Below are 56,828 nucleotides of genomic sequence, written 5' to 3'. Positions count from 1 at the left end.
CTTCGGTTTCTTCGTCAATCACGACCTGGCTGGCTATGAAGTGCCGGTACATGCCGACGTGCCGCATCTCGAAGCGCATTTTATCGACGAGGTCGATGCCACGATGTCACCGCTGAAGGCGAAGGGGGTCGGCGAGCTGGGGCTGTCGGGTGTGGCGCCGGCGATCGCCAACGCGGTGTACAACGCGACCGGCGTGCGGGTCCGCGATTATCCGCTAACGCTCGAAAAGCATCTTGCGGGTCTACCGGAGCCCGCATGAGTGGTGTCCTCGCTTTCCTTCCGAGCCTCCCTGGCGGGACGCTGGTGGTGTTTTTGATGCTTACCCTCGTGGCCGCATCGGTTGAGCTCGTACGCTTGCGGCGAACAACCTTGCCTCAACACCGCCTGCGGACCGTAAACTTCCGACGACCCCTCCCGGACAACCGGTGACGCTTTTTGGCGGGTCACAGGATGCTGATGGACCGGTTCTCGTGTCGGACAACGAGCCTCGGTTCGTGGGCGTTCGGGATGGCGACGCGGGCTTGGCGGTTTCGCAAGACGTGAGTGTGTCGGTCGAATGACAGGGCGCGCTCGGCGAACCTATGCCGTTCTCTGTTCGCTTGTCGTCCTAATGGGATGCCGCGAACTCTTCGCGATCGCAGCGACAGGCAGCGAGAATAGACTGAACCCGTCCGGTACCCCGAAGGTAGGAACAATGACGACGATCGAAATCGATGGTGGCGCTAACCGATGGATTGCGCAGATCGAGGATAATCCATCGGCACGCGATTTTCTGGCGCAGCTGCCGCTCGAGCTCAAACTCGACGATTACGCGGGAACGGAGAAGGTCGCGACGCTGCCGCGCAAGCTGACGCGGGACGCAGCGCCTGTGGCGGCTATGCCGCGCGCTGGCGATTTTGCCTATTACGCGCCTTGGGGCAATCTGGCGCTCTTCTACCGGGACGGCCATCATTCGCCTGGCCTCATTATCCTCGGTCGCTTTCTAGGTCCCGTCGCAGGCCTGGCCACGCCGGGTTCGATCAGCGTGACGATCAGGCGGAGCGGAGCTGATCGGCGGGATTTGAAGCCGACGGGCTAATCAACTGAAGCCATCAACGCGTCAGGTGTGGGCTTTGTACGAACCGGTGCCTCGGGTTCCATAGCGAGCGCGGCGTGTCAGTTACGGGCTTCGCAGTAAATTGCAGGATTTCAAATGCCAACCAGCCGCTCCGATCTTGCCGATCTGACCTACTTTCTTGCGATCGCTCGACATCGCAGCTTCAGGCTCGCGGGCCTGGAACTGGGCGTCAGCGCCTCGGCACTTAGCCATGCGCTGAAGGGACTAGAGGCCCGCCTCGGCGTTCGCCTCCTACATCGCACTAACCGGAGCGTGACGCTTACTGCCGCGGGCGAGGAACTGCGAGACAAGGTGACGGAGCCTTTTCAGACCATCGCCAATGCCGTGGAGGATCTCAACCGTTACCGCGATGCACCGACCGGCCGTGTTCGCCTTAACGTCGCCGCCGAAGCGGCATCGCTGCTCCTGGCACCTGTGATGCCAACCTTCATCGAGCGCTACCCCGACATCGAGATCGATATTGCGGCACGCGACCGGATGACCGACGTGATCGACGACGGCTTCGACGCCGGTATTCGTTACGGCGGCACAGTTCCTGAAGACATGGTAGCCCAGCGCTTGTCGGCCGAGCTTCGCTGGGTCGTTGTGGCATCGCCAGCGTATCTGGCCAGGTTCGGCACACCGCAGCATCCATCGGAATTGGACCAGCATCATTGTCTCGGTGTGAGGCTCGGCAACGATCACATCTATCGTTGGGAGTTCGAGGGACCGAACGGCGAGTTCTCTATACCGGTTCAGAGCAAGATCCTCGTGAACGGGGGACGGGCGATGTTGGCCATGGCGCTTGCAGGCACCGGCCTGATGTACGGAATGGAGCCGACCTTTGCGCCACACGTCGCGCGCGGCGAGCTACGATTGGTGCTGGAAGACTGGGCCACGATGGGCGCCGCATACCATGTCTACTACTCCAGTCGACGGCAGGTGCCGACCGGACTCAAGGTGATGATCGAACTGATCCGAGAGCTCCGTCCTTTGGGCCTGTAGGCAGTAACTGTATTGCCCCCGACTACGATGAGCGCTGCTTCACGCCGCAATGAACGTTTCGTCGGTCGCAAGCTTGTCCATCGCCCTTAGATTACCTTCATGCCTGTTACAGCATTACCTACCGAAGCGGGCACCAAGCCTTCCTTTCGCAAGATCGTCGTGATCCTCAGCGCGCTGCTCGCGTTCGCCTCGATCTCTACCGATATCTACCTACCCGCGATGCCGACGCTTGGTCACTTGCTCGGCGGTAGCGAAGGCAGCGTCGAGTTGACGCTGTCGAGCTTCCTGATCGGCTTCAGTCTGGGACAGCTTTTCTGGGGGCCGATTGGCGACCGGTACGGCCGCCGTACGCCGATCCTGTTCGGGCTCACCTTGTTCATGATCGGTTCGGCCGGGTGCGCCCTAGCCGGGAGCGTCGAGCAGTTGATCATCTGGCGGATCATTCAGGCTGCCGGGGCATGTGCGGGCCCGGTTCTCGCGCGCGCCATGGCACGGGACCTCTATGGCCGCGACCGGGCAGCGCAACTTTTGTCCACGCTGATGCTGGTCATGGGAATTGCGCCTTTGCTCGGCCCTCTCGTAGGCGGGCAGGTGCTGCTCGTTGGATCATGGCGTCTGATATTCTGGCTGCTCGTAATTGTAGGGATCGCCATCTTCGGCGCAGCACTGCTGCTCCCCGAAAGCCTGCCGCGCGAAAGGCGATCAAACATCGGCGTACGAACGATCCTCTCAAACTACTGGATGATGGTCAAAAGCCGAAAGGTGATGGGGTATGCGGCGGCAAGCGGATGCTACTATGGAGGCATCTACGCGTATCTCGCCGGAACGCCGGCCGCCTACATCAACTATTATCACGTGGCCCCACAGACCTACGGTTTTCTGTTTGGACTGGGCATTGTCGGGCAGATGCTGCTGAACCTGCTCAACACGCGCCTCGTCGTCCGGGCGGGCAGCGACCAGATGTTGCGATGGGGCGCTGCACTGGTCGGCGTTTCGGCGCTTTGGACTGGAATGGCCGCCACGACCGGCATGGGTGGCCTGTGGGGGCTGGTGGTACCCCTGTTCTTTTTCCTTTCCGCCAACGGCTTGTTCGTCGCTAACGCAATGGCGGGCGCACTGGCGGTCAACCCCGATTGCGCAGGAGCAACATCGGCTTTTGTCGGCGCGCTCCAATTTGGCAGCGGCATCGTCGGCTCAGCCCTTGTGGGCTGGTTTGCAGACGGTACGCCGGGACCGATGGGCCTCATTATTGCGGCGCTTGGGACGGCAAGCTTTATCATCACGTTCTTCGCGACGGGACGGCATCCCAAAAATGTTGGTGCGGTCATCAATGGTGAACCGACGCCACGGCCGCACCAATCTGCCCATGGTTAATTTTCGACCGTGCAAGCGCCCAAGGTCCTCAATCGCAAACGTCGATAAGTGAAGTTGAAATTGTTTGCCTATGCGTCAAGCGCCTTTGTCTTGAAAATGGTCCGCTTCGGATATACCCGTTCAGGCCCCATAATATATCGAGATCCTAATGAGCGATGAGATCAGTGCAGTCGAATTGGCAGCCGAACTGACTGCGGCGTGGTTGGCAAATCCCAACACGCGAACCAATACGGATGACGTCCCTGCGTTTCTGGTTTCCATGCATGCCGCAGTCGTACAGTTAACCGGTGCAGCGGCTCCTACTCAAGCAGACGAGCCCGCTCAAACATATGAGCCGGCGGTCACTGCCCGTAAGTCGCTTGCTTCGCCAGACCACATTATTTCTATGATCGATGGCAAGCCGTACAAAACACTACGCCGCCATCTTTCTACCAATGGGCTGACCCCGGAGGACTATCGCGCGCGCTATAATCTTAAGGCGGACTATCCGATGGTAGCTCCATCCTATTCGGAAGCGCGCCGCACCATGGCCAAGTCGATCGGCTTGGGGCGGAAGCCCGGTGAGACCGTCGCAAAGACCGCTGAGGAAGCCCCTAAGGCTGTGCGTAAGCCTCGTACTGCCAAACCAGTTGAAGAGGCCTGAAAGCCACCCGGGGGGAAGCAAGCCTCCTCCCGGTGCCGTGCGGTGTCCCTTGATCGCGGTCCATTCGAGGGACAGGCAGATACGCCTCAATCTGCCATACCCGTAGATGACAGGGCCTGCCCATCAGCGCTGATACCCACATTCGGCTCGCCGCTTTTGCAAATTTGATGAGGGGCGACGCATCGAAGAGGATCAGGCTATATCCGCGATATCAGCGCGCCTGCTTTAGGAACTCTGTGAAGCGATCTGCGCTCTCACGTAGCGCTTCCCCGTCGGGGCCGTCGAAGGCGGGGGGCGGTACGCGAAGGTTCAGCCGACCAAGATCATCCAGGATTTAAGCATAATCCAGCCCGGTACGCTCCTTCGTCTCTTTGGCGGAGCTGCGCCCTAAGGCATAAACGCGCAATGCGTCGTCGATCGTCATGGTGCGACCCTTCTCACCTAGCCAACAATGCCGACGTCTAATGAGAATCTATAATGAGAACATATTTTGAGAAAGCGAAATCTGGCCCGGCTGTTATCTGTGCCCGCCCAGGATAATTCATTGATGAGATCGCTAATCACGTTCCTTATCGGGAATGGGTGTTGATATACGATCTGCCCATCTCGACCAATTCATGCGCCAGACCTACTGTGTCGCACAGAGATACAAGGGGGAATGGCCGTGGGGGCATGGGGCGCGCTAATCATGAGCTTCTTCGGAGCGGTGTTCGCTTCGTTGACGCTATACTGGCAATGGCATCTGTCCGGAGTCGCTCTGGCCGTGCCCTTTTTTGGGTTCGTCCTTATTGGGCTTGCCGCGAGGTATGTTATCCGTTTACCCGGTGAAGGAATAAAGCCGTCACCGAAAGAAGAACGGGCTATCAAGTGGAGCACCATAGGTGAAGGTGTTGGGCTTTTCATTGCATCCAATATTGTCATCAATCTGCATCGGCCCGCCCTTCTTTTGCCATCGATGGCGCTAGTCGTAGGCCTGCATTTCTTGCCGATCGCTTTCGCCGCTGGCTTCCGTCTCTTCTATGCTCTTGGCGCGGCTCTGATTATTGCAGCGATCGCCGGCTTCATCATTGGGGCTCCTATGGGTGGCGCGGTCGCCGGGTTCGTGGCTGCTAGCGCACTCTGGCTTGCGTCGGGCATGGCAGTCCGTCGCGATTGGTTGGCAAAAGGGAGGGAAGGCAGTCACGGCCTGATCGTATCCCAGTCGGTATAGCTCGCCGCTTTCGCTCAGCTGCCCTGCTCGGATAACGACGCCATCAATAGGGGAGCGCTGGTGGAGATACGGCTTAGAAAGGGTTGGGGCTGGCTGCTGCTGGTCACGCTTACCCTCTCGACCATCGGCGACGAAATTTCGTTGATAACCTTGATGTTTCGAACGGCCGGAAATCGCATACCGTTCGCTGTCCCGATGCTGCTCGTCGCGCAACTACTACCGGGCCTGCTAGCGACGCCCTTGATCGGACGGTTGGTCGACTCTCGCGACGCGGGCAAGCTGCTGGTTGCGACGGCTCTGGCCGATGCCGCCATCATCGCATGGATGGCGTGGCATCCCGATCTTGCCTCCACCATCACCGGTGCCAGTATCCTTAGCGTCCTGTTCGCAATCGGGGGCACCGCCAGCTTCGCCCTCATCCCGGTCCTGGGGGCCGAGCTAGGCATGACGCTGCCACGGGCGAATGCAGCGTTAGAGTTCGTAAGAAGCGCGGGGATGCTTGCCGGACCTGTCGTGGGCGGTGCGTTGGTGGCGTGGGGCGGAACCGGCAATGCGCTGCTGATCGATGCGGCGAGCTTCGCGCTGTTAGCGGCTGTTGTGTTCGGAAGTGGTTTGCGCCGGCCGGTCACGACTTATGACGATAATCAACATCGGACACTCCTATCCGAATATCTGCCCGTCCTCCGAGATCGCCGCATCACCATCATGGTCGGCGCGCTAACCTTGGGGGTTTATGCGACCGCCATTGCCGACGTCGCCTTTGTTTTTCTCGTTACGGTCTCTCTGGCGTCGGGACCAACTGCGTTCGGGCTGCTGACCGCTTGTTGGGCGGGAGGGATGATGGCGGGGGCCGTCGCCTCCGGGACGATGGCCATGCGACAGCCGGCTTCGTTCGCGTTTGGCTCGGTGACCATCATGGGCGCTACGATGCTCGCGATCGGCATCGGCATTACGACGATGATCGGCAGCCTTGTTTTCGTAGGGATCGCCTTCGTCATCGGCGGTGCCGCTAATAGTGCCCACAATGTAGCGGTGCGGACGATGCTACAACGTGAAGCGCCTTCTGGCGCACACGGCAAGGTCGCCGCGATCTACAGCGCTGCGACGAGCAGCGCCGGCATTCTGGGCTATATGACAGGAGGGCTATTCGCCCCAAACGGGGCGATCCATGCTTACATACTTGGAGGAGCGCTCGGTGTGGTGGCTGGCTTGGTGGGATGGCTACTGTTCACCTCGATTAAGGCCCAAGCAATGCCACCGTCAGCCTAACGGCCTTCTCAATAGCTATTTGGGAAGAGTTTCGGCAACGGTTCTTCATTCTCTTTTCTCGATTGATTCCGAGAACGCTAATCCCTTCTCGCCTGCCGTTCCCAATCGAGAACTCCGGATCGGCTGCATCTCAGAAATCACCCACTGCAGGCTGGACGAAGCAAAGTCTTCCATCCAGCCGTGGTGCGTTACGCTCGTCAGAAACCGAACCGGACACCGGCTCGGAAGGTGCGACCGAGAACATCATATAGAAGCGGATTTACGCTAAGCGGAGCAGCACCGATCGACGGACCAAACGCCACCTGTGCAGGATCCTTGTTCGCGATGTTGTCAACTACCAGGAAGGCCTGCGTGCCCTTAAGCAGCTTGATCGTAATATTTGCGTCAAAGTATGTCGCGCCTGGAAGATTATTGTCGTTGATAGTCATGTTGGCAGGGGTCGAAACCGGGCAACCGGACGTGCACTCGACGTACGACGTGTTGTAGACGCCTGCGCTGAACCCACGCGCGGTTAGTGTGAGCGCGACCGGATCATGATCATACCCGATGCTCGCGAGATACTTCCATTTCGGCAGCGAGTTGCGAAGCGTGCCGTTGGTCCCGTTGGTGCCCACCGTGTCGGTAGCCGGGGTGATGCCGTCATTCGTGTAGTTCTTAAGGAACCTCGTGGCGAGCCCGCGGATGCTAATGCTGCCACCCAAAAGAGAACGACGATAGCTTGCCTCGATGTCGAGGCCGCGGGAAATCTGCTTGGCCACGTTGACTGGCAGCACTGCAACCGTGTCGATCTGGAACAGCCCGTTGATTTGCGTCCCGGTAGTCGCGCGGGTGATCTGTGAACAGAATGCGGTGTTGCCCTGTTGGCACAAGCTGACGACGGACGCCGCATTCAGGGAGGTGATAGCGTCCTTGATCTTGATATCGTAATAGTCGACCGATGCCGCGAAGCCAGGAAGCAGACGGGGCTGGACGACGACGCCAACACCCAGGCTATCGGCCTTCTCCGGCTCAAGGTTCTGGTTTCCGGACGTCACTTGGAAGGTGGTCGCGGCAGTGTTGTTGCGAAACGGATCTACGAGCGACGTTGTAGCGGTAGTACCCGCCTGGAACAGCTCGGCCAGATTTGGCGCGCGGATATCGCGCGACCGAGTGGCGCGGAATGTGATGTCCTCGATCGGCGACCAAGTCACGCCGGCCTTCCATGTCGTCACATAGCCCGACGTGCTGTAGTTCGTCGCCCGCACCGCGCCGTTCAGATCCAAGGTCTGGAGGAACGGCATGTCCTTGGCGAGCGGCACGACTGCCTCGAGAAAGCCTTCCGTGACGCTATACTCCCCAGTACTGGCGAGAAAGTTGCCCGCGAAGTAAGGCGGTGCTGCTTTTGCCGCCAGCGCTGCCGAGCGCAGCGGATCGTTGCTGCCCGAAACCTGCTCCGTCCGACGCTCGGCGCCCGCCGCAATCGAGACCGGTCCTGCCCAGGTGGAGAAAGGATCGCCACGCAAGGTGCCGGCCATAACGTTCTGAGTAAGCTTCGTGCGCCCGTAGGTTGTACCCAGTACGTAATCCCGCGCAGCCTGCGAGACCACTCCGGTGCCGAAGACGTTTAGCGGTACGCAGCCGTTGGTCGGGTTGGTAAGCGTGGAACGGCAGACGATAGCGCCGTTGGCATTGCGGACTGCATCAATGGCATTGGCGTAGTTCGCCGCTATGGTCAGCCGGGCGTCGGTGTAGATACGGTTGACGGTGCGCTGGCTGTAAACGTCCCAGTTCCACTTTGATCCGCCCATGTCGAAGTCGCCGCGAGCTCCGATCACGCCACGGGCCGACTGACGCTCGGAAGTCGCCACTATTGGTCCGAGATCTTGGTTCAACGTTCCAAACGAGAAGCTGGACGTGACGCGCGAAGCGATGCTGGCGGGAATGAAGGCGTTGTCTGGACGGATCGTGATGTTGCCGAAGTTGAACTGGTCCAGCGTGTTCACGCGCGTGGTGGCGCGGTTGTACGCCCCCTGCACGAAGACTTCGACGCGATCGGTCACGTCGTAGCCGAGCCGCCCGAATGCGCCTTGTCGATGCAGCTCGGGATCGAGATCTCCGCTCAGTCCAAAATCGGCGTAGCGGGCATCGCCACCGACCGTGATGTTGCCGCTGGTTACAGAGCCGTAGTTGAACTGCGTCGGAACCCCACCGGGACCGAAGTAGGTACCGCGAAGCGGACCCGAGGTGATGATCCCTCCAGGCGTTGCTGTAGCGAAGCCGGCATTGGCCGCGACGAGAAGCTGGGGCACGGTGTTGTTGGTCGTCGCGTTGTAAGCTGGGTTCACGAAGAGCTTGCTGTAATTGTACCAGTCGCGATCGCCAACGCTGCGGATGCCATCGTTTGACGAAATTTCGCCGTTCAACAGGAGGTGGCCCCGGCCCTCTGCGAACTTGGTGCCGAACGTCAGCTGGACGTTGTAGTTGCGGTCGTCGCCGTACGTAGTGACTCCGCCCTGCACCTGACCTTTGATGCCAACGTAATCCTTGTCGAGGACGAAGTTGACTACGCCTGCCACTGCGTCCGAGCCCCAATCCGCCGAGGCACCGCCAGTGACCACGTCGACGCGCTTCACCAGCGCCTGCGGAATGGTGTTGATATCAACCAGTCCGGTCAGCGTTGACGCTGCAACGCGCTGGCCATCGAGTAGGATCAGCGTGCGGTTTGCACCTAGGTTGCGGAGGTTCAACGCGTTGATGCCGACCACGCCAGCGCTGACCGAGCCGACGTTCGCCCGGGGTGTAGTGCTGCCGGACAATGCGGGCAGCTCATTGACGAAGTCCGCGAGGTTCGCTGGCGCCTTTGCAGCAATCTGTTCTGCGCCGAGAACTGAAGTTGGCGTCGGTGCTTTGTAGCCGTCACGCACGACGCGGGTTCCAGTCACCACGATGTCGCCGCCACCTGAAGCTTCTGCCTGGGGCTGATTAGACCCATCTGCCATTTGCGCTTCTCCGGCCTCTGCTGGAGCGCCCTGCGCGGCGCTAGAGCTCGGGGGAGCGGCACCTCCGGCTGCAGGCCCGGCGGTGACGGGTTCTCCCGTCGCAGGAGTGCTGGCCGGGGGACTTTCAGGCTGGCTCTGCTGCGGTGCTACCTGAGCGTTTGCGATGCTTGGGAGGCCGAGAGCAACGATCGTTGCAAAAGCCGCTCCGCACAGAAGTCCTGCGCGAACTCGCACTCGGCAATTTACCGCTTCGACCATCAATTATCTCCCTTTAAGGGCCTTAAAGCCCGTCCCATTTGCATGATGTTGCGAACTGGGAGGCATTTCTGTCAAAGTCGAAAATAAGAGCTTAGTATTCTAGATCGTTATGGTTTGTTGGTCGGCAGAGGCTCCTGGACGCGCCTTATTCTTCCCGAGGCTGCTATCCTGGCGATGAATCACATTTGGTCTAAATCCGCGGCGGCAGGGCACATTTGTAGAAGCTGACGACGCCGAGACTGCGGCCTCAATCGAGACGAACGGTCCACCCCCAAGTGTCGGGCGCGGTCCCTTGCTGCAGTGCAAGCAGTTCGTTTCGCAGACTCACGGTGAGAGGGCCGGCCTTGCCGTCGCCGATCGTGAAGTCGCCCGTTCGGCCACGCACGATTCCAACGCTTGCAACTGCAGCGGCGGTACCACAGGCGAACGCCTCAGTAAGAGCGCCTGAAGCCGCATCTAATCGCCATTCTTCCAGGGAATACGGTCGTTCTTCAACGACGATTCCTCGGTGCCTAGCGAGATCTATAATGGACTCGCGCGTAATACCTGGCAGTATAGTTCCGCTTAGAGGGGTGTCAGCAGTCGCCCATCGTTCATGACAAAAAAGACGTTCATGCCGCCAAGCTCCTCCACCCAGCGTCGTTCGGCGCTGTCGAGGAAAACGACTTGGTCGCAACCGTGCTTCTTGGCTTCAGCCTGCGCGAGGAGGCTGGCGGCGTAGTTTCCACCGCACTTTGCGGCTCCGGTTCCGCCGCGAAGGGCACGGGCGTACTCCTCAGTGACCCAAAGCGAAATCGCTTTATCGCCACCTGCAAAGTAAGGTCCGACCGGACACGCGATGACACAGAAGATGTACTCTGCGGCGGGGCGCACGCCGAGGAATGCCTCGCTCGCGAACATGAATGGTCGCAGGTAGAGGCTGCCGGTACCCTCCGGGACCCAGGCGCGATCGACGTCGACCAACGTGGCAACCGCAGAGGTGAAGAGGTTCGTTGGCACCACCGGCATAGCCATGCGGGTGGCGGAATCCGCGAAGCGGGATGCGTTGCGGTCGGGTCGAAACAAGGCCACTCCACCCTCATTGGTGCGGTAGGCCTTCATGCCTTCGAAAATCTCCTGTGCATAATGGAGGGCGGCACAGGCGGGGTGGATGGAGAATGGTTCGCGTGGCCCGACCTGTGCATTTTGCCAGCCGCTACCGTCCCTCCATCGGGCAGTGAACATGTGATCGGTGAAGACCGTGCCGAACCGAGGCTCGGTCATGAGTAGGCGGCGATACTCAGGTGGATATGGAGCATAACTGCGGAAGATGCTGATTGGCTGCTCAATACTGGTCATCGGCGTTCCGGCTTGGTTGGGATCCGCTCCCGGGCATTCCGCGGCGACCCGAAGGTTATGGGTAAGAAGGCGAGGTAATTCGACCGAAGGAGCTAGACCGGCATTGCTGCGGTCACGATGATCTCTACTAGGACGTCGGGCGCGCCCATCTCACATTGCGCGGTCGCTCGCGCCGGCGCCACATGAAAGCCGATCCGGGTGTCCCAGACCTCGTTGAAGCCTACAAAGTCGCGGCTGATATCTTTAAGCCAGATTTGCGCGGTCAAAAGATGATCCATGTCCGTCCCGGCTTCCAGCAGCACCTTCTCAAGCTTTGTTAGAGCTTCAGCAGTTTGCCCTTCGATCCCCTGCGTCCTGTCGGATGCGGCCTGTCCGCCGACATACAACACACGATTATGCATCACTGCACGGCCGCGTCGTGCGTTCGTGACCAGTCGAACGATATCCGTCATTTCATCTCTCCTTTTGCTGAGAGGCAGCTATGCGGTCATAAGTACAACGTCCAAGAACGATCCCCACGGCGTTTATTCTGAAAGGTTATGATCGGAGCCCGTTGATCTCGACTCATAATGCTAAGGCCGGCATTCTGAGGCGCGGAGTCGCTGATGGCTGACCCGTGAAAAAAGGATCAGGTGACGGCGTAGCGCCCCGGACGATGATAGATGACGACGAGGAGGCTCTGCGCGAAGGCGCTTAACGCCGAATAACCCAAAGATCTGACATCGATCACGACAATCGATGCCGCCACCACCATCATGTCGACCGTCATTTGAACGAGACCGGCGCTCCAGCCGCGCCGCTCCTGGAGATAGAGTGCAAGAATGCTAATGCCTCCGACGCTAGCGCGGTGGCGAGCGAGCGACAGCATGCCCATCCCTATCAACGATCCGCCAAACAGTGCGGCAAAGGCAGGCTCCACGCTCAATAGGCGCAGCCAGCCCGGCATCGCCGCAGCGAACGCCGCGAGAGCGATCATCGTTGCGAAGGACTTCATCGTGAACGTCCACCCCATTCTCTGGCGGGCCAGAAGGAAGAACGGAACGTTGAGCACGACGAAGAGCACCCCGACTTGGATGCCGGTACGGTACGAGAGGATCAGGGCCATGCCAGCGACGCCGCCCGTCACCAATCCGGCAGCCTTAAGCATCACAAGTCCGAACGCGGCCAAACTAGAGCCGAGGGCGAGTGCATGGAGATCTTCCGCTGGTGAATGCGGAGGTGGACCATCGCGACTATCGACGATCGATGATGACGCCCCATTCGCCTTCATATCAGCAGCAAGACCCAGCCTAATAGTCGGCTCTGCGCAGACGCAAACGTCACGCGATGTTTCCTTTAGCACGACTGCTCCGATCCAGACTGAAGAGCAATTGTCGCCTATCGATCGACTACCCTCATGTCCAAGACGGATGGTCGAGCAATGTATTCACCCTAGTTATACGTGCGACGTAGGGTACAGATCCACTACCCTCCGCTCCAATGATCTCGTTGGCGCGGATCGACGAGCATGCCAATGATTAGATATCAAGCATCAAGCGCGAGATCCGCTCCGCCGCGTCTCGAAGTTCCTGCGCGAAGGAATCTACGAGCTTGGCGTTTCTGCTATCGGTGCTTCTGCAAAGTTGGAAGTTGTACATGATCTCGTGGGAAAATCGCCTGACCGTCAGTCGATCCTCCAAGCCGCTTACCGTAAGGGGGTGAACGAGCGAGATGCCGAGACCCTCCGCAACGAAGCCGCAGACCATTGATGCCGTGTTGGCGACGAGAACGATCGATGGCTCCAAGTCTAGAGCTTCGAACATCGCCCCGACTCTGTTGCCCAAATAAGTGTCCGAGGACAGCGCGACGAACGGAACGCCTTCAAGATGTCGCGGCTCAATCAGTGACAGCTTTGCGAGCGGGTGGTCCAGCGGCATCACGCAGACGAGCGCGTGCTCCATAAGTGGTTCAAGAGTAACGTAGGGGTTGGCGTAGCCAGCACCGACCAAGCCTGCATCTAGGCGGCGGGCAATTAACCAGTCCACAATGTACTGCGAGCCGAGCGACTGCACCGAGCAGAACACATTGGGTCGCGCCTTCAGAAACCCGGCGGTCACCCGGTGGATAAACGTGTTTGCCAATGCGGGCAGTACGCCAACAGCGAGGCGGCCCTGTTCTTCGCGCCTGATGACCTCAACGGCATTCTCAACCTGTCTCACACCGGAGAAGATGCGACCCACCTCATCGTATAACCGCATGCCGTTCTCGGTCGGCGCGAGCCGGCCCTTGATCCGGTCGAAGAGTCTTAACCCGGTGTCCATCTCAAGATTTGCAATCATCTTGCTCATGGCTGGCTGCGAGACGTTCGACATCACCGCGGCGCGGCTAATCGTGCCGTTCTCGATAACGGCTTTAAAGGCTTCGATTTGGCGCAGGTTGACGTGTCGGGGCAATCCATAACCTCTCGGAATGCGCCAAGCGCTTTTTCGACTTGGACGGGATGGAGCATACGCACCTAGCGTACCGTCATACAAGAGGAGCGTTATGGATCCCGAGGTCGTTGTAATTGGTGCAGGAACCGTTGGTGCGGCGATCGGCTATGGTCTTGCCAGCCGCGGTGTTCGCACGCTCGTTCTTGACGGCGACGACGGCGACTTCCGCGCCGCGAACGCGAACTTTGGTCTTGTTTGGCTGCAGGGAAAGGGCATGGACATGCCCGCCTATCAGCGGCTGACGCGCAGTTCTGTCGATGACTGGGACGCGTTCGGAGAGGAGTTGGCGGACGTCACCGGAATCGGTCTGCAGTATGAGAACAGCGGTGGGCTAATGATCTGCCTTGGTGAGGAGGAGTTCGAGCAGCGTAAGGCTATGCTTTGGCGTCTTCATAATCAGATTGGCGGCGAACCCGACTTCGAGATGCTCGACAGGGCCTCCCTGGCACGCCTTCTGCCAAAGGTGGAACTTGGTCCCGAGGTCACCGGTGCCGGTTTCGGCCGTCGGGATGGACATACCAACCCGCTACGGCTGCTCGCGGCCCTGCATGCAGGCATTCTGCGCAAAGGCGGATCGCTGCGAGGCGGATGCCGCGTTCAGAAGATCCAAGCCGACGGAGCCGGTTTTTCACTCGACACGGGCAGCGAACGGATCCGCACATCCCGGATCGTCATCGCGGCAGGACTGGGTACAAAGGAGTTGGCCGCGCAAGTTGGTCTCGCCGTTCCCGTGCGTCCGCAGCGCGGCCAGATTCTTGTCACCGAGCGCGTAGAACCCTTCCTGCCGTTGCCAATGAGCGGTCTGCGACAGACCCGGGAAGGCACTGTTATGATCGGCGCCACACAGGACGAATCCGGCTTTGATAACTCCACGACGACCGAAGCCGCTACCGTTCTCAGCTCACGCGCTGTGCGCCGCATCCCGGCGCTCGCAGAGGCGCGACTAGTTCGCCAGTGGGCGGGCCTTCGCATTCTGACACCCGACGGCCACCCGATTTACGCTGAGTCGCAGACGCATCCCGGCGCGTTCGTTGCGATTTGCCATTCCGGAGTGACGCTGGCTGCAGCGCATGCGTCCACCCTCGCGGATGCAATTGTAGCAGGCGCGTTGCCTTCCTCGCTTGAAGATTTCCACCATAGGCGTTTCGATGTTCCGCAAGCTGCATGAGCCACCCGCCGAAAGGCTGACGATAGAGATCGACGGCATTGTTGTTGATGCCGAACCCGGAGAGACGGTTGCGGCCGTCCTGCTGCGCCAGCACGAGGACTGGTGTCGGCTGTCGCCCGTCTCCGGATCGCCGCGTGCGCCTTACTGCATGATGGGCGTGTGCTTCGAATGCCTGGCAGTTGTCGATGGAGCACCGTCAGTACAGACCTGTCTGTGTACGGTTCAGGATGGTATGCGCGTCACTCGGCAGCGCGGCCGGCCGAGGATCGGCTCTTGAGTGCGGTTGACCTGTTGATCGCTGGTGCGGGACCCGCCGGAATGTCGGCTGCAATCACGGCGCGGCGACACGGACTATCCGTCATGGTTATCGATGACCAGGCCGGGCCCGGCGGTCAAATATGGCGATCGATCGAGAACTCCGAGCGCCGGCATGAAATTCTAGGACCGTCCTACGTGGAGGGTCGCGCGGTTGCGGAGACCTTCCGCGCTTCCGGCGTCGTCTACCGACCGGGTGCGCAACTTTGGCAGATTGAGGCCGGATTCAAGGTCTTTGTGAGCCAAGAAGGGAAAGCTGAAGTAATCAGGGCGGGGGCCGTGATCCTCGCCACCGGTGCGCAAGAGCGACCGGTACCGTTCCCCGGCTGGACCCTACCAGGGGTTTTGACCGTGGGGGCTGCGCAGATCCTTCTGAAGAACGCTGGGCAGATCCCATCCGGGCCAACCTGGATTGCAGGCAGCGGACCGCTACCGCTCCTTTACGCCACGCAGTTGCTCCGTGCGGGAGGCACGCTGGAAGGTTATCTTGACACAACGCCGCCCGGACGTTGGAAAAATGCGATGCGGCATTTGCCTGGCGCACTCCGTGCGTCAGGCGACCTGTTAAAGGGCGTAGGCTGGATGGCATCCCTCCGCCGAAGCACTACGCGCGTAATCAGCGGTGTCTCCGACATTGCTGCACTTGGAACTACGCATGTTGAGGGCCTCCGCTACCGGACTGGGAATGGTGCCGAACGCGAAGTCGCGACGAGCACTCTCCTTATCCATGAGGGTGTCGTTCCGAACGTGCACGCGGCTATGTCACTCGGCTGCGTAACCGAGTGGAACGAGGCTCAGGACTGCTTCGTGCCGGTCCTTGACGCTTGGGGTGAGACCTCGATGCCTAGTTTGTTCGTTGCCGGTGATGGCGCCGGTATCGCGGGCGCGAGGGCGGCGCAGTGCCGAGGCGAGCTTTCTGCATTGAGGGTCGCGGCGCAGCTTTTTCGTCTGCCGATTGCCCAAGCCGAGCGCGATGCACAATCGATCAGGAAGCGCTTGGCACGCGAACTTGCCCCGCGCCCCTTCCTAGATGCCATGTTCAAGCCGCGTCCACAGGTCTTCGAGCCGGCGGATGACGCCATCATCTGCCGCTGCGAAGAGATCACAGCAGGGCAAATCCGAACTCTTGCCCTGGTAGGGCGGCCAGGGCCAAACCAGATCAAGGCGGCAACGCGCACCGGTATGGGCCCCTGTCAGGGAAGGCAGTGCGCCTATACCGTCACCCGTCTACTCGCCACAGCGCAAGGGCGGACACCAGCAGATGTAGGCTTCAACCGAATACGCCCTCCGCTGAAACCTGTCACGCTAGGCGAGTTAGCATCACTAGACCGTGGCAAAGCTTGTGCGTCGCTCGATAAGGGTAAGGCATGATGCACCAAGTGACACAGCAGCAAGCGGGACGGTCTCGCTGGAAAGCGCGTCACACAGTATTGTCGGTCCTGTTCGTTACCTGGTTAGTTGCGTTTATGGATCGCACGGTCATGTCCGTGGCAATCCCTTACATCGCTGCCGATTTTAAGCTTACTCCTTGGCAAAGCGGTCTCGTAATGAGCGCTTTCTTCGCAAGCTACTCAATCTCGCAGATACCCGGGGGTATGTTGGCGGACATCTTTGGAGTGCGGCGGGTTGCGACGGTCGCCATGCTCTGGTGGTCGGCTTTCACAGCAGTAACGGGTGCGGCAGGCAACTTTGGGCAGATGGTAGCCGTCAGGGCAATCTTCGGGCTCGGGGAGGGTGTCTATCCTGCGTGCGTGTTTAAAACGATAGCCGTATGGTTTCCGAAACGGGAGCGCGCTACCGCGAACGCGATCAAGATGGCAGCGGGTCCGCTCGGCGCAGCGCTCAGCCCGCTGTTCGTAGTTGGCGTGATGGCCACATGGGGGTGGCGGCACGTCTTTTACTTGCTGTTCATCCCTGGCATCGTCGCTACAATTCTTTTCTGGATTTTCGTAACCGACAAACCGTCGGAAAGTGCTAGAGTTTCCGCTGAGGAACTGGCCGAGATCGAAGAAGGGGATCATATTTTGGTCACCACTTCTGAACCAAAGCCTTCATTAAGAAGCGTTATTTCGGAACCTAATGTACTGAAGTACTTTTTCGCACTGTTCGCCTTCGATATCGCATATTGGGGTTTCACAAGTTGGCTTCCAACCTATCTCGTTAAGGCACGTCATTTTTCGATGACTGAGATGGGCGTTGCGGCATCGGTACCGTTCTTCGCGGGCACGATTGGTTCGGTACTCGGAGGCTGGATTTCAGATAGACTTTTTCTGAACAGCAGAAAGACGCCGATTGTCATAATGCAACTGCTCTCGGCACTTCTGCTTTTCCTGTCGTACCAAGCTCAGTCCACTATTGTATTGGTGATATGCCAGGCGCTAGCGGGCTTCTGTCTGAGCTTCTTTTTTTCGTGTTTCTGGGCTCTACCTATGACCACAATATCGAAAGAACGCATGGGCGTCGCGAGCGGCTTTATTAATACGGCAGGCCAGATTGCGGCATTCATATCCCCAGTCACTATCGGGTATCTCGTAACCATATCAGACGGGGGTTTTGGGCTTACCTTCGGCCTTCTGATCGTATCTCTGCTAGCCTCGTGCGCTGTCGTGCTGACAATCCCGGGGCGTTCGGCGAGCGCTACAGCACTTTAGTTTCTCGCAATGGCCGCCAAGGACGGATTTCGAGAAGCCGCTAGCATTCTCAAAACTCGATCCCTTTTGAGAAGATTTGTGTGACGTGGCTAGGTCCTGTGACCGCTACAGCGGCAAACGCGTTAAGGGCACTGAGCCAAAGGCCGAGGGCCAAGCTAAGGTGGCCGAAATAATGCGGCGGTAAGGGCACCACTCGAGATTGCGTGCGTTTGACTACCTAACCGTAGGCATTGTTTCGAAAGAGTTTACATATGACAAAGTCCCTTGTGCGGTTCACCATTGAACCAAGCTCCGACGCTTACCTTCTGCTTATCGAGGACGATGCCGGCGAGACGGTAGAGCTGGCAGCTACGCTAGAGCAGCTAGATCTTATTGGTGAGGCCATCGATCAGCTTTTGGAGCAGGACGACGCGGAGACATCCGACAGCGAATAATCGCCGTTCCTACGGATACATGACGGCAAAAACTGTGTGGTATTCAATGACGCAACCGATCCCCATCGTACGGAAGCCGAGACCTTTATCGCCCAAGTGAACACGCTTTGGCGCTCTATGACGGCATCGGCCTGCGGAAGGTTGAGCCCAACACCAACTTCTACCGCCGACATGGTCGGCGTGGGATAGCACTCAATCCAGGGTCCGTCGATTAATCCGTATTCCCTCTATCCGTACAGAAAGTAATGGACTCCACATGGCTAAGCCTTATCGTTCTCGTATTGATTCTCGTAACCATTTGCGAGAGGTGAACGCCGCCAAGCGCGATCGTCCTCAGGGCACTGGTATTGCGAAGGTTCTTGCTGACGCCAAGGATACAGCGAAAGCAATGCTTGGCTTCTAGCCTTCATATACCGCCATTATCGTGCGGACACAGGCTGACATATTCTCTCTAATGACGTTGTTAGCAATGCCAACGCGATCGCTTGTCAGAATCGCGAACCTGCGCTAGCCGCACCGTCAACAACGTGGGGAGTCTGACCTACGTATTGTCGGCTAACGGCCTTCGCTGGTATGGTTGCTTGACCCGGTTCTCTGCGTTCGCCTGTGCCAAACGCTCGGTCATTTCACCCTGACTTGCCATCGCGTCCCAAGCCTCTGCTGACCGCATATGACGTTCTCGGACACGGGGTAGCGTGGACCGCTCCGCCTCCGATCGTTCGTGTGCGGCAGCGTTACGGTATGACTCGGTTTGGGAGAGACTCATACGTTAAGCCTTTAGCTGACAACCTAGATTCTAAAACCTGAAACGGTTGGGCTCATGCACGGCACGACCTGTATGATTGGCTTTGCAATCGGCGAATACACGGCCCCGGCCCAACGCCTGTACATGATTGTCATGGCTAGCGATGCCGTGACCGGAGGGTCAGTGTCTCAGCTAAGCGATCGGAGCCGGTCCACGCCGAGCGAGTAACAGAGTAACAGTCCTAGTTGACCGGTAGCACGTCGGAACGACCCGTCCATCAGACGACGGGCCAGCCGCTCAACAAAGGCGGCAGCAAGGGCTTTGGGCTCTAAATTGCCTGTGGCCAGGAGCGTCGGAAACTATCCCTCGATCAAATTTCGTATCCGTGTTGCCAGAACGTCCATCGCGAATGGCTTGGTAAGGACATGCATCCCAGCGTCGAGATGGCCGTGGCTTAGCACGGCGTTCTCCGCATATCCGGTGATGAACAGAACCTTCAAACCGGGCCGTGCGACGCGTGCAGCGTCTGCTACCTGCCGGCCGTTCAGGCCGCCTGGCAGCCCCACGTCGGTGACGAGCAGGTCGATACGCAGGTCTGAATTGATGACCTTCAGCCCCGCTGCACCGTCTGCGGCCTCAATCGCGGTATAGCCAAGGTCGGTCAGAACTTCTGCGACAAGCATGCGCACGGTCGGCTCGTCATCCACTACCAGCACCGTCTCCCCGGCTTCCGCACGCGGTGCGGCCTCGATCTTCGGCTCCACGTCGTCCAATTCGGCCTCGCCTTGATGACGCGGGAGGTAGACGCATACCATCGTACCCTGATCGACTTCCGAATAGATCGCCACCGAGCCACCTGACTGCTTGGCGAAGCCGTAGATCATCGAGAGCCCCAGGCCGGTGCCCTCGCCGATCGGCTTGGTGGTAAAGAACGGGTCGAAGGCCCGGGCGATTACCTCTGGCGGCATGCCGGTTCCCTTGTCGGACACGCACAATGAAATGTACTGGCCGGGATCCAGACCACAGTCCTTGGCCATCCGCTGGTCCATCCAGCGGTTGCTGGTTTCGATCGTTATCACGCCGCCATGGGGCATCGCGTCCCGCGCGTTGATGCACAGGTTCAGGACAGCGTTTTCGAGTTGGCTGGGATCGATCAGGCTGGGCCAAAGTGCAGCGGCATTGACCGTCTCGACTTCGATCAGCGGCCCAACCGTACGGCGGATCAGATCCTCCATTCCGCTGACGAGGTGGTTAACGTTGGTGGGCTTGGGAGCAAGCGTCTGTCGGCGTGAAAAGGCGAGTAGCCGGTGGGTAAGAGCCGCGGCGCGTTTGGCCGCCCCTTGCGCTGCGCCGACATAGCGTTCGACATCGGTCGTCCTGCCCTGCGCAATACGGATTTGCATCATCTCCAGGCTGCCGGAGATACCGGTCAGCAGGTTATTAAAGTCGTGCGCGAGGCCGCCAGTAAGCTGGCCGACCGCTTCCATCTTTTGCGCCTGCCGCAGCGCATCCTGCGCCGTCATGAGGTCGGCCGTTCGCTCCGAAACACGGGCCTCCAGCGTCTCATTGAGCTCGCGCAGCGCTTTCTCTGCGCGTTTGCGCTCCGTAAGGTCCAGCATTGCGCCGATCATGCGAACGGGGCTTCCGTCCTCATCGCGAAAGACGTGCCCGCGGTCGAAGACATCGGCAAAGCTGCCGTCGCCGCGCCGGAAGCGGTACTCGGACGCCCATTGATCACCGGCTCCATCGATAATCGCGTGGATATCCCTGTCGACCCGTTCCCGATCATCGGCATGGATGTTACCGATCCACCAGTCACCCGTCGGCTCAATCTCGTTTTCAGAATAGCCAAAGAGAACCCGGACCGCCTCGTTCCACTCTACGGAGTTCGAGGCCAGGTCCCAATCCCAGATCGCGTCATTGGTCGCCTTGGCGGCAAGACGGTAGCGCTGTTCGGTCTCACGCAGCGTAGCCTCGGCCGCCCGCCGCTCGGTCTCGTCGCGCGCGATCTTGATAAAGCCAGTGATCGTACCCTGCGCGTCATGCAACGGACGAACCGAACCATTGGCAAAGAACCGGCTTCCGTCACGTCGAACATGCCAGCGTTCGTCGTTTGCGCAGCCTTTGTCGCGTGCCGTCCTCAACTCCTGCGTCGGAACGCCAGCGGCGCGGTCTTCGGGGGTGTATAATATCTCGACGGAGCGGCCGCGGATCTCGTCAGCGGACCAGCCAAAGACAGTTTCGGCGCCGGGCGTCCAGTCCATCACTTGGTTCTCGGTATCGACGGTGAAGATCGAATGGTCCTTCACCCCTTCCACAATACGACGGCTACGTTCTTCACTCTCCCTCAACTCGGCCTGCGCACGATGGGCTTCGGTGGCATCATGTCCTTCGACAAAGATTCCGGTCACGTTGCCAGCGTCGTCGAGGATGGGTTCGTAGATGAAGTCGAGGATGCGCTCGACCTGGTCGCCGTCCTTTCCATTCAGCACGAGCGGTATATGATCGGCAACGAACCGCTCGCCCGTCTGATAGACGGAGTCTAATAGCTCGTAGAACCCCTGGTCTGCCAGTTCGGGGAAAGCCTCCCGTACTGTCTTGCCAACGGCATCTCGATCACCGAACAGCCGGCGATAGGTCGCGTTTGCAAACTCAAACACGTGCTCGGGCCCGTGGAGGATGGTGATAAACCCCGGTGCCTGTTCGAACATGCGCCGCTGCCGTTGCGTATCTGCGTCCCGACGGCGCTCGGCCAAGACCTGATCGGTAATCTCGGTACAGGCGCAGAACAGCCCGTTCACTGCTCCGGCTTCTCCCCGAACCGGGGTATAGGAGAACGCGAAATGGGTCTCCTCGACGTAGCCGCGCCGCTGCATCATCAGGGTGATGTCGTCCATATGGACAGGGAAACCGGCATAGGCCTGTTCAACAATTGGGGTCAGGTCCGCTTCGATTTCCGCCCACACCTGCATGAACGGCTGGCCGAGCGCCTCAGGATGCTTGTCCGCCAGAATGGTCGCATATGCGTCGTTGTAGAACAGCGTCTGCTCGACACCCCAAGCGACAAACATGGGCTGGTTCGAACCGAGCACGACGCTGACTAACGTCTTCAATGGAGTCGGCCATCCCGCGGGGGCGCCTAATTTAGTCTCGCTCCAATCACGGGAACGGATGGCAGCCCCCATCTGGCCACCGTCAATTAGGAAACTGAGCATCTGCTTTTCCGATGTCCTATGTTCGATCGGTCGGTTCAGCACGCCGCTTGCCAATCAGCACGCCTGACAGGTGACTAGGGCGTACGAACGCCTTCCTCAATGGCATCGCCTTGAAATCTGACGCACTTCCAGCTGTCCTTACGTGTTCGCTGACTGTAATGGAGTTGCGAATGCGAATGCTGGCGAGATCATTGGTATTGCGTACATTCGCGCTCATTCATACGCGCGTAAGTTCACCGGTAGTCCGGCGCTCTATCTATCGTTTCTCGAAAAAGCCCCGACCGTTATTACCGATCATGTGCTGCTCGGAGACGATGGCCGCCAAGCACTGCCGCTCTTCCATGCGCTAGCGCAAGTTCAATATGAACGTTTTTACTGCGGTCATCGATCGCTTGGCTTGCGCGCCTTCGTTCTTGCTCTGCTCGTTCGCGATGATAGGCAACCTTGGCAGTCTCAGCCATCGACTCTATGTCCCCTCATGCACCTTGCCTGTTAGCATACGTGAGAGACATCGGGAGGTTCCCTGTCCTTGCACCATTTAACGCTCGCAGCGGTCGCCATATGAGATCGGCAAATCATGGAGCCATCGCCGGTCGATCGGAGTTAAACCGTCGAACGCTACACTCTGGACAAAGACCATGACCTCTGCACGCTGGCCGTCTCGGCTCTGGATTGTGCGCCACGGCGAAAGTGCGGGAAATGTGGCGCGCGACGCTGCCCATGCAGCTGGAGCCGAACGGATCGAACTGTCGCATCGCGACGTCGATATACCGCTTTCTCCGCTCGGCGAAGACCAAGCTCGTGCGCTCGGCAGATGGTTCGCCAGCGCGGTTCCGGACGACCGCCCCGACGCTCTGCTAGTCTCTCCCTATATCCGCGCGCGTCAGACCCTCAACCTTTTTCGAACGCAGGGCGGCGCGACCGGCGACGATCCGGTCGGTATCGACGAACGCCTCCGCGAAAAGGAATTCGGCATCCTGGACGGGCTAACCACCAGCGGTGTCGCCTCGGTATACCCGGACCAGGCTGAGTTCAGGCGCATTCTCGGCAAATTCTATCATCGACCGCCTGGTGGGGAGAGCTGGTGCGACGTGATCTTCCGCCTCCGATCGCTGATGGACACAATCGCATTGCACTATGCCGGACGCCGCGTGATGATCGTCGCGCATCAGGTTGTCGTCCTGTGCCTGCGCTATGTCATCGAGAACCTGACCGAGGAGGAGATCCTGGCGATCGATCACCAAGGAGATGTCGCGAACTGTTCGGTCACCGAGTATCGGTTCGATCCCGAGGGACCGCAGGGTGGAGCGCTCAAGCTCGTTCGCTACAACGATGTCGTCGACCACGAAGAGTCCGCTCCCGTCACCGCCGAGCCGGACCGTACCACGGGAGTACGAGGATGACCGATACCATTCCCCTCGATAGCAACTGGATCGCTGCCAACCCGCCTCCCGTTCACGGCAGCGGAACCACCAAGAATAGCCGGGGACGTGTCTTGGCAATCGGAGGTTCGGCTATGGTCCCCGGCGCGCTTCGGCTTACGGGTGAAGCGGCACTTCGAGTTGGCGCGGGCAAGCTGCAGATGGCGACGATCGCATCGGCAGCGATCGGACTCGGTCTGGTCGTACCGGAAGCGGGTGTTCTCGCGCTGCCGCAAGACGCCGACGGAGAGATCGACTGCGCTGCTGGCCCCTTGCTCGAAAAGTCGCTGAAAGGGTGTGATACGCTGATCATCGGACCCGGTATGGGCTCCACCGACGCTGCCAAGGCTCTCATGCGGCTGATCCTGACGCAGCCCTGCGACGAGGTAACCCTGGTCGTCGACGCCTTGGCGATCGGATCCGCACGGGATCTGCGCGAAGCGCTTGCTGCATTCGACGGTCGCATGGTTTTCACACCGCATCACGGCGAGATGGCCATGCTGACGGGCCTGGAAGAAGACACGATCTTGCAATCACCAGAAAAGTCGCGCGCGATGTCGCTGTCCAGTACGGGGCTGTTGTCGTCCTCAAAGGCAGCGATACCGTCATCGCGGCCCCCGATGGAACGACACTGCATTATGGTGGTGGAGGCACCGGACTTGCGACAGGCGGATCGGGAGATGTCCTGGCCGGCGCGATCGGGGGCTTGCTGTCCCGTGGCGCTTCACCGACCATCGCAGCCGGTTGGGGTGTCTGGCTGCACGGACAAAGCGGACGACGCGTCGCAACTACAAGTGGGCCAATCGGCTTCCTTGCACGAGAGGTTCCCGCCGAGTTCCCTCGCCTGCTTCCGCAATAGCCTGGCGTTCAGTAACTCAGCGGGCTTTGATTTTGCTGTACGGCACGAACTGACCAAGTGAGACAAAGCCGCGCGGAAAACGCGAGCCACGATCAATCAGCCGAACCGTGTCGATGCTGCAGAGCTGCGACCCAATGGTACGCGTAACGAGTATGTCATCGCGATGCAGTGACTGCGCGCCGGATCGCGGTTCGTTGACGTAGAGCCGGCTCCCAACCCGGTAAATGATGGCTTTGCCGTCTATGATTTCAGATGAGTTCGAGCCCGACAGGCTGATGCAGTTGACGGGTTTACCCGCAACGCGCCCGACAAGCATTTTCTGCAACCGTACGTCAGGCGTATCGCGACGCGTTGCGATAGCGGGATTAGCGAGAGTCACCGCTGCGAGAAGCATTATTCTAAGCATAAGCTTTCCTAGACATTGCGTGCTGAACAAATGCCGCTCAAACACCTTGCTCACCTGCATCCGTGCCGTCCAAGCCCTTTGTCGCACCTGCTTACAAAGGACCTACGGCGGGTTACTTAGACTGCTGGGTCTGGCGGACCCCGCCGCCTCCGCCAGGCGTGTCGGCATCATAGTCCTCGGTAGCGTTTCCTCCGCCCGCTCCGGCGCCGCTACCATGCACTTCACCGGTCTTCTCATCGATATAGGCGCGTCGGCCAGCGTCCGGCGGAATATCTTCGCCCGGCGCCTTGTTCGGCGCTGCGACATTCGCTTCCCGATTGTCCCGACTTACGCCGACCTCGACGTTGCGCGGCTGATCCTTCTTATAGCTGTCATACTCTTCGCCCGAGTATTGCCCGACGGTACCGTCATCGTTCCCGCGAAGCGCCGGATTATCGTCGGTTTCCGGGGGCGGTAAGGGTTCTGCTGACATTTTCTAACTCCAGAAAATCATACGAATTTGGACATTTATGGACATCGTCGGAAACGGAGCGCCGTTAACGGCGCTCCGCCGTTTTACATACCAGACATGTTCGCCATCGGCTTACCCGCCTGCATCTTCATCGCAGCATCGAGATGCTGTTTCACAATCGGTACCGCAGCCTTGGCCGACATGCGCAGGGGCGTCTGATCCCCGCCGCTCGAATAGCTTTGGTGGAGGTCCAGTGCGGCCTGATGCGCCGAAATCTGCTGACCGATGTAGAGGCGGTCGAAATCCGCTGCAGATGCGGTCTGCAGTTCATTGATCGATGCTGTCGCGCCGGCATCAAGCACAGGCGGCGTTGGCGTCAAACCTGCCTTGGCCGCCGCCTTAACCGTCGCGGCCGTTGTCTTCTGATGGTGCTTGATCAGCATGGTCGCAAACTTGCGGATCGCGGGCGTCTGCGACTTCTGCAGCGCGACCTGACTCGAGTTGATCTCGTACAGATCGCTCATTCCGGCAGCCATGACATAGGGCATCGCAGCTGTTTTCGCCTCGGGCGGCGGTGGTGGTGGCGGCGTCTGCGCAAACGATGCCGTGCCGACCGTCGCTGCGAGCAGCATACCGATGTGTTTGATATTCATTGGTTCTCTCCTGATAGTTTCTGCTTGGAATTGCGTTCGATAAGGCCAGTTCACAGTAGCTTTTACGAACCGTCTGTGACGACGGTAGCTAATGATCCGTCAGGGTTACGACCCTCGCGGGCGAGGGCGGCATCCTGCTGTGCTTGGCGCACGTCATCCGGACTACCTTCTCTTGCGGCGGGAATGGCGACTTCGGCAGTTCCTCCGACATTTGCCGAACCGTGCCGTGCTCCTGCGATCTCGCGATCGAATTCGCCCGCTTCGATGGCCGATCGCATGTTGACGAGGTAATCGGCGAAGCGATCTACTGGGATGAAGTTCGTCGTCTGACCGCCGATCGTCAACGTGGCCCCATTCCGTGCGGTGGGCGTAAAAGCCACATGCTCGCCGTCACGGACAAACCAGGTACCTGAGCGAACATCATCGGTCGCCCATGCCTTCTCGGCTAGATGCAAATCCTGCAGAACGTCGTTGCGGTCGGAAACCGGATCACTCGACTGCGGTGAGACGACGCCAAGAACGGCAGATTTTGCGGCATTCACGATGCTTTCAAGAGCCAACTCGTTTCTCCGATACCGCTAGATGGGACGCTACCGATGCGAGACGTGCGGATGCACGCCCCGCAAGGTCGTAATCAACCGATCTGCTGGTTCTGAGCGCCGCTATCAGGGCGCGCCGGCCCCATCACCGGTTCTTCACCGAGCGGTTCGTTGCGGAACACGGTGAACTCGCCCTTGCCGTCCATTGAAGGACCCGACGTCCAGCGGCCTTCCGGGAATGTCCCGTCGACCGACGTCGCGTAGAAGTTGTAGTTGTTCTGCTGATCTTCCATGTCCTGGGGGAAGCTGTTGGGGATCGGCAGGTTCGTGGCTTCGGCACCAAGCTCCTCGATAACGGCGAGCCACTGTTGCTGGTGCATGGTGTCGCGCGCGATCATGTAGTGGAGCATCTTCTTCATGCCCTCATCATGGGTCGCGTTGAATAGCCGTACCGCGAGAACGCGACCCGTGCTTTCTGCGGCAACGTTGCAGTACATATCGGCTGCAACGTTGCCGCTCGCGTATATGTGGCTCATGTTGAACGGAACGCCGTCGGAATCTATCGGCATCGCTGCCATGCCGCCCGACAACAGGTTCTTGTGGATGATGCCCTCGATGCTCTGACGGGGATTTTCACCGCCCATGACAGCGCCGACGATGCTATCCTTGACGCCCTCTTCCTGGAGGTGCGTTGGCGCCTTGTCGAGGTTCAGCGCGACGGCGGTCGCCAACATTTCGATGTGGCCGATCTCTTCTGTCGCCGTGTGCAGCAGCATGTCACGATATTTCGTTGTCGGCGCGCGATTGCCCCACGCCTGGAAGAAATACTGCATGCAGACGCGTATCTCGCCTTCGACGCCACCAATCGCCTGCTGCAACATTCGAGCAAAAGCAGGATCGGGTTTCGTCACCTGGACCGGGTACTGTAGTCTCTTGTCATGATAATACATGATTCGCTCCGATGTGATGAATATCGTCGAGAGACGACCACCCCGCAACGCGTTCCATATCGGTTCGATCCAAAATAACTCTCAACTTGATATGAGTTAGTACGTCAGGCCTCACTAATGGGTCACAACGCACCGCTTACTTCGCCGCTTACTTCGCCGAAATGTTACTAATCCATATCAATATGAAGCGACATCTGTTGATACTGAGCGTTCCGTATCTCTACGTTTGCAGGCTGCCATCTATCAAGGGGTTGCACCTCGTACACCTGCTGTACGCAATTCGCTCTTGGCCGCAGCGTGACCATGTCTTCCTATCCGTGCGAAAAGGTTGAGGCCAGTGAAGATACATCATCTAAATTGCGGCACGTGTTGCCCGGTCGGTGGACGCCTGTTTGACGGCTACAGTCGCGGCATCTCGGCACATCTCGTTTGCCACTGCCTGCTGATCGAGACGAATGACGGTCTCGTTTTAGTGGATACCGGCTATGGCAACCAGGACGTGACGCGACCGCGGGAGCGGCTGTCGGACTTCTTCTTAGCGCTCAACCGGCCGCAACTCCGAACGGAAGAGACCGCAGTCGCACAGATACGCCGCCTGGGCTTCGCGCCAGCCGACGTCCGCCACATCGTCGTGACGCATCTCGACTTCGATCATGCTGGCGGCATCGAGGATTTCCCGAACGCGCGCATTCATGTCACGGCGCGTGAGAAGGAAGTTGCCGACCAGCGTCGCGGCGGTGCGTTCGTCTCTCGCAAACGCTATCGTCCGCAGCAATGGGACGAGGCCGCCAACTGGTCGCTCTATCCATTCGGCGGAGGGGAGCGTTGGTTCGGGTTCGATGCCGTACGTGACCTGGAGGGTTTGCCGCCCGAAATCCTGCTGATACCGCTCGCCGGCCATACCTGGGGACATGCCGGCATCGCCGTCCAGGAGGACGACGGTCGCTGGTTGTTCTACGCAGGCGACGCCTATTTCCACCACGGCGAGGTGAATGGGGCGCGCCGCACCTGCCCTCCAGGGCTGCGCGGCTATCAACGACTCATGCAGGTCGATGCTGACGCGCGGATGGCCAACCAACGCCGCGTGCGAACGCTCTCTACTGACCACGCTGACGCCGTCCGCATCTTCTGCGCACATGATCTAGTTGAGTTTGAAGCAATGACCGAAGAGCTGGCCCCATTCTAACGAACGCTCGATAATGCAAACGCTACTTCGCAAATCATCCCGATAACCGATTGATCCAACTGAACGGGCATTCGGGAGCGCAACTTGATCTGGGATAGGACGATGGCTCGGACCCTGCCTACCCCCATCATACGTTGTTCTTATTCCAACAAAGGAGCGGATCATGAGTGACAGCGAACCGAACTCTGACGAAGGCGCAAGCCCCGCCGAAGACATCAAGAAGCAAAACCCTACTGGAACGACGACCGGTGACCAGACCGGTGAAACCGGCGGCGACCACAAGGTTGAGGATCTCGCGAAGGCAGGCCGCGACGACATGGATACCGGTAAGAGCGCCGAATAACGAGTTTATCAAAACTGAACCGCTGCGAGGAGTAAGTCATGAGCGACCGCAAACCGTCCGATCCAGGGTCGGAGGACTTCAAGAAAACCGCCGACGAAAGCCTCGATGCCGGTATCGCGGACGAAAGCGCTGCCTACGAAAAAGCGATCGATGCAGATAATGCAAACGACGAGGTCGCAGAAGGAAAGTGGAAATCGACGGATGACGGTAGTGGTACGAGCGAAACTGATTGACTAGCGACAGATTGGCGGAGCGAGACTGCAAAGGGTTTCAACAAATAGGGCTTCCGCGCAGTTCCACTTCTCCGCCTTTCTTCGAAAAAGAGAGCGCCAAATCGGAAACGTTTAGCGGACACCGCCTTTTCCGTGCCATCAGATCGTCCTGAGACCCGAAAAATCGTTTTGTGGAAGGTTCGTTTTGGGGAGGATCAGTGCGGCAATGACAGCACCGCTCAGCTACGCTACCGGCGTCCCGTGTTGACCATTCGCCGCCTCCTAGCGCAACGCTATTTTGCTGTGCTTTTCTGCGCGGCAGCGTTGTTACTGAAGCTGCTCGTACCGACCGGGTACATGATCGGCAGCGAGCACGGCCGGATTACGATCGAGCTATGTTCCGGCGTTGCCCCCAACGCCACGACGATGGCCATGTCGGGGACGCACGGCGACATGCCCGATCACGGCAAGTCGCAGGACCACGGCAAGACTGAAATGCCGTGCGCGTTTGCAGGCCTGTCAGCCGCAACGCTCGGTGCGATCGATCCCGTTCAGCTCGTAGCCCTGATCGCCTTCGTCATGGCGATCGGGCTGTCACCAGCCGTCCAACCGGCGACGGTCCGCCGCGGCCACCTTCGGCCTCCGCTACGAGGGCCTCCGGCCGCCCTTTGACTGACTGATCGTCTGCCCCTTCGGGGGCAGCCACGTCCACGGCCTTCGCGCTATCGCGAGGGCCGGTCAAAGGCCTGTTCATGATCCGAACTCACTTGCTGGCAGAGGCGTGCCTGCCCTGCCTCCTGCTCGCCGTACCAGCGTCCGCTCAGGATGACGCGGCACGCATCACGAAGTCCGACCTAACAGTCATCAATGCGCAGGGCCTCCACACAGCGCAAACCGGCGACATCATCGTCACCGCGCTGAAACGCCCGCAGGCGCTTCAGGACGTGCCGGCAAGCGTCACTATCCTTTCCGCCGATCTGCTTCGCCGCCTCAATGTGCAGGACTTTTCCCGCGTCGCGGACTCCGTGCCGGGCCTGGCCTTCGCGACCACCGGCCCCGGCAACTCGCAGTACATCATACGCGGCATCGGCGGGGTGGGGTTCGTCCAGTCGCCGACGACGGGCGTCTACCTCGACGAGACCCCGCTTCAGACCCGCGCACTCCGCGGCTTTTCGCAGCCCGACCCGCAGCTGTTCGATGTCGCTCGGGTGGAAGTGCTGCGCGGACCGCAAGGCGTGTTGTTCGGATCGTCGTCGATGGGCGGCCTTGTCCGCATCGTGACCAACCAGCCCGACCCCACCAGGATCGCCGCACTGAGTCAGACGAGCGTTTCGACCATCACCGATGGCGGCACGAGCTGGGACGCCAAAGCGATGCTCAATCTGCCGATCGTTGCCGATAGGTTGGCGCTGCGGATATCGGGCGGGTTTGCCCGGCAGGGCGGCTGGATCGACGATCTCCGACCCATCACCGGCGACCTGACCGAGAACGCCGGAACGTCGGCGGTCCGCAAGAACGTCAACTGGACGCGCACCGGCACGGCTCGCGCCGCTCTGCGCTGGAATGCTACGCCGACCCTCATGATCACGCCGTCGCTGATCTGGCAGAACGTCTACAGCAATGCGGACCGTCCCCATAGCGACGTAACCTTCGGCAAACGCGCGCGGCTGAAGGCGCGGTATGCGGACACATATGCCAAGGATCGGTTCGTCATCGGCTCGCTGCTGATCGAGAACCGGTTCGATGCGCTCGGTGGCTTCACCGTGTCGTCCAACTCGTCCTGGCTCGACCGGCGCAACCGGCTGTCGTTCGACGTCACCGCATTTGACTCTCCAATCGTCGAGGACATCGTCGGACCGGGCCCCGGGGGCAGGCTGTTCCCAACGCCGCTCGTGGATTTCGGCCGCACGAAACAATTCACGCAGGAGGTGCGCGCGGTGTCCGATGGCCCAGGGCGGCTGCAATATGTGTTCGGCGCGCTCTACCGCGACCTTCATCAGGGCTCCGGTCGCACGATCACCGTCGCCGACCTGTTCGGCGTCACCGCGCCGCTGCCGCTTGGTGCCAGCAGCCCGGCCGTCATCCAGGACACGACGGTGCGCTTCCGTGAGAGGGAGATCGCGGCGTTCGGCGAGCTGACCTATGCCGTGGTACCGAAGGTGAAGGTCGCTGCGGGAGCCCGTGTGTTTGCCTATCGCCAACGCGAACCAAGCCGACGCTACGGGATTGGTGGCGTCGCAGGCGGCGACCTCGCCTACGATTATGACGAGCGCAATCGCGAGAACGGCGTCACACCGCGCTTCACGCTGAGCTATGAGCCAAGCCGGGCCGCGACGCTCTACGCCAGCTACTCGCAGGGCTTCCGCACCGGAGGCGTCAATGCGCCCGTGCCCGATGATATCTGCTCCGCTGCTGAACGTCGCGCGGCAGGCATTCCCGACGTACCGCCGCCCTATAACAGCGATCGTACCGACAATTACGAGATAGGCGCCAAGACCAGGCTTTGGGGTGGTCGTGTGCGGATCAACGGCGCTGCCTATGCGATCGACTGGAAGGACTATCAGCAGGCGTTCCAGACCGCGTGCGGGATCAACAACGCGACAACCATCTCCTTCACTGTCAACGCCGGCCGGGTTCGTAGCCGTGGCGGCGAGCTGGAAGTTTCCGTGTCACCGGTCCGGGGGCTCGATCTTCACGCGGGCGGATCGTTCACCGACGCGACCTACCGCAACGACGTGCCCAACCTGCTGCTGCCGGCAGGCTCGCGTGTGCTCGATGTGCCCCGCTGGCTGTGGAATGTGCGCGGCGAGTACGAGACCGCGCTCACGCATGAGCTGACCGGCACGTTGTTCGCCGCGGCGCGTCACGTCGGCGGATCCGACAGCGGGTTCGGCGAAGGCGAGGTGCTGCCGCGTCCGGCCTATACGCTGGTCGATGCCTCCGCGGGGGTGACGATGAATGGCGGCTTGGGGGTCGACCTGTTCGTCACCAACCTGTTCGACGCCGTGCCGGTCTTTGGCCAGGAATTCACGACGTCACCCGGCAACACTACCGCAACCAGCTACTTTTCCTATCTCGTCGGCCCTCCGCGGACTGTCGGGATACGTCTGACCAAGGCATTATGATGGCGGGCATGGACGCTTCAGCGATGAACACGAACCCACCCGTCAGTCATCGGGCACCCGGCGCGCGGTGGTACAACGCGGTATGGCGCTGGCACTTCTATGCAGGGCTGTTCTGCATCCCATTCATTATCTGGTTGTCACTGACGGGCACGATTTATCTTTGGCGACCGCAGCTGGAAGCATTGTTGGACCGGCCCTACGACCATCTCCCCGTTGCCGGGCGGACTGTCTCACCCGACGCGCAGGTGCGGGCGGCACTGGCTGCGGTCCCAGGATCGTCGCTGCACAAATATGTACTCCCGGAACATCCGGGAAACGCCGTGCGTGTAATTGTCTCCGCTGATGGCGTTGATCACCGCGTCTATGTCGATCCGCACTCGCTTGCGGTGCTGAAGGTCATTGGCGAGGAAGACCGGCCGCTCAACGTTGTATCGCGCCTTCACGGCGAATTGCTCGCGGGGGTGTGGGGCAGCTACCTCGTCGAGATCGCCGCGTGCTGGGCGATCGTCATGCTCCTGACCGGGCTTTATCTATGGTGGCCGCGCAACAGGAAGGGCCTCGCGGGTGTCCTCTACCCTCGCCTGGGGGGCGGCCGACGCGTGTTCTGGCGTGATATCCACGCGACTGCCGGCATCTGGGTTTCGGTGTTCGCGCTCGGGCTGATCCTCACTGGCCTCCCTTGGGCAAATGCCTGGGGCAGCTATCTGGGGGAGGTCCGCACGCTCACGGGCACGACGCAGGGTCCCGTCGACTGGACGATCGGCGGCAAGGCGCCGACGCCCAAAGCGGACGCGATGCTTGGGGCTCATGCCGGGCATGACGGCATGGTCATGGCTGCCCCGCGGATTCGGCCCGCTGAGCTTGGGCGCGTGATCGCTACGGTTCGGCCGTTGTGGATTGCACCCCCCGTGCTGCTGTCTCCCCCCGCGCATGAAGGCGCGCCGTGGGCGGTGTCATCGGACGCAGCCGATCGCCCACTGCGATCGGACGCGCAGGTCGATGGTGCGACAGGCCGCCTTGTCGGCCGTGTCGCGTTCGCCGACCGCCATTGGATCGACCGGGTCATTGGCTACGGCATCGCGGCGCACGAGGGCGCACTGTTCGGCATCGCCAATCAGATCCTTGGCACGCTAACCGCGCTGCTGCTGACCGTCCTGGCCTTTTCGGGCGGAGTCATGTGGTGGCGGAGGCGGCCGATCGGTTTGTTGGGCGCGCCATTGCCGCAGAACCGTCCGCGCTTTCGTATCGGGTTGGTGGCAGCGATCGTTGGGCTTGGGATCTACATGCCGCTGTTCGGCACGACACTCGTGATCGTCCTCGTAGTCGAATGGGTTGTCCTGCGCCGCATTCTCGTGACGCGACACTGGCTTGGCCTCGGGCGTGCTCCAGCCTGAAGGTGCTCATCATTCCGGATATGCGCCAAATGCGGTTCGGGTGATGGCAATCTACAACTCGGCATCGTGCCTCTAACGAAGCCGTTCGCCATGGAAGCGTGGACTGCCGAAGTGGCAGAGCATGGCATGTTGACGGTACCCGACTAATCGGCGCGGAGCGCAACACGACTAGGTGTTTGATCCCACGGTTTGATGGTGCGATCCTTTCGTTAGAATGGAAGGAAGCCGTATGGGACAGGTACGTCACGGGAGCGCCACGACCACGCACGCCGTCAGAGCAGCAATACAGCGATCGCAAGCTTCGCTCTCGGCGCTGAGCCGAGAGCTTGGGATCAACCCTAAGACGGTAGCGAAGTGGCGTAAGCGGGCGACGGTCAAGGATCTGAAGACCGGGCCGAAGGCCCCTCATTCAACGACCCTGACCCAAGCTGAGGAGGCGGCCGTCGTCGCGTTCCGCCGGCATACCCTGCTGCCACTGGACGACTGCCTCTACGCATTGCAGCCGTCGATCCCTCATCTGACACGGTCAGCGCTGCATCGATGCCTCCAGCGGCACGGCATCTCCCGCCTGCCGGACATCGAGGGTGACAAGCCGAAGCGCCAGCGCTTCAAGCGCTATCCGATCGGCTTCTTTCACATCGATATCGCTGAGGTGCAGACCGCCGAAGGCAAGCTTTACCTGTTCGTCGGCATCGACCGCACCAGCAAGTTCGCGGTCACCCAGTTGGTCGACAAGGCCGATCGGCGAACGGCGTGGGAGTTCCTCGAACACCTGCTGAAAGCTGTGCCCTACCGGATCCACACGATCCTGACTGACAACGGGATCCAGTTCGCTGAGCAGCCGCGCAACCGGAACACCGCCTGGTCGCGCCAGATGCGCTTCGACATGATATGCGAGGCAAACGACATTGAGCACCGCCTCACGAAGCCGAACCATCCGTGGACCAACGGACAGGTCGAACGGATGAACCGCACCATCAAGGAGGCGACCGTCAAACGCTTCCACTACGAAAACCACGACCAGCTACGGACGCACCTCGCTGACTTCATGGCTGCCTATAACTTTGCCCGCCGGCTCAAGACGCTCAGCGGACTCACACCCTACGAATACATCGCCAAAATCTGGACGTCAGAGCCGGATAGGTTCATCGTCAATCCGATCCACCAGATGCCGGGACTAAACACCTAGGCAACGCTCGCGGCCGCATCGCATTTTTACTGTTCAAATTCGCGCAGACGATGGCCGTCCGTGGGCTGATCGGAGCACCCACTGATGCGCTGCCGCTGAGGCAGTACCATATTGCGGACGCGACAGGTTTAATCAATGTTCATGTAAACAGAATGATCGCAAAGCTGCGTCGGGATCGAATTTTGTCGGGAAGTGGCACAGTTCTGGAGATTGTCGACGTGGCGGGACTGCGCTCTACATCGGGGATCAAGTGGTTACTGTCATAGATACTCTCCGCAAGTATGGATAGCTCGCTGCAATTGTCGAACCTCGGTACATTTGGCAAGTTCTTCTACAGCAGTTTAGCCAGGACCGGCATTGCAAATTGGTCGATCCCCTCTCGTGGATATGTTCTAGAACTAGCGCGTTTTGAACATACCAAAGGGAGACCATGATGTCCGATACGTTCAAACCAACTGCGAAAATCGCCGCCAATGCGAAGAAGGGGCTAAAGTTGCGTGACGACTTCGGACGAGGCGGCACGGACGTTGGGGTTCGTCGTGCCGAGCAACTGGCAGCGCAGGTCGATGTGACTGCCGAAGATGTGAAGGCGATGCACAGCTACTTCGCTCGTCACGAGGTCGATAAAGACGGCAAAACGCACGAGTGGGGATCAGACACCGATCCATCTGCCGGCTATATCGCTTGGCTTCTCTGGGGAGGCGATGAGGGCAAGGAATGGGCTGATCGACACGTCGAGAAGCTCGACTAGAAGGCGGGCGGAGAGGAAAATCACGACCGTCATTCGATCGCGATCCATCAGCACCTTAAACGCAGAGGACCGGCGCGATGCCGGTTGTACTCCTTGCCCTGTAATTGATCGGCGCCTTTCAGATGTACGTTCTCTTTTTCGCCGCGGCTGCAGCGCTAGTGCAATCGCCGGTTGCCGCATTCGTGGTGAAGCCAGGCACGATAGCGATCGTGGCTGCCGATAGTCCGACCACGTCTCCCGCTATCACGAAAACGTTCACGGACGCCGTTCAGCGAACCCTCCTTCGAACAGCCTTCCTGCCGCTGCCCGACCCGAGCCACAGCCTTTACGTCGCAAAGGTTGCGGTATCGCAGACACAGCGCGGTGTCGTCCGGTCCGGCAACGGCCGATCAGATCGGCCTGGCATGGCGGCCGGGCTTGGGGGCCTGTCGGTGACACTGCCGTCCGGGAAGGATCAGTTGCACGGTCTCATCGTGACCCGTCTCACAGTGACCGTGTCGCTGCGCCGCGATAGTCACGTCGTGTGGACAGGACAGGCGACCACGGTCCGCGCTAGCGGCACACGAACAGGCGATCCCTCTGTTGTCGCTGCGGCGCTGTCCGATGCGCTCCTGGCGTGGTTCCCCCGGCAATTGCCCGGACCGCTTTCGGTCCCATGAGGCTCGCACGCCAAGGTTAAGCGTTAGCCCCTGATCTTTGACAATACGCGCGCTGCGACGTTGCTCCTGGCCGCAAGCTTGCGCCCATAGCGTAGCGCAGTCGATGGCGATGACCAGCGCAACGCCTGTGCGATCCCGACACCGTCCTCGCCAGCCGCAAACAGATCCTGGGTCAGCCCCACACGCAGCGAATGGCTCGACAGCGCCCGCGCCGCTTCTTCGATTTTTGCGATCGGCATCTCGACCAGTCCCTGATCGAACGCACTCAGCGCCACCCGCCGATAGATCCCGTTGACGCCCTGCCGGCTAAGCGAGGCCGTACCCACGGTGTACACCGTCCGCGCCGGCTCGGCCCTCTTGCCCTTCAGCTTCTCCTGCCAGTGCCGCGTGTGCCCCGGGATCGCTTCGTACGCCATCGGCGGAACCGCGGTCCGCAGACGGCGCCGATCGACCCCCACGCGGCGAAAGACGGGCCCCTCGGTGATGGCGCTCGCTACCAACCAGGCGCCAACGCGGCGCATCGTGTCCGCGGACAGCCAGCCCCAGGCCCCCTGCCCTTCCTGATCGGTCTTGGACGATGGGATGAACAGGAGCGCCGAGCCATCACTGTGCGGATCGATGTGCGCGACGGTGACCGCGACGAGCTCACTGACGCGTAATCCCGCATCATAGCCGAGTGAGAGCAGCGCTGCGTCGCGCAAGCCCTGCAGATCGCCGCCACAGGCACCGAGCAATGCGGTCAGCGTGAACCCCTTGGTATGGGGATCGAGCGAAGCCCCAAAGCGCAACGGGGCCGCCTGGCGCTGGGCGGCTCCACGACGCCGGCGCAGGCCCTTGAGGGCGGCGCGGACCATGACGTGGCTGGTGGGCACATGCCCCCTCTCCTGCAGGCCTGACAGGCCGTGTGCGGTTGCAAGACTGGCAACCCGCCGGGCGACCGTGGCAGGCTTGGCGCCCCGCGTCTCAAGCATGGCGATGTAACGGACCAGGTTTTCGGGCTCGGCGGGCAGCGGGGCGACACGGGTGTCCTCACACCAACGCAGATAGCAGGCAAGGTCCGACGCCAGTGCCGCCTTGCTCGCTGCTGCCATAGCGCCAAGCTGTGCGGCGAAGCCGATCTCGCTGACAGGGCCAGCATCAGTGGGCAGCGCAAGACCCAACAACCGGGTAACGCGGGCATCGATCGGCTCGACGATCCCACGCCTCTCTCGGACCGGAAGCGCCTCCCCGTCGGTGCGATGGATGACGATCTCGCTCACGCGGGCCCTACCCGCTGGTCCGATTTAGCCTGCATTTCGCCTTCGTAGCACATCGCTGTAGTTACCATAATGTCCGATTATGGTAAGTCAGTAATGAACCTCTAGAGCGATGCCTAGTAATCTTTGATCCGCTAGGTTATTTCTAAATTTATGATCCGTCATGATCTTGTCCCGTTGGCTCACGCACTGGGGTGCCTGACCGGCGCAACGCGGTTTGCCACTGCCGAACGCAATCGGATCAGCGGTCTTGCGACTGTTGCTGAGGCATGGCGCGCGTACCGACGCGATGCCGGCGTCGGCGATGTCGGTCTTGCCCATCAGGAGAGCATTGACGCCGACACGCTTCTCCTCACTGACGACCTCCGTCGTGACGCTGTACTCTTATGGCTTGCTGATCATGGCGTGCCCGCGATCGCAGCGCCCGCCGCCATGCTGGCACACATGGTCGATGCGTCCCGGCGTTTTGGGCCTGATCAGTTAGCGCTCCTCGACGCAGCACAAGCCACTTTGCTCGCAGTGCAGACAACCGGCTCGCTTGCTATAGCTCTCGGACTCGCTGGGCTGGCTGCCGATCACCCTTTGCAGCAGATCGCGCCGGCCGTTGGCGCTATCGATGTACTGCTCGACGATCCCGATTTCGCCCAGCAGGACAGCCATGACGCCATGCTGGAACTGCCGGATGGACCGCTGCATCGTCATGTCGCAGCACCACCTTCAGGGTGTTGGGCGCTCAACCTAGCGTTGTTGGGCCACAACACGGGCGTCATGCCTGGACTTGCGGGGCAGCTTCCGCGGACCGTCTTTCGCCTTAATTTGACCACTCAGGAGCGCGCAGAGGCACTTGTCCAGCATTGCGAACATATCGCCCGCGGTTGCTTTGACCGACTTGAACAGAGCAACCGCCGCTGCGTTCGCGGTACTGAAGCGCTTACCGGCCTCTCCCGCAACGCACGCACGCGCGACGCGTGGGCGCTCATCGTTGCAGTCGGCCCGCTGCGGCGGATTCAGCTTGCACGGGCGCTAGGTCTGTCTCGAGCCGGGGCCGATATCCAGGCGCATGCGCTCGCCCGTGCCGGTCTCGTTACCATCGCAGCAGGCGGTCGTATTCATCCGACGCAACGTGAGCTTTTGGTCGAGCAACCCGCTATCCTAGACGACGGGCCGCTGGCCCTTGCCACGGCCGACCTTGATGCAAGCATGGCTGATATCGATCGGTTACTGGAACGTTCGAGGGGTCTTTGATCGTCGCACGTTTCGATTACCCGTTCAGCCTTCGGCCTTCGGCCATCGGCCACCGGTGGCAACCAGTCAGCTCTACAGCCGCTCCGATAATTAATCATCCGCCGCATTCCCAAGGATCGAATGATAGTACCTTATTATCCTCCGGAATGGGCTAGTAATGCCACCTTCTTTAATATCCAAACCAGTGAATTTCGGTTCAACAGATTGACGTAGTAGCCAACGGTGGTTACGCACCACCGTGTTAATATCCTTTTGGGGTGCATCTGTGATTATCACGATTGGAAATACAAAGGGTGGAGTAGGAAAAACCACTCTGGCGGTTCAGATAGCAATTTCCCGAGCTCTCTCCGGCCGTGATGTGTGGCTTATTGACGGTGACCGGCAGGGAACAGCAGCTGCGGCCATCGCAGCACGCGCACAGTCCGGGCGGCTTCCTGGAATTGCCTGCGCTCAGTACCCTGACGGTCCTGCGTTACGCGCTCAGGTGCAGCAGCAGCGACACAAGTGGCAGGACATAATAATTGACGCTGGAGGACGCGACTCCACCGCACTCCGTGCGGCTCTCGTACTCTCTGACGTGCTGCTCGTACCGTTTGCGCCGCGTTCGTACGACGTATGGGCGCTGGATGACATGGCTTCACTTATCGATGAGGCTCAGAGTGTCCGAGATGGCCTTCGGTGTTTTGCTGTGATGAACCAAGCTGACCCAGGCGATAAGTCAACGGACAACGCTGAGGCGGAAACTGCAGTGAAGGATGTTCCCCAGTTCAAATACCTACCGTTCCCAATTAGGCGCAGAAAGGCGTTTAGCAACGCTGCCGGTGCCGGCCTTGCAGTCTCCGAACTGCCTAGCAGGGATGCTAAAGCGACGGGCGAGCTAAACACGTTAATTTCATCGCTTTTTAATATTAAAGAAAACTCATAAGGACGGCGTTGTCATGGCAATTACCCAACGGCCAAGGCTGGCTGGCAATACGACGAGAACCGCGGCTGAAGACGCATTTATTAGCGGAGCGCCAGATGCTGCGAAGGCAACAAAAGCGTCGGGAGCGGAGTACGAGAAGGGGGTTAAGAAGGGAAACAAACGGCAGATTACGTTGACGATCGCGCCGGAACTGCTCGAGCGAGTAGATCAGATCGCTAATCGAACGGGACAGGCAAGGGCGGCGGTCATCAACATGGCTATATATCAGGCGATCGAAGGTGACCTGTTTAAGTCTTAATATAATAATATAAGGTGATATTAATATCCATATGCACTTCTTACGCAATCGATTATAGATTAATATGCGGTGCCTCTGCTGCTGAATAGCCGGTCTATCCCACCAGTAGCGCGTTCGGACTCCATTCTGAAGCTGATCTGTACCCCCGCGGTAGTTCCTAATGCCTCGGCGAAGGGCTGCCTGATCGAGTAGGCAGCCATCAAGCGCGGCGGCTAACGGCGTTTCGGCTCAGCCTAGATACTGCTAGGATACTTTACATGGACGCGTATCGTGAACGATCGTTGGATGAGTATGCAAAGACCGTAGCGTCGACGGTCCGCGAAAACACGAAGGTCGTGCATGGATCAGGGGTTCCCGCCCCCTTATCGAGAAGCCTGAGCAGCAGAATTCGTGCTTTCGCGGACCACCCGGTCTTAAGCTTCGTGCTTTTGCGGACCGTGGGAGTCGTGGTCATTCGCAACCGAATACCGGAGCTAACGAAGTGAGTATCCGACCAGGGCCCCAGGGCGAGCTTTTAGTGCTAGATAGCCCGCTGCTTACCGAAGTACGCGGCGAGCAGTCACTTATGGCTTACCCATTTTTTGCACTTACAAAGACGGCATGGAAAAAATCGCTAATCTACAAAACTGATGCTGTAACAATAGAAATCGGACCAGGTCCTCGCGGGGTCGCAACAATATACGACAAAGAGGTTTTACTTTATATCGCCAGTCTTCTTGTCGCGAAGCTTGATGCCGGAGAAGCAGTAGCGCAAGACTTTTACTTTACTGCGCATGATCTTTTTCGAGTTACTGGCGTCAATGGTTCAGCGCGATCCTACTCACGTCTGTCAGATGCGCTTGAGCGTCTTCAGGGTACGCAAATTAAGACTAACATTGAGGCAGGTGGCGAGGGGCAGGCGGGATTCTTCTCGTGGTTATCTGAGGCACAACTTCACTACACAAAGACACCCCGTGGCGAAAAGCGACTGAAGGGAGTCAAGGTCCGTCTATGCGACTGGCTTTACCGCGCGATCCTTCGCGATCGACGGGTACTGGCATATGCTCCCTCGTACTTCCAGCTAGGCCCAGTCGAACGGCGACTATACGAAGTAGCTCGATCTACGTGCATGGATGGTCCGGTACAGGTTGGCCTTGACGATTTGCGCCTGCAACTTGGCTATCAAAACTCGCTCAAGCACTTCCGTCACGTCATGAAGGGCATTGCCGAAACAAACCCCATTCCCGATTATCACATCGTCATGGGAAATCCGGAATCGTTCTCCCCGGAAAAGGGAAAGCGCCGAAATACCGGCGCCAGTACAGTGACAATTACGCCGAAGCCCACGTTGTAATCGCCTTAAGAAGGGCGTTGGTGTTATCCAAGCACCGCGATTCGGCACGGTCCGCGAAAGCACGAAGCTCGGTCCGCTAAAGCACGAACTAAATGAATGATCGGTCCGCGGTAGCACGAAGTTAAACAAATTTCGTCCGTGAAAGCACGAAATTATTACGCCATCGGTCCGGCAAAGCACGAATACTAGCTATTTCGCACGATGCTTCTTTCCTTCAAAAATACCGAAGGGTTGGTGAATCTAGCGCCAGCGAAGGGAATTGAGCTGTGACCACATAAAAGAAAGCCCGGCGCAGAGGCCGGGCGTCCCAGAAATTATATGGAGCGACGTCGCCAAACGTCGAACCGGGTCTGTTGCTGTCCTCTTCATATAGCTCTGAACGAACGTGAGTTCAAGGATGCGCGTTTTGCGCCACGCTATAACTTTGCCCGGTCCCAGCCCTATCGAGGGGATGGACGATGGAAGCATTATCGATTGGCGAGATTGCGCGGAGCGCGATCGGCGGATGGAAATCCGCGCGTAAGCCCAAGCCGTCAGGTGCAGCGCATAGGACCGGCGCTCCGGTCCTGCGTGACAGCATCGAAGAAGGCACATTTGAGGAAATGTTTTTTGCGGTTCCTGCGAAGGGCGAAACCGACAAGACGTTGAAGGCGGCAAAGGAGCTTTCTGGCCGTCGTTCGGCAATCCGGGCGACGATCGCCCGCGAGGCGCGCACGCCGTCGCGGATCGAGCGCGCTATCCTGTCGCTTAACGGGAACGTGATCCTGATATTTGAGCGGATGCTAGAGCTGGCGCGGCTTAACGCCGGGCGCGTTTTCCCAACCTATGAATGGCTGATGGAAAAGACGGGCCTTAGCCGGGCTACGGTGGCGCGTGCTTTGGGTATCCTAGAAGCAGTCGGCTTCATCGCCCGCCAGCGCCGCTTCAAGCGCGTCGAGGTCGAGGGGATCGGGCCGCGGTACAAGCAAACGTCGAATGCCTACCGCACGATGCTGCCGGCGCGCGTCCTGGCCTATCTCCCGCGCTGGATGCGACCGGCGCCGGTCCCGATCGATCACGAGCAGCACCACGCCGATAGCGCAGCCGAGACGAAGGCTATGCTAGCCACCCTCTCCTGCCGCGACTTCGCGAAAGCCACCGTAGGCGGGCAGTTGGGGAAGATGCTGGAGAAGTTCGGTGCGGCGATCGATCGGAGAGACAGCGAGTCTCAATTACAGACGCAACCGCTAGTAGATTCATTTAATCATAATTACGGGGGAGTTGGCCTAGTCGGCCAACACGTTTACGCCTGATGGCGAGGGCCGCAAATGGCGCTGGAGAAGATCTAGAACCGTATCCGCGTGGATAGTGTGGGAGTGTCGGCTACGCCGCCACGATGCTCCACAATGGAGCAAGCGGCTTTGTCAGCTTCCATTTGAGCGCGTTCGTCCCGTTGAAACGGTGCAAAGGGTCACGAACACATCGAGAGCGGTACCGACTATAGCAGGAAGAGCGTCCGAGCGGCCCCAAACCCAGCGAGGGCCGCAATTCCATAGCCCAGCAGATTGAGGCGATAACCGATCGTTCGCCAGCGGTCGCGCCGTTCGTTGAGCTGATCGCGCAGGACGGCGACCATCCGGCGATCGTCGTCGGCTTCTAGCATCCGATCAATCATCGCGGTTAAACCGGCCGTCACGTCGACGCGGCGCACGTCTGCCAACAGCTCTTCCGGATATTGTTTGAGAGCGTCGACCGTCATCGGCTTGGACGGGAAATGACGACGCCAGCCATCGGCAGGGCGATCCCAGGCGAAACCGAACCGAGCGTAAAAGCGGGCAAGCTGATCGAAGGCGGCACCGTTGCCCGGCGAAATTAACGTGACCGGCACAACGTCGCGGCCGGGGAAGGTCCGTTGCGCCCACGCGGTAACGACGTTGAACACCAGCGTTCCGACGCCCTGCCCGCGCAACCGAGCGTGCAAAACCTCGACGTTCCCGTTCGTTACTTTGACGGCGGAACGCACCAAGCGCCCTTCCCCGCGCATCACAGTGCGAGAGAATCCCTCGCGCTCCGTCAGATCGACCGCCAGCACGTCGAGGCTACGGGTTTCCCCGCCCTCTTCGTCCAGCGTGCCGAGGGCAATCAAGCAGCCGCCCGGCTGCGGTCCTACCTCGAAAAGGGACCAGCTAAAGGCTTCGTATCGCTTACCCGGTGACGGAAACAGCGCGGCGATTTCGGGCGTGAGCAGCATCAAAGCAAACCTCCTAACCTTCCCAAAACAATACGATATCGAAAAATATTAGGCGATATGCAAAATACCTATTGCATAGCAAACGATATCGTTTAATATCGTGAGTGGAAGGACGGCCTTCCCGCCGATTTGCAGCGGCGATCACCAACCGGAGACAGACCCATGAACGCCACCCTCGCAACCCGCTTCGCACGCAACGCCCGCCAGATTCGCGGTTCGGAAGCACTCGACAACGACACGCTCCGCGCCCTCGTCCCCTCGATCTTCGCAGAAGAAGCGCACGACAGCCGTTCGCAGCGTTACGTTTATGTCCCGACGATCGAGCTGGTCGACGGCCTTCGCAAAGAGGGTTGGGCACCGTTTTTCGCGGCACAATCGAAGCCTCGCGACCTGGGCCGCATGGCGCACACGAAGCACATGCTTCGCCTCCGTCGTCCCGACGATATCGGCAACGCCGAGGCCGCAGAGGTCATCATCGTCAACAGCCATGACGGCACGAGCGCTTATCAGATGTTCGCCGGGATGCTGCGTTTCGTCTGCACCAACGGCATGATTTGTGGCGATCAGTTTCAAGAGGTCCGCGTTCCCCACAAGGGCAACATTCAGGATCAGATCATCGAAGGCGCTTACACCATCGCCAAGGACTTTCCGCGCATCATCGACGCCACGGCCGAAATGAAGGGAACGCGCCTTAGCGAGGCCGAGCAGCGCGTTTTTGGTGAGGCTGCATTGATCGCCCGCTATGGCGACGACGTAAGCCCGATCCGTCCCGACCAGATCATTCAGCCGCGCCGTTCGGCCGATGCTGGCGGCAGCGTCTGGAGCACGTTTAACGTCATTCAGGAGAACGTCATTCGTGGCGGCGTGCACGGGATGAAGCGCACCGACGAGGGCCGCATTCGCCGCAGCAAGTCGCGCCCGATCAACGGCATTGACCAGAATGTCAGCCTCAATCGGGCCATGTGGACACTGGCCGAGGGGATGCAGTGCCTAAAGGCCGCAGCCTAACAAAGGTGGGGGGACGGCATTGCAGCGCCGCCCCCCCGGTTTTGCCGACAATCGGAGACAGACCCCAAGCCGACGCGCACCCCCTAACAGGGTCGTGTCGTGCCGTCACGGATACAGACCCATGACGATCGTTGCACAAACCCGCTGGCGTCACCTGGCCCCAGCCCGCGCCGCCCCTTTCCTTCGTCAACTGGCTGGACGCCGACACGTATCCGCCTTGCCGCGTATGCGTCGCGCACGAGCTGCGTCGCGCCGCTGGCATCCGAAACCGGAGGTTTGCACAATGACCTTTCCCGCATGGCGCGGCGCGATTATCGGGAAGGCCGATAATCGCGCGCATCGCTTCTCGATGCAGAAATCAACAATTTTGCATCATTTCAAAAATGGCTGTTTTCCGCGGCCTTTCGCTATGCATATTTCTGATACAAAAGAGGGCCATGATTTTGGGCTATGCGCGCGTCTCGACAGGGGGACAGGATTTGACCCAGCAAGCGGAGGCGCTTCGCGCCGCTGGTTGTCAGAAAATTATTCGCGAGACGCGCAGCGCCGGCGCCAACGCCGATCGCCCAAAATTACGGCAAGCGTTGAAGTCCCTAGAACCGGGCGACGTGCTAGTGGTGACGGCGATCGACAGGCTGGCACGCGACACGCGCGACCTTTTGAATATCCTTCACGAGGTCAAACTATCGGAAGCCGGTTTCCGATCGATCGCGGAGCCGTTGGTAGATACGTCGTCGGAGCTGGCCGAGGTAGTGATTGCCGTTCTTGGGATCGCAGCCAAATGGGAGCGAGGGCGCATCATCGCACGCACAACGGCGGGACGGGTTCAGGCGAAGGCGGCAGGGATCAAGTTCGGTCGCAAGCCAACACTGACACCCCACCAGATACGCGAGGCGTCTGCACGCGTCGCCAGCGGCGAGACACAGCGCAACGTCGCGCGATCCTTCAATGTGAGCCAAGCCACAATTTCACGGATTGTGACGCGGACCGAGGAACAGCAAATATGAGCCGGTACGATTTTGAGGGGAACGGCGCGCGCCTCGCAATCGGATGGGACGCGCCGCTTGCGTCGTTCTTTCTGACCGTCTGGACGGACGCCCTGCAGGACGGTTCGGAAGACGAGCCGCCTTTGATCTGGTTAGGTGCGTCCTATGCCGAGGTCAGTCATCCCGGCGTATTGGTAACGATCGCGAAGCGTCACGTTCCGGAGATCCCGGCCGACCTGGCGCGAACGCTTATGGTCGACCAACTCAAGGCCCCTGCCCGGCCGCTCGCGGCTGGCAAGTCGACAATGGACCGCCTTCTAAACACGTTAACCGGCCAACCGCCGATCAACCCGACAGTGCACTAGTCTTTATGTTCGGTATAGCCCTCTTGCTTCGCCAGCGCGTCAACGGCGCGCTCGATCGCCGTCACAAGCGACCAGCCCTTTTCTTCGCGGATACGCTGCAACAGTTCGTGCTTATCAGCCGCGAGACGGGCGTAAACCGACGCTACCGTGCCGCGAGAAGGCCGACCGCGCGGCTTTGCTTGATCGTCCATAATGCTCCTACACCTACCGCGTTTGACGATAGCAGGAGCGCTCATAGGCGATTTAACGATATCGTGCTAGGGTGGCGTCATCGGATGACGTAAGCACCCCCCGGCCGAGTAACGGAGGAACGGTAATGCAAGAAGTGTGGGACGGCATTCGCGGTATTGGCGAAGCGATCGGCTACCTCTTCATTGCAGGGCTGATCCTTTGGGGACTGTTCGTTCGCAGATCGACGCCCTTCGGGCGCAATCGCGGAGCAGGACGCGGAGGGGGTGGCCCCTACCGTTACGATCGATCGGCCCAAGAACTTTATGACCGCAATCTCCGGAAGGGTCCGGACCACAATTGATCCCGGCATAGCCGGTGGAGGCTTGAGCCATGCAGACGATCGTAATCAACAATCAGAAGGGCGGCGTCGGGAAGACGTTATTTTCCGTTCACCTTGCTTGGTTTCTGGCCGAGCTAAAGGCGAGCGTCTTGTTCATCGACTTGGACGGCCAAGCCAACTCCAGCACCGTTCTACAAGCTGAACGCAAGGGCGGCTATGCAGCCGACCTATTCGAGACGGGCAAGCTAGATCCTTTAACTGCTGAACCGGGCATCACCGTCTTAGCCAGCGACGGACGCCTAGACGCCATCGAGGCGGCGGGCGCGGATGCGATGATTCCGCAGTTTGCGAAGATCGCGGGCGCGTTTGATTTTTGTGTGGTCGACACCCCGCCCGCCTGGGGCTGGCGAAACTTCTCTGCAATGGCCGTGTGCGATCATGTAATTGCACCGATTGAATTGAAGGACTTCGCTATAAGCGGCGTCGGCAAACTATTGCAGTCAATGAAGAATGTTCAAGACAAGGGTAGAAACGGCAAACCAGTTAACTTTCTTGGTTTGCTCGCTTCGCGGTTTAACAGCCATTCGAATCGTGAGCGTGACAACCTCCAGACCCTTATAAATGCGCTAGGCTCTGATATGTTGTTTCCGGGCGTGATAACAAACCGTGACGGCTACGAACAGGCAATGTCCGATGCCGTTCCGGTTTGGACAATCAAGACTTCCGGCGCGAAAGTAGCGGGCGCAGAAATTCGTAAGATACTTGCGACGGTTTACGAGCGGGTCACGCCTAAGCAGCCCGACACAACGGAGGCTAAGTAATGTCCAAATTTGGAAGCCTACTTGGCGACGTGGCATTTACGCTCAATTCCAACGCGAGCGCGGTTGCTATTCAGATGATCCCGCTCGATCGAATCACGAGCGACCCAAACAATCCTCGCAAGATTTTTGATCAGACGCAGCTTGAGGAAATGGCGCAGTCGATCAAAGAGCGCGGGATTCTCCAGCCGATCACCGTTCGCCCGCTGGAGGGCGGAACGTCGTTCATGGTCCGCTATGGCGATCGGCGCTTTCGCGCCGCCCGGATAGCGGGGCTTACCGAAATCCGCGCGATCGTGACGACCGCCGACGTGTCCGAAGATGATTTGTTCGATCAGGTCATTGAGAACGATCAGCGCGCGGCGCTGACGACCGCCGAAATGGCCGAGGCGATCGGAGCTGCGTTAGCCCGAGGCGATAAGGCAGTGGACATAGCGAAGAAGCTAGGACGGCCGAAATCTGTAATCGCGGAGTATTCCGCGTTGCAGGAAATGCCGCCATTCCTTCGCGCCCTGGCCGACACGACCGCAATCCGTACGCTCTACGAACTTTATCAAGGTTGGAAGGCAGACCCGGCAAAGGTCGAGGCGTTCGTTGCCAACAGTGACGGAACAGGCATTCGGCGAGCTGCCGCGCGTGAGCTTGTACGTGGAGCGGACGCAGTAAATAAGCGCCCGGCACCAGCTCAAGCAGCAACACCAAACGCCGATGAGCCACCTCTACCGCTGGAACCAGACGATAAAAGTTCGTCCGGACGAACTTCCGAGCCAGCTCCAAACGGATCGACAGCGACAGACTCACCGGCCGCAACGGGAAAAGACGTGGAAAACCTGTCAGCTCCAGTAACGAAGCCGGTTGCGAAGGATGCGACACCAACAACGCTAAAGGGTGAGGGAAAGCCCGCGCGAGCCACGCTTGAAAAATCCCGCGCGGCTGACAGCAGAGAGCCAAGCCTTCCTGTCATGGTGCATGGGCGAGCAGCGAGGCTTATCATGCCGCCAGTTGTTCGCGTCGTGTTTGACGATGACGGAGCGGAAGAGTCCGTTGATCCAAACGACGTTAGCCTTTTGGCGTTCGGTTCATAAAGGGAGGGGGATGGCGTCTGCCGCTTCGCGGCACCGTTCATTCAGTCGCTACGCTCCCCAAGCCCCCAAGCGGGGTCTTGGCCCTTACGGGTTCCAATCACTGACGAAGAGGCGGCGCGGAAGAGCGCCGCCGAAAGTGCCGGCGAAGGCCGGCGCGTAGTTTGTAGAAAGGGGGGGAAAGGACGCACGCGCCCTCTCCCCCGCAACGACAATCTAGGGGACCGAGGCTCAGTCGCTAAAGCTCCCTGCGCCCGCACCACTCCCCTAGATTCTCGCTGCCCCCCTCTCCCCGTTAGATTCCACGATGAAGGAGTTTGCGGGGTGTTCCCGCCAGCCAATGAAGGGATCGCAAAATGCGCTGGATCATCATCACCGACAAAATCGACGACGGTAACGCAGTCAACTTCGGCCAGTTCGACGACGAAACGCGGCGCTACCAGAACGAGAGCAAGGTTGCCGACGCACTGACAACGATGCCGACCGAGTTCGAGCTTTTGGACGATGACGGCGAGGTCTATTTTGAGGGTCGCACCCGTTGCATCAACCACGGCGCGGACCTCGCTTTCGCCCCGCTCGATTGGGCCGAAGCCTACGGCTGCACCGAATTACGATATCGGCCCGTCCGTTCGGACGAACCTTGGAAAACCCTCTGATCCATTGCGGGCCGGGCAACGCCCCGGCCCCTCTTTTTCGAGGATGCCGATATGACCACCACCAAGACCCGCGACGAGCTAGGCGAACAGATCATCACCGCAGGGCTTGCGGAGAACGATTTCATTCTGGACCTCAATGGCGGTTTGACCGTGCCGAGCGGCTTTCCCCTGCCCTCCCCTTGGAATCTCTCTTCCCGCCTGTTCCGGTTCCCGATCGAGGTATGCAAGGCGCGAGGTGATCGGCCCCGCACGATCGGCCTTCGTCACCCTGATCTAGCCGCACATCCCTTCGTGCAGCACGTCGAAGCCGCGCTAGGGTTTAAGCTGGACCCGAACGGCGCACCCAACAAAAACGGCTACAGCACTTGCGAAGGTTTCGGATGGTTTCACGCGGTCGACCTCGTGACGGCGGGCCAGTGGCGCGCGTTGCTCGATACGTCCGACTTCACCAATACCCGCAGCATCTTCAACGCGGTGGATTTTGGTTTGGGATATTCAGATCATAGCGAGGGGGGAAAACGCCACGGCCACCTTTCCACGTCGGATGCCCGGCAGATCATGGACGAGCTTGGAGCTATTGAACCGACCAATCGCGCCTCTATCATTCGGGAACTCGGGAAACCGTCAGCTTGCAATTCAGAGGGCAAGAAAGGCGGCGAGCGTTGGCCGATCAACGGGAAAGCCAGCAGCCTTGAGGATCAGGCGTGGGCGATGATTTTTGGAATCGAAGACGGATGGTTTGAGTATGACCGCGCCGGATTCCTGCAATGGTCCGTGAAGGGACGCGACAGGTACAGCGCCGGGAATGCCGTCACCTACGTGGAGGAAAAGACAGGACAGGCAGCGTTCGCGTTTTAGAACGGGTGAGTGACGGCGCGGAAACAGGGGGGAAAAACCGCACCGTCATAATCTGAACGAGGCGCGAAGGCTTACGATCCGATCGGCCGAAATTTTGGAGCGGGTGACGACGCGGAGACCGGAGGGAGAACGCGCCGTCAGAAGTATAACAGAGGGCAGGGTATTACGATCCGGGCGGCGCGAAAATGCCCCAGTGACGATCGGCGCAAGAGCTGGATCGTCACGGGGGCATTTTCGCGCGAGCCGGGCTTTGCCCGGCGTTCGACCAAGAGAGGGCAGGGGGAAGGGCAAACGAGCGGTGAGAAGCGATCGTTAGCGAAAGTTCGTCCGGACGAACGATTTTAACTCTTGTGGTATGATGGCGGTGAGAAGCGATCGTTAGCAAAAGTTCGTCCGGACGAACGATTTTAACTCTTGTGGTATGATGGCAGGATAGGCTTACAGCCGGTTTTGTAATACATTCCGCCGATGGCTACATTCATTGTTCGATTGGCTGACGACGTTGCCACCCGGTTTGATAAGCTCGCCGCGAGTTATGGCGGGCGGTCGAAGGCGTTGCGCCTCGTCATCGGAGACGCGTGCAATCAAGCGAAACCGCTTCCCGAGGTTCAGCCGTCGAGTGGTCGATACCGCGTTGAGATTAAGTTGAACGAGGGTGACGCGAAGCGGCTGGAGGCGATGGCCGACGAGCGCGGGTTGACGCGAACAGACTGGATTGTCGCCCTGATCCAGACGCGGCTAAACGGTGCGCCGGTCCCGGTAGTCGACCAGCGGCAGACGCTAACCGACATTCGCATCCAGCTTCGCGGGATCGCGAAAAACGTCAATCAAGTCGTGAAGGCGTTCCACGCTGCGAACATGGAGGACAGCCGTTTGGAGGTAAGCCGCGAGGTTGCGCGCTTGGCTGCGATGGCGGAATCAGTAAGCGAACAAGTCGAGGCGATCGGTGACGCGATGCGCGGCGACCTATCCTATTGGAGAGCCGGGGATGAGTGACGGCCCGAAGATCGAGTTTCTAGACACCACCTGGCGTGCACCAGCAGGAGGCAAAACAACAGGCTCGAAAGGCCGGTTGAACATACCGGCTGGCAAAAGCTCCAGAGGGGGAGGGGGCGGAAGCGTTGCGGCGACAAAGGCAAAGCTCCAGCGGGTCACGAACCGCGTCCCGGAGGTCATGGTCAAGGTTTCCGGCCGTCAACGTGGTGGCGGGCATACCGCCGCGCACTTGGAGTATATCGGCCGACACGGAAAACTTAAGGTCGAGACGAGCGACGGCGAAAAGCTGGAGAGCGTGAAGGACCTTCGCGAGCTAGCGCAGGATTGGGCCGAGGATGAAGCGGCGACCACCAAGCGCCGCGAACCGCTTACTTCAATTTCGATGGTCCTATCCATGCCGCCCGGCACCGATCCGGACACGGTGTATCAGGCAGCGCGGGCGTTCGCTCGCACCGAGCTGGAGCGCTTTCCCTACGCAATGGCGCTGCACACAGACACGGATCATCCGCACGTTCATTTGACGGTCGCGGCCCGAGGGGAAGGCGGGGAGAGGTTCAATCCTAGAAAGGATGATCTAGCCGGGTGGCGGGAGAGCTTCGCACGCGAGTTACGAGCGCGCGGTATTGAAGCCGAGGCAACACCCCGACGAGCGCGGGGCGTTATTCAGAAGATGGAGCGGACGCCGATCCGCAAGATACGCGATCGAGCGGAAGCCGGAACGGCCGAGCTGCCCCGCGTATTGCAGTCGAGCAGAGCCGAGGCCGCAGCTATGGCACAGGAGAAGCCAGCCAAGGCGCGACCTTGGGAGGTGAGCGCGATCGTTCGGCAATCCGAGGTGCGAGCGTCTTACGAGAAGGCCGCTACCGAGCTGGACGCCAGCGCCGACCCCGCCGATCGTAAACTAGCCAAGCAGACGCGGGCGTTCGTCGCGTCGATGCCCGATCCAATGACACGGGATCGCGACCAAGCCCGGCAGATGGCAGAGGCGAGAAGGAATGACCGCGATAGCGAACGGGATCGAGAGCGTACGCCAGTGACCCGAGCCGAGCCGGTTCCGCCAACAAAGCCAGATCGCCAACGGCCGACACGAGAACCGCAGCAGCCAGAGCGGACGAACGATAAGCCTCGCGACACACTAAGAACGCCAAAGAGACCCGATCGAACCCGATAGTTCGTCCGGACGAACTTTTGACCATACGACGAACAGACGGCTTTCTCGGTATCGACCCGATGCCTACGATCGCACCGGCAAAGACGCGCAAGGGATCTACGATGCCGCTTCGACAATTTGCCCGCGTAAACGGCCGTTTGCGTCGTCGCGCATTTTGGCCGTTCGCAGCAACAGCCGTAGCGCTTGTGCTTGTAACGAGCATTATTCTCCCACCTTTGGGCGGGTTGCTTGGGCTGGTTCTAGCCGTCCCGATTGCCACCCCAGCAGTACGCCGGTTTCATGATGTCGGACTATCAGGGTTCTGGCTTTTGCCGCTGTTGGTTCTGCCTATCGTTTTGATAGGCATCGTGCTTTTCAGCATTTCGATTTTCTCGCTCGTGCTGGCTGCGGTGATCGACAGCAGTCTTAGTCAGGGACAGGTCGGGGACGTATTTCACAACATCGAAATCGTGTTGGCCTCGGCTTTTGGAGGTTGGCTTATGCTCTGCTTGATTGCCCTGCTCTGGCGTGGTTCAAAGGGGACCAACAGGTTTGGCGACAACCCCCGGCCAGCACGAAAGCCGACATGAGCTATAAGACTTCCGCCCTTACGGTCCTGACGGCGCTGACGCTGGCGGCATGTCATCGCGACCCTGCGAAAGCCACGGTGCAAACGAAGCAGCCCGATACCGTTGTGACCAGTCGCTCCAACGGTAAGGCTGTCCCAAACCCCCGCAGGGGAAGCTACAAGAAATCAGACCCGAACGCCCCGGCTGGCTACCGATCGCCGGATTGAAAGTTCGTCCGGACGAACTTTTGATTTCTTGCCGATTAAATGGGACCGTATGTGTTACCCGGCATGGGTTGTCTGGCTTAAAAGCGAAAAGTAGCACACGTAATGGGAACGCTCGACCTTACCACCGCCCGCGACAAGGACGGTTTCGTTATATACTTCGGCGGCAAGCCGGGTGAGGTAGATACCTATACGTTCGCTAATGCATTGGTGGCGCTTTCGGACGCGTTTCAGGAAATCAACAATCAGGTAAACCCCGGGTACTCGCTTGAACTTCGGCTGGAAGCTGTTGCGGAAGGCAGCTTCATGGCGCGTGTTCGTGAGATACCAAAGAGCATACGCGACGCGTTTAAGTGGGGTTCTAACGCGGTAATCATGCCGATCTTGGTAACGCTCTTTTATGATGGCGTTATAAAGAAGGATGAAAACACCAAGATCACCATCAATACGAATGAAGTTATTATACAAAAGGGCGCTGACAGGGTCATTGTCCCTCGTACTGCATATGATCAGGCACAAAAGCTTACCGATCGCAAGAAGGTGTTGCGCCACGTTGCAGCCGCTGTTCGTGCCGTTGAGAGCGATCCTAACGTCACGTCGCTTGGGATATACAAGGACTTCGATACTACTCAGCCAGCGGCGATTTTAATTCCGCGTGATGAGTTTGCCTTCATAAAATCAGTTGCCGACGATGACGACGACCAGCGGAAACGTATCGTACCGCAAGAGGCTACGTTGGGCATTCTCAAGGCGGTTTTTGCTAAAAGCGATCGCAAATGGGAGTTCGTTTGGAACGGGGTCAAGATCGGTGCCACGATCAGCGATCCAGTATTTATGGCAAGCGTCATGTCGAGGCAGGTTCGTATCGGGGCCGGAGACGCTATCGACGCAACGATGGAAATTGAGCAGTCGTTTGACGATACGGCCGGCGTTTGGCTGAACGTCGGGTATCGCATCGCCCATGTTCGGAAATTCATCCCTGGTAATCACGGTGAGCAATTGGATCTAATCGATCCATCTAAGCCATAGATTATAATCCAGGTTTTACGGCGAATATTCTGCGTTTCTAGGAGTGTTGACGGTTGAGTCTTTATAGCAACTTGCAGAAAACTAAAAGCGAGGAGGACGTAAAAGACGTCTATATCAAAGCTTTAGGTCTCAAGGGCTTCTCAAAGAACCTCATTGATATTCAAACCAAAGAAGTATGGTTTGAGGCTAAGGCGAACGGCAAGTGGTCATTCTATGAAATGTTCACCCAGCTTCTGCACTACGTACAGGTAGCTCTAAATAAGGGCGAAGAGGTTCCGGCACTGTTGTGCGTAGTCGATACCGACAAAGCCGCAATAATGCAGACGGACCACGTGATACCGTTTTTAGCAAAGAAAACCATTAAATGGGGGAAATCAGCTAGTGAAGTTCCGAAGCCTGCGGTTGATGCTATCTCCGCTCATATTGGAACTCACTTTGTTGCATTTAAAATTGAGAATGACGAACTTGAGTTTATAGAAACTCTTAAGGACGCTATCAAATCTGGCAAAATTGTTCGCAATCAGATCACGCCCGATAACCTCAAACAGGTTTTCGACAAGTGGGTAGAAATGATTGGGCAGGAAGTACAAGGCGTTCATTCAGAGGAATATAACCTGCTATTCTTCGCTGACATTATGCATGATGGTAAGGTCTCAACGCATCAAGACCTTACCGCAGAGCTATTATTCAGGAATGGAGACCCCGTATTCCTTTTAGCGGGTAAAATACATAAGCTCGATACGCATGAGGGTTATCGGAAATTTTGGACCCATTGGGATAGGCCTCCACGCAACGAATATCGCAACTATATTCTTGAGCGCCGAGACAACCTTATCCCCTTGGATGAGCGTATATTCAAAGGTGCATTTTACACGCCTCTTCATGTCGTAGATAAATCGTACGATCTTTTGACGTTTACCTTGGGAAAGAGGTGGCAGCAAAAGTACAAAGTGTGGGATATGTGCTGCGGTGTCGGAAATCTAGAGGTAAAACATTCTAACCCTCGCAATCTATTCATGTCCACACTCGACCAATCAGACGTTGATATCATGGTTGCTACGAAGACATGCGTTGCTGCTCACCGCTTTCAATATGACTACTTAAACGATGACATTACTAAATCTGGTAATATCGATTACAGCCTCACTAATAAGGTTCCGCAAGACCTAAGAGATGCGATCGCTTTGGGTGAGAAGATTGTAATATTAATCAACCCTCCGTACGCGGAAGCGATGAACGCGGGTACGGGTGTTGCAACAACTGCCGTTGGTAAAACGATGGGCGAAGATGTTGGCTATGCGCGTAGAGAGCTGTTCATTCAGTTTCTGCTGCGTATCAAAAAGGAGATTCCTAACGCGATCGTGGCGATATTTTCCAAGCTGAAATACGTCAATGCGCCAAATTTTGGAGAATTCAGGGAACAATGGACGCCGAAGTACCTCGGCGGTTTTGTCGTTCACAGTCAGGCATTCGACGGCCTGAAAGGCGAGTTTCCAATCGGCTTTCTTATTTGGAATACCGGTAAGAAGCGGAAAGGCGCGTTAGAAATCGAGACGGAAGTCTTAAATCGAAATGCCGAGGCGATCGGCGCTAAGCGGTTTTACGATGTTCCTCGTACAGCGTTGGTCAACACCTGGATCAAACGGGCCAAGCCCAACGACATTCCCGCACTTCCGCTTATTAATGCGTTTGATCCAAAACCCGGAACGAAGGACGTTCGCGGGTCTCGTTGGGCGGACGGGGGACTCGGCGGGATGATTTGCAAAGGCTCTGATTTTCAGAACTCGCGGACCGTTGCTCTAATGTCTTCTGGATACGCCAGTGCCGGTGGCATCTTAGTTACGGAAAACAACTTTCGCGAAGCTGCAATTGTATTTACAGCATGACGTCTAATTAGACAGACATGGCTAATGACCGCGATCAATTTTTTGTGCCGTCCAATAATATAAGCGACGAATTCGCCAACGATTGCTTAGTATGGATGCTGTTCAGCAACGCCAACTTGGCGGTAAGCGCCGATGGGATAGAATGGAATGGTAAAAAGTGGTCTTTGACGAATCACTTCATTCCGTATCTTGAATCAGATGTAGGGGCGACAGGTAGATTCGAGTCTGACTTTATGTCGTCATACCTAGGAACTCAGAAGCTATCGAAAGAAGCTCGCAAAGTCATATCCGATGGTAAAAAGGTATGGCAAGCCTTCTTCGAACGTAAGGATGAAAAGGCCGTGCGGGATAAATATCATCTTGGAAGACCAGACGTTGGTTGGCTCCAAGTCCGTAATGTACTTACCGCGCGCTTGGCTTCTGGCACCACGGTGTCAGCGAAGCCAAAAGATATCGAGACGGCCTATCGTGCATTGGGTGAAAAGATCGCGCCCGACGTCTATACGACTGGATTGCTAAAGGCTTAGATCGGCCAATCGTCGCTTGTTTTGAGCAGGTCAAAAGTTCGTCCGGACGGACTTTTGACCTGCTACCGCCCTTCGCGGCGCGTAGGAAAAACAGGTCCGCGCACCGTCATCTTGCCCGGTTCGAAAGGCTTCTGGAGCCGAACAACATCGTCATATGAGCCTCGCAACCACGTCTCGATATCGTCGGGATCGAGTATTGTTATCATGGCTTTGGGATGGATCGGGCTAACAAGCGAATTGGGATCGCACGTCACCATCGTAAAGCCGTTACCCTCCGCTGTAGTCTGCCAGAATCCGGCGACAGCGAACACAGGCTGACTTGGCACCGAGAACCACATTTCCCCTTTAAGGGGCGGTTTTCCGTCATCCAGATCGTGCTTGTCAGGGGTGAACTCGCAGAACTCCGTAAGAGGCACGAGGCAACGATTTTCCGGCTTCTCGGCCAGCTTGCGCCATTGCGGCAGCGCGAGGTTTCGCACGTTCGTCATAGGCCACGGGGCTTTGCCGCCAGTAACGTCCCACGTCATCACGTCCCAGGCGCGTTCGCCGCCCTGTTCGCGGATAATGT

General features: G+C 58.9%; 56 protein-coding genes and 2 pseudogenes (1 of these 58 running past the window's edge). 43 read left to right on the top strand and 15 right to left on the bottom strand.

What is annotated here, in order from left to right:
* The 7 genes from paoC to U1763_RS17940 all read left to right on the top strand — a co-directional run.
* On the top strand, positions 1–259 hold the 3' portion of the coding sequence (gene paoC / locus U1763_RS17970) for an aldehyde oxidoreductase molybdenum-binding subunit PaoC (RefSeq protein ID WP_332756309.1). The gene continues 1,952 nt to the left of window position 1, outside the view; only the last 259 of its 2,211 coding nucleotides appear in the window; its start codon lies off the left edge, out of view; its stop codon occupies positions 257–259.
* A gap of 435 nt (positions 260–694) precedes the next feature.
* Entirely contained in the window at positions 695–1,078 is a 384-nt protein-coding gene (locus U1763_RS17965) for a cyclophilin-like fold protein (protein WP_332756308.1), read from the top strand.
* 114 nt (positions 1,079–1,192) lie between these two features.
* The gene (locus U1763_RS17960; RefSeq protein WP_332756307.1) at positions 1,193–2,101 is read left to right on the top strand and encodes a LysR family transcriptional regulator; all 909 of its coding nucleotides are present in this window, start codon (positions 1,193–1,195) and stop codon (positions 2,099–2,101) included.
* A gap of 99 nt (positions 2,102–2,200) precedes the next feature.
* Positions 2,201–3,475, top strand: a complete 1,275-nt coding sequence (locus U1763_RS17955) for a Bcr/CflA family multidrug efflux MFS transporter (protein WP_332756306.1) — start codon at positions 2,201–2,203, stop codon at positions 3,473–3,475.
* Between the two features lie 148 nt (positions 3,476–3,623).
* Positions 3,624–4,118, top strand: coding sequence for a Ros/MucR family transcriptional regulator (locus U1763_RS17950; protein WP_332756305.1), 495 nt, complete (start codon positions 3,624–3,626; stop codon positions 4,116–4,118).
* A 688-nt stretch (positions 4,119–4,806) separates the two neighbouring features.
* Positions 4,807–5,328: a hypothetical protein gene (locus tag U1763_RS17945; RefSeq protein WP_332756304.1), complete on the top strand. Its 522-nt coding sequence runs from the start codon at positions 4,807–4,809 to the stop codon at positions 5,326–5,328.
* A gap of 60 nt (positions 5,329–5,388) precedes the next feature.
* Positions 5,389–6,597, top strand: coding sequence for an MFS transporter (locus tag U1763_RS17940; RefSeq protein WP_332756303.1), 1,209 nt, complete (start codon positions 5,389–5,391; stop codon positions 6,595–6,597).
* Positions 6,598–6,794: 197 nt separating this feature from the next.
* Here U1763_RS17940 and U1763_RS17935 read toward each other — a convergent pair whose 3' ends face one another.
* The 5 genes and pseudogenes from U1763_RS17935 to U1763_RS17915 all read right to left on the bottom strand — a co-directional run bounded on the left by U1763_RS17935 (position 6,795) and on the right by U1763_RS17915 (position 13,603).
* Positions 6,795–9,575 (bottom strand): TonB-dependent receptor domain-containing protein, encoded by a 2,781-nt coding sequence (locus U1763_RS17935; protein WP_332756302.1) that lies wholly within the window; start codon positions 9,573–9,575, stop codon positions 6,795–6,797.
* A gap of 709 nt (positions 9,576–10,284) precedes the next feature.
* A pseudogene (locus U1763_RS17930) lies at positions 10,285–11,057 on the bottom strand (branched-chain amino acid aminotransferase); the annotation flags it as partial.
* Positions 11,058–11,263: 206 nt separating this feature from the next.
* A complete protein-coding gene (locus tag U1763_RS17925) occupies positions 11,264–11,623 on the bottom strand; it encodes a RidA family protein (RefSeq protein WP_332756301.1) in 360 nt (119 codons plus the stop codon).
* A 176-nt stretch (positions 11,624–11,799) separates the two neighbouring features.
* Positions 11,800–12,441, bottom strand: a complete 642-nt coding sequence (locus tag U1763_RS17920; protein WP_332756300.1) for a YitT family protein — start codon at positions 12,439–12,441, stop codon at positions 11,800–11,802.
* 247 nt (positions 12,442–12,688) lie between these two features.
* A complete protein-coding gene (locus tag U1763_RS17915; RefSeq protein WP_332756299.1) occupies positions 12,689–13,603 on the bottom strand; it encodes a LysR substrate-binding domain-containing protein in 915 nt (304 codons plus the stop codon).
* A 91-nt stretch (positions 13,604–13,694) separates the two neighbouring features.
* Here U1763_RS17915 and U1763_RS17910 point away from each other — a divergent pair, with 91 nt between their 5' ends.
* The 6 genes from U1763_RS17910 to U1763_RS17885 all read left to right on the top strand — a co-directional run bounded on the left by U1763_RS17910 (position 13,695) and on the right by U1763_RS17885 (position 18,613).
* Positions 13,695–14,810, top strand: coding sequence for an NAD(P)/FAD-dependent oxidoreductase (locus U1763_RS17910; RefSeq protein WP_332756298.1), 1,116 nt, complete (start codon positions 13,695–13,697; stop codon positions 14,808–14,810).
* Positions 14,791–15,087, top strand: a complete 297-nt coding sequence (locus U1763_RS17905; protein ID WP_332756297.1) for a (2Fe-2S)-binding protein — start codon at positions 14,791–14,793, stop codon at positions 15,085–15,087. Before U1763_RS17910 ends, U1763_RS17905 begins: the two co-directional genes overlap by 20 nt.
* Positions 14,979–16,496 carry an FAD-dependent oxidoreductase gene (locus U1763_RS17900; RefSeq protein ID WP_332756296.1) on the top strand — a complete coding sequence of 506 codons (1,518 nt, stop codon included), beginning with the start codon at positions 14,979–14,981 and terminating at the stop codon, positions 16,494–16,496. The genes U1763_RS17905 and U1763_RS17900 overlap by 109 nt, the downstream gene beginning before the upstream one ends.
* Positions 16,493–17,776 carry an MFS transporter gene (locus tag U1763_RS17895; RefSeq protein ID WP_332756295.1) on the top strand — a complete coding sequence of 428 codons (1,284 nt, stop codon included), beginning with the start codon at positions 16,493–16,495 and terminating at the stop codon, positions 17,774–17,776. The genes U1763_RS17900 and U1763_RS17895 overlap by 4 nt, the downstream gene beginning before the upstream one ends.
* A 251-nt stretch (positions 17,777–18,027) precedes the next feature.
* Complete coding sequence (locus U1763_RS17890; protein WP_332756294.1) at positions 18,028–18,210, top strand: hypothetical protein; 183 nt, start codon at positions 18,028–18,030, stop codon at positions 18,208–18,210.
* A gap of 256 nt (positions 18,211–18,466) precedes the next feature.
* Positions 18,467–18,613, top strand: coding sequence for a hypothetical protein (locus tag U1763_RS17885; protein ID WP_332756293.1), 147 nt, complete (start codon positions 18,467–18,469; stop codon positions 18,611–18,613).
* Between the two features lie 701 nt (positions 18,614–19,314).
* On the opposite strand, the gene U1763_RS17880 is transcribed toward U1763_RS17885, so the two are convergent.
* On the bottom strand, positions 19,315–22,170 hold the full coding sequence (locus U1763_RS17880) for a hybrid sensor histidine kinase/response regulator (RefSeq protein WP_443026942.1): 2,856 nt from the start codon (positions 22,168–22,170) through the stop codon (positions 19,315–19,317).
* Between the two features lie 638 nt (positions 22,171–22,808).
* Between U1763_RS17880 and U1763_RS17875 the strand changes: the two genes are divergently transcribed.
* From U1763_RS17875 to U1763_RS17865, 3 genes and pseudogenes are all read left to right on the top strand, one after another.
* The gene (locus U1763_RS17875) at positions 22,809–23,573 is read left to right on the top strand and encodes a histidine phosphatase family protein (RefSeq protein WP_332756291.1); all 765 of its coding nucleotides are present in this window, start codon (positions 22,809–22,811) and stop codon (positions 23,571–23,573) included.
* Positions 23,570–24,052, top strand: a pseudogene (locus U1763_RS17870) (NAD(P)H-hydrate dehydratase); the annotation flags it as partial. The gene U1763_RS17875 and the pseudogene U1763_RS17870, both read left to right, overlap by 4 nt.
* On the top strand, positions 23,968–24,450 hold the full coding sequence (locus tag U1763_RS17865) for an NAD(P)H-hydrate dehydratase (RefSeq protein WP_332756379.1): 483 nt from the start codon (positions 23,968–23,970) through the stop codon (positions 24,448–24,450). The pseudogene U1763_RS17870 and the gene U1763_RS17865, both read left to right, overlap by 85 nt.
* 16 nt (positions 24,451–24,466) lie before the next feature.
* Here U1763_RS17865 and U1763_RS17860 read toward each other — a convergent pair whose 3' ends face one another.
* The 5 genes from U1763_RS17860 to U1763_RS17840 form a co-directional block, all read right to left on the bottom strand.
* Entirely contained in the window at positions 24,467–24,844 is a 378-nt protein-coding gene (locus tag U1763_RS17860) for a hypothetical protein (protein ID WP_332756290.1), read from the bottom strand.
* Positions 24,845–24,968: 124 nt separating this feature from the next.
* The gene (locus U1763_RS17855) at positions 24,969–25,328 is read right to left on the bottom strand and encodes a hypothetical protein (RefSeq protein WP_332756289.1); all 360 of its coding nucleotides are present in this window, start codon (positions 25,326–25,328) and stop codon (positions 24,969–24,971) included.
* 83 nt (positions 25,329–25,411) lie between these two features.
* On the bottom strand, positions 25,412–25,960 hold the full coding sequence (locus tag U1763_RS17850; RefSeq protein ID WP_332756288.1) for a DUF4142 domain-containing protein: 549 nt from the start codon (positions 25,958–25,960) through the stop codon (positions 25,412–25,414).
* 62 nt (positions 25,961–26,022) lie between these two features.
* Entirely contained in the window at positions 26,023–26,520 is a 498-nt protein-coding gene (locus tag U1763_RS17845; protein WP_332756287.1) for a hypothetical protein, read from the bottom strand.
* Between the two features lie 74 nt (positions 26,521–26,594).
* On the bottom strand, positions 26,595–27,449 hold the full coding sequence (locus U1763_RS17840; protein WP_332756286.1) for a manganese catalase family protein: 855 nt from the start codon (positions 27,447–27,449) through the stop codon (positions 26,595–26,597).
* Positions 27,450–27,786: 337 nt separating this feature from the next.
* Between U1763_RS17840 and U1763_RS17835 the strand changes: the two genes are divergently transcribed.
* The 9 genes from U1763_RS17835 to U1763_RS17800 all read left to right on the top strand — a co-directional run bounded on the left by U1763_RS17835 (position 27,787) and on the right by U1763_RS17800 (position 35,649).
* Entirely contained in the window at positions 27,787–28,635 is an 849-nt protein-coding gene (locus U1763_RS17835; RefSeq protein ID WP_332756285.1) for an MBL fold metallo-hydrolase, read from the top strand.
* Positions 28,636–28,798: 163 nt separating this feature from the next.
* Positions 28,799–28,978 carry a hypothetical protein gene (locus tag U1763_RS17830; protein ID WP_332756284.1) on the top strand — a complete coding sequence of 60 codons (180 nt, stop codon included), beginning with the start codon at positions 28,799–28,801 and terminating at the stop codon, positions 28,976–28,978.
* A 38-nt stretch (positions 28,979–29,016) separates the two neighbouring features.
* Positions 29,017–29,211: a hypothetical protein gene (locus U1763_RS17825; protein ID WP_332756283.1), complete on the top strand. Its 195-nt coding sequence runs from the start codon at positions 29,017–29,019 to the stop codon at positions 29,209–29,211.
* Positions 29,212–29,451: 240 nt separating this feature from the next.
* The gene (locus U1763_RS17820; protein WP_332756282.1) at positions 29,452–29,862 is read left to right on the top strand and encodes a DUF2946 family protein; all 411 of its coding nucleotides are present in this window, start codon (positions 29,452–29,454) and stop codon (positions 29,860–29,862) included.
* Positions 29,863–29,942: 80 nt separating this feature from the next.
* A complete protein-coding gene (locus U1763_RS17815; protein ID WP_332756281.1) occupies positions 29,943–32,315 on the top strand; it encodes a TonB-dependent receptor in 2,373 nt (790 codons plus the stop codon).
* A gap of 8 nt (positions 32,316–32,323) precedes the next feature.
* Complete coding sequence (locus tag U1763_RS17810) at positions 32,324–33,709, top strand: PepSY-associated TM helix domain-containing protein (protein WP_332756280.1); 1,386 nt, start codon at positions 32,324–32,326, stop codon at positions 33,707–33,709.
* Between the two features lie 229 nt (positions 33,710–33,938).
* Positions 33,939–34,898, top strand: coding sequence for an IS481 family transposase (locus U1763_RS17805; protein ID WP_332756279.1), 960 nt, complete (start codon positions 33,939–33,941; stop codon positions 34,896–34,898).
* A 17-nt stretch (positions 34,899–34,915) separates the two neighbouring features.
* Positions 34,916–35,164, top strand: a complete 249-nt coding sequence (locus U1763_RS21130) for a helix-turn-helix domain-containing protein (RefSeq protein ID WP_443026941.1) — start codon at positions 34,916–34,918, stop codon at positions 35,162–35,164.
* A gap of 167 nt (positions 35,165–35,331) precedes the next feature.
* Positions 35,332–35,649: a hypothetical protein gene (locus U1763_RS17800; RefSeq protein WP_332756278.1), complete on the top strand. Its 318-nt coding sequence runs from the start codon at positions 35,332–35,334 to the stop codon at positions 35,647–35,649.
* A 682-nt stretch (positions 35,650–36,331) separates the two neighbouring features.
* On the opposite strand, the gene U1763_RS17795 is transcribed toward U1763_RS17800, so the two are convergent.
* The gene (locus tag U1763_RS17795; RefSeq protein WP_332756277.1) at positions 36,332–37,567 is read right to left on the bottom strand and encodes an integrase; all 1,236 of its coding nucleotides are present in this window, start codon (positions 37,565–37,567) and stop codon (positions 36,332–36,334) included.
* A 150-nt stretch (positions 37,568–37,717) separates the two neighbouring features.
* On the opposite strand from U1763_RS17795, the gene U1763_RS17790 reads away from it, so the two are divergent.
* The 5 genes from U1763_RS17790 to U1763_RS17770 all read left to right on the top strand — a co-directional run bounded on the left by U1763_RS17790 (position 37,718) and on the right by U1763_RS17770 (position 42,657).
* Positions 37,718–38,809 carry a hypothetical protein gene (locus U1763_RS17790; RefSeq protein ID WP_332756276.1) on the top strand — a complete coding sequence of 364 codons (1,092 nt, stop codon included), beginning with the start codon at positions 37,718–37,720 and terminating at the stop codon, positions 38,807–38,809.
* Between the two features lie 265 nt (positions 38,810–39,074).
* Positions 39,075–39,734 (top strand): AAA family ATPase, encoded by a 660-nt coding sequence (locus U1763_RS17785; RefSeq protein WP_332756275.1) that lies wholly within the window; start codon positions 39,075–39,077, stop codon positions 39,732–39,734.
* Positions 39,735–39,747: 13 nt separating this feature from the next.
* Positions 39,748–40,032: a ribbon-helix-helix domain-containing protein gene (locus tag U1763_RS17780; RefSeq protein WP_332756274.1), complete on the top strand. Its 285-nt coding sequence runs from the start codon at positions 39,748–39,750 to the stop codon at positions 40,030–40,032.
* A gap of 517 nt (positions 40,033–40,549) precedes the next feature.
* On the top strand, positions 40,550–41,365 hold the full coding sequence (locus U1763_RS17775; RefSeq protein ID WP_332756273.1) for a replication initiator protein A: 816 nt from the start codon (positions 40,550–40,552) through the stop codon (positions 41,363–41,365).
* 458 nt (positions 41,366–41,823) lie between these two features.
* Positions 41,824–42,657: a GntR family transcriptional regulator gene (locus tag U1763_RS17770; protein ID WP_332756272.1), complete on the top strand. Its 834-nt coding sequence runs from the start codon at positions 41,824–41,826 to the stop codon at positions 42,655–42,657.
* 185 nt (positions 42,658–42,842) lie between these two features.
* On the opposite strand, the gene U1763_RS17765 is transcribed toward U1763_RS17770, so the two are convergent.
* On the bottom strand, positions 42,843–43,595 hold the full coding sequence (locus U1763_RS17765) for a hypothetical protein (RefSeq protein ID WP_332756271.1): 753 nt from the start codon (positions 43,593–43,595) through the stop codon (positions 42,843–42,845).
* 162 nt (positions 43,596–43,757) lie between these two features.
* Here U1763_RS17765 and U1763_RS17760 point away from each other — a divergent pair, with 162 nt between their 5' ends.
* The 3 genes from U1763_RS17760 to U1763_RS17750 all read left to right on the top strand — a co-directional run bounded on the left by U1763_RS17760 (position 43,758) and on the right by U1763_RS17750 (position 45,954).
* A complete protein-coding gene (locus U1763_RS17760; RefSeq protein WP_332756270.1) occupies positions 43,758–44,603 on the top strand; it encodes a DUF932 domain-containing protein in 846 nt (281 codons plus the stop codon).
* Between the two features lie 437 nt (positions 44,604–45,040).
* Positions 45,041–45,610 carry a recombinase family protein gene (locus tag U1763_RS17755; RefSeq protein ID WP_010218564.1) on the top strand — a complete coding sequence of 190 codons (570 nt, stop codon included), beginning with the start codon at positions 45,041–45,043 and terminating at the stop codon, positions 45,608–45,610.
* Complete coding sequence (locus tag U1763_RS17750) at positions 45,607–45,954, top strand: hypothetical protein (protein ID WP_332756269.1); 348 nt, start codon at positions 45,607–45,609, stop codon at positions 45,952–45,954. The genes U1763_RS17755 and U1763_RS17750 overlap by 4 nt, the downstream gene beginning before the upstream one ends.
* Here U1763_RS17750 and U1763_RS17745 read toward each other — a convergent pair.
* The gene (locus U1763_RS17745; RefSeq protein ID WP_332756268.1) at positions 45,951–46,145 is read right to left on the bottom strand and encodes a hypothetical protein; all 195 of its coding nucleotides are present in this window, start codon (positions 46,143–46,145) and stop codon (positions 45,951–45,953) included. The two genes, U1763_RS17750 and U1763_RS17745, sit on opposite strands and share 4 nt — an antisense overlap.
* A 370-nt stretch (positions 46,146–46,515) precedes the next feature.
* On the opposite strand from U1763_RS17745, the gene U1763_RS17740 reads away from it, so the two are divergent.
* From U1763_RS17740 to U1763_RS17695, 10 genes are all read left to right on the top strand, one after another.
* Positions 46,516–47,286: a ParA family protein gene (locus U1763_RS17740; protein WP_332756267.1), complete on the top strand. Its 771-nt coding sequence runs from the start codon at positions 46,516–46,518 to the stop codon at positions 47,284–47,286.
* Positions 47,286–48,368, top strand: a complete 1,083-nt coding sequence (locus U1763_RS17735) for a ParB/RepB/Spo0J family partition protein (protein WP_332756266.1) — start codon at positions 47,286–47,288, stop codon at positions 48,366–48,368. The genes U1763_RS17740 and U1763_RS17735 overlap by 1 nt, the downstream gene beginning before the upstream one ends.
* Before the next feature lie 353 nt (positions 48,369–48,721).
* Positions 48,722–49,021 carry a hypothetical protein gene (locus U1763_RS17730; protein ID WP_332756265.1) on the top strand — a complete coding sequence of 100 codons (300 nt, stop codon included), beginning with the start codon at positions 48,722–48,724 and terminating at the stop codon, positions 49,019–49,021.
* A gap of 51 nt (positions 49,022–49,072) precedes the next feature.
* Positions 49,073–49,879 (top strand): hypothetical protein, encoded by an 807-nt coding sequence (locus U1763_RS17725; RefSeq protein WP_332756264.1) that lies wholly within the window; start codon positions 49,073–49,075, stop codon positions 49,877–49,879.
* A 468-nt stretch (positions 49,880–50,347) separates the two neighbouring features.
* Positions 50,348–50,875 carry a mobilization protein gene (locus tag U1763_RS17720; protein WP_332756263.1) on the top strand — a complete coding sequence of 176 codons (528 nt, stop codon included), beginning with the start codon at positions 50,348–50,350 and terminating at the stop codon, positions 50,873–50,875.
* A 178-nt stretch (positions 50,876–51,053) separates the two neighbouring features.
* Entirely contained in the window at positions 51,054–52,046 is a 993-nt protein-coding gene (locus U1763_RS17715) for a relaxase/mobilization nuclease domain-containing protein (RefSeq protein ID WP_332756262.1), read from the top strand.
* Positions 52,047–52,105: 59 nt separating this feature from the next.
* The gene (locus U1763_RS17710) at positions 52,106–52,615 is read left to right on the top strand and encodes a DUF805 domain-containing protein (RefSeq protein WP_332756261.1); all 510 of its coding nucleotides are present in this window, start codon (positions 52,106–52,108) and stop codon (positions 52,613–52,615) included.
* Positions 52,616–52,923: 308 nt separating this feature from the next.
* Positions 52,924–53,847, top strand: a complete 924-nt coding sequence (locus tag U1763_RS17705) for an LAPAL motif-containing putative phage structural protein (protein WP_332756260.1) — start codon at positions 52,924–52,926, stop codon at positions 53,845–53,847.
* Positions 53,848–53,918: 71 nt separating this feature from the next.
* Entirely contained in the window at positions 53,919–55,733 is a 1,815-nt protein-coding gene (locus U1763_RS17700; protein WP_332756259.1) for a hypothetical protein, read from the top strand.
* A 17-nt stretch (positions 55,734–55,750) separates the two neighbouring features.
* A complete protein-coding gene (locus tag U1763_RS17695) occupies positions 55,751–56,260 on the top strand; it encodes a hypothetical protein (protein ID WP_332756258.1) in 510 nt (169 codons plus the stop codon).
* A gap of 62 nt (positions 56,261–56,322) precedes the next feature.
* Here the strand turns inward: U1763_RS17695 and U1763_RS17690 are convergent.
* A partial coding sequence (locus U1763_RS17690; protein ID WP_332756257.1) for an SOS response-associated peptidase family protein occupies positions 56,323–56,828 on the bottom strand: 506 nt, incomplete at its 5' end.

Origin of the sequence: Sphingomonas sorbitolis, assembly GCF_036663875.1 — a bacterium.
GTDB lineage: Bacteria > Pseudomonadota > Alphaproteobacteria > Sphingomonadales > Sphingomonadaceae > Sphingomonas.
Note: the sequence above shows the minus strand (reverse complement) of the source record. Positions and strands in the feature narration are given on the sequence as shown.

What these genes read in the sequence shown, in the direction of transcription:
- U1763_RS17905 (WP_332756297.1), top strand. Translation starts at nt 14,791, where the DNA reads ATGTTCCGCAAGCTGCATGAGCCACCCGCCGAAAGGCTGACGATAGAG.
- U1763_RS17790 (WP_332756276.1), top strand. Translation starts at nt 37,718, where the DNA reads ATGATCCGTCATGATCTTGTCCCGTTGGCTCACGCACTGGGGTGCCTG.
- U1763_RS17900 (WP_332756296.1), top strand. Translation starts at nt 14,979, where the DNA reads ATGCCTGGCAGTTGTCGATGGAGCACCGTCAGTACAGACCTGTCTGTG.
- U1763_RS17920 (WP_332756300.1), bottom strand. Translation starts at nt 12,441, where the DNA reads ATGAAGGCGAATGGGGCGTCATCATCGATCGTCGATAGTCGCGATGGT.
- U1763_RS17860 (WP_332756290.1), bottom strand. Translation starts at nt 24,844, where the DNA reads ATGCTTCTCGCAGCGGTGACTCTCGCTAATCCCGCTATCGCAACGCGT.
- U1763_RS17840 (WP_332756286.1), bottom strand. Translation starts at nt 27,449, where the DNA reads ATGTATTATCATGACAAGAGACTACAGTACCCGGTCCAGGTGACGAAA.
- U1763_RS17895 (WP_332756295.1), top strand. Translation starts at nt 16,493, where the DNA reads ATGATGCACCAAGTGACACAGCAGCAAGCGGGACGGTCTCGCTGGAAA.
- U1763_RS17720 (WP_332756263.1), top strand. Translation starts at nt 50,348, where the DNA reads ATGGCTACATTCATTGTTCGATTGGCTGACGACGTTGCCACCCGGTTT.
- U1763_RS17855 (WP_332756289.1), bottom strand. Translation starts at nt 25,328, where the DNA reads ATGTCAGCAGAACCCTTACCGCCCCCGGAAACCGACGATAATCCGGCG.
- U1763_RS17750 (WP_332756269.1), top strand. Translation starts at nt 45,607, where the DNA reads ATGAGCCGGTACGATTTTGAGGGGAACGGCGCGCGCCTCGCAATCGGA.
- U1763_RS17950 (WP_332756305.1), top strand. Translation starts at nt 3,624, where the DNA reads ATGAGCGATGAGATCAGTGCAGTCGAATTGGCAGCCGAACTGACTGCG.
- U1763_RS17965 (WP_332756308.1), top strand. Translation starts at nt 695, where the DNA reads ATGACGACGATCGAAATCGATGGTGGCGCTAACCGATGGATTGCGCAG.
- U1763_RS17875 (WP_332756291.1), top strand. Translation starts at nt 22,809, where the DNA reads ATGACCTCTGCACGCTGGCCGTCTCGGCTCTGGATTGTGCGCCACGGC.
- U1763_RS17925 (WP_332756301.1), bottom strand. Translation starts at nt 11,623, where the DNA reads ATGACGGATATCGTTCGACTGGTCACGAACGCACGACGCGGCCGTGCA.
- U1763_RS17805 (WP_332756279.1), top strand. Translation starts at nt 33,939, where the DNA reads ATGGGACAGGTACGTCACGGGAGCGCCACGACCACGCACGCCGTCAGA.
- U1763_RS17760 (WP_332756270.1), top strand. Translation starts at nt 43,758, where the DNA reads ATGAACGCCACCCTCGCAACCCGCTTCGCACGCAACGCCCGCCAGATT.
- U1763_RS17850 (WP_332756288.1), bottom strand. Translation starts at nt 25,960, where the DNA reads ATGAATATCAAACACATCGGTATGCTGCTCGCAGCGACGGTCGGCACG.
- U1763_RS17755 (WP_010218564.1), top strand. Translation starts at nt 45,041, where the DNA reads ATGATTTTGGGCTATGCGCGCGTCTCGACAGGGGGACAGGATTTGACC.
- U1763_RS17735 (WP_332756266.1), top strand. Translation starts at nt 47,286, where the DNA reads ATGTCCAAATTTGGAAGCCTACTTGGCGACGTGGCATTTACGCTCAAT.
- U1763_RS17730 (WP_332756265.1), top strand. Translation starts at nt 48,722, where the DNA reads ATGCGCTGGATCATCATCACCGACAAAATCGACGACGGTAACGCAGTC.
- U1763_RS17935 (WP_332756302.1), bottom strand. Translation starts at nt 9,575, where the DNA reads ATGGCAGATGGGTCTAATCAGCCCCAGGCAGAAGCTTCAGGTGGCGGC.
- U1763_RS17885 (WP_332756293.1), top strand. Translation starts at nt 18,467, where the DNA reads ATGGCTAAGCCTTATCGTTCTCGTATTGATTCTCGTAACCATTTGCGA.
- U1763_RS17815 (WP_332756281.1), top strand. Translation starts at nt 29,943, where the DNA reads ATGATCCGAACTCACTTGCTGGCAGAGGCGTGCCTGCCCTGCCTCCTG.
- U1763_RS17705 (WP_332756260.1), top strand. Translation starts at nt 52,924, where the DNA reads ATGGGAACGCTCGACCTTACCACCGCCCGCGACAAGGACGGTTTCGTT.
- U1763_RS17910 (WP_332756298.1), top strand. Translation starts at nt 13,695, where the DNA reads ATGGATCCCGAGGTCGTTGTAATTGGTGCAGGAACCGTTGGTGCGGCG.
- U1763_RS17810 (WP_332756280.1), top strand. Translation starts at nt 32,324, where the DNA reads ATGGACGCTTCAGCGATGAACACGAACCCACCCGTCAGTCATCGGGCA.
- U1763_RS17770 (WP_332756272.1), top strand. Translation starts at nt 41,824, where the DNA reads ATGGAAGCATTATCGATTGGCGAGATTGCGCGGAGCGCGATCGGCGGA.
- U1763_RS17765 (WP_332756271.1), bottom strand. Translation starts at nt 43,595, where the DNA reads ATGCTGCTCACGCCCGAAATCGCCGCGCTGTTTCCGTCACCGGGTAAG.
- U1763_RS17800 (WP_332756278.1), top strand. Translation starts at nt 35,332, where the DNA reads ATGTCCGATACGTTCAAACCAACTGCGAAAATCGCCGCCAATGCGAAG.
- U1763_RS17710 (WP_332756261.1), top strand. Translation starts at nt 52,106, where the DNA reads ATGCCTACGATCGCACCGGCAAAGACGCGCAAGGGATCTACGATGCCG.
- U1763_RS17825 (WP_332756283.1), top strand. Translation starts at nt 29,017, where the DNA reads ATGAGCGACCGCAAACCGTCCGATCCAGGGTCGGAGGACTTCAAGAAA.
- U1763_RS17745 (WP_332756268.1), bottom strand. Translation starts at nt 46,145, where the DNA reads ATGGACGATCAAGCAAAGCCGCGCGGTCGGCCTTCTCGCGGCACGGTA.
- U1763_RS17830 (WP_332756284.1), top strand. Translation starts at nt 28,799, where the DNA reads ATGAGTGACAGCGAACCGAACTCTGACGAAGGCGCAAGCCCCGCCGAA.
- U1763_RS17780 (WP_332756274.1), top strand. Translation starts at nt 39,748, where the DNA reads ATGGCAATTACCCAACGGCCAAGGCTGGCTGGCAATACGACGAGAACC.
- U1763_RS17955 (WP_332756306.1), top strand. Translation starts at nt 2,201, where the DNA reads ATGCCTGTTACAGCATTACCTACCGAAGCGGGCACCAAGCCTTCCTTT.
- U1763_RS17695 (WP_332756258.1), top strand. Translation starts at nt 55,751, where the DNA reads ATGGCTAATGACCGCGATCAATTTTTTGTGCCGTCCAATAATATAAGC.
- U1763_RS17960 (WP_332756307.1), top strand. Translation starts at nt 1,193, where the DNA reads ATGCCAACCAGCCGCTCCGATCTTGCCGATCTGACCTACTTTCTTGCG.
- U1763_RS17715 (WP_332756262.1), top strand. Translation starts at nt 51,054, where the DNA reads ATGGTCAAGGTTTCCGGCCGTCAACGTGGTGGCGGGCATACCGCCGCG.
- U1763_RS17890 (WP_332756294.1), top strand. Translation starts at nt 18,028, where the DNA reads ATGACAAAGTCCCTTGTGCGGTTCACCATTGAACCAAGCTCCGACGCT.
- U1763_RS17725 (WP_332756264.1), top strand. Translation starts at nt 49,073, where the DNA reads ATGACCACCACCAAGACCCGCGACGAGCTAGGCGAACAGATCATCACC.
- U1763_RS17880 (WP_443026942.1), bottom strand. Translation starts at nt 22,170, where the DNA reads ATGCTCAGTTTCCTAATTGACGGTGGCCAGATGGGGGCTGCCATCCGT.
- U1763_RS17945 (WP_332756304.1), top strand. Translation starts at nt 4,807, where the DNA reads ATGAGCTTCTTCGGAGCGGTGTTCGCTTCGTTGACGCTATACTGGCAA.
- U1763_RS17740 (WP_332756267.1), top strand. Translation starts at nt 46,516, where the DNA reads ATGCAGACGATCGTAATCAACAATCAGAAGGGCGGCGTCGGGAAGACG.